Genomic DNA, 55388 nt, shown 5'->3' on the forward strand with positions numbered 1-55388 from the left:
CGGCCAGCAGCGCCGCCGCGTCCCGCCAGGGCGCCGCCTGGCGCACGCACAGCACGGCCGGCTGCTCGCCGATCTGGGTGATGGGGGTGAAGTCGCGCGCCCAGTCATAGCCGGGATTGCGCTGCATCACCGCCTGGGTGATGGCCGTGCCACCGCTCCACAGCAGGGTGTAGCCATCGGGCTCGGCGCGGGCCACGGCCTGGCTGGCGATCAGCCCGCCGGCGCCGGCGCGGTTCTCGATCACCACCTGGCCGCCGAGATGTTCCTGCGCCCGCGCCATGACCTGGCGCGCGACGGTGTCGGAGGAGGAGCCGGCGGCGAAGGGCACCACCACCCGCACCGGCCGGCGCGGCCAGTCCGGCGCCTGGGCGCGGGCGCCGCGCAGCAGCAGGATCCCCGGTGCAGCCAGAAGCAAGCAACGGCGCAGCATGACGCTTCCTCCGCCTTGTTTTGGCGGAAGGCTGGCCCCTTCGTCGCGGCGCGTCAACGCGGCGGGCGGCCCAGCCGACCTTCATCCCGAAGACCTCGAAGCGGCGCGCCGCGGCGGTGCCGATGCGGCCGAGCCCGACCAGGCCGACGCGCAACCCGCGGAGCCGCTTCACCGTCTTCAGCTGGCGCGCAGCCCGCTGTCATTGGACCGGCGCAGCCGGCGGTCACAGGCCTTCACGCCGCGCAGCAGCGTCAGGGCCAGCGTGACCGCATGGTCCGCCACCTCCGTCGTGCCGTAGTCCGGCGTGTTGATCACCGGGATGCCGGCATCGCCCGCCGCCGTCAGCGCGTCCGCCCGGCGCCGCCGCAAAGCCCGTGCAGGATATAGCCGGCGAAGACCTCTCCGATCTCGCGCCCCGTCATCGGCCCATCCGGCGCATACCAGCGCGCGATGTGGTTGATCGCGCCCATGAAGAAGGCGACGGCGAGCTTCGGATCGCCCGGCTGCAGGCCGCCCGCATCCATGGCGGCCTGCACCATCTCCCGCAGCCTGCGGTCAGTCTCGCGCAGCCTGGCGCGGATCGGCTCGGCGTATTCCGGCGGCAGCGAGGTCACGGGCTCGGCCAGCACGGCATAGGACCCGAGCTCGCTCGTCAGCAGGTCGATGTAGTGGATGACATAAAGGCGCAGGCGCTCCAGCGGATCCTGCGTGGCCGCGGCGGCCAATTCCCGCGCCTTGGCGCCGGCATCGAAGGCGATGATCTTCGCCTCGTAGAGGATCTCGTGCTTGGTCCGCACGTAGCGATAGAGCGCGGGCTTGGTGACGCCCAGCGCCTCCGCCACCTCATCCAGCGAGGTGTTGTGGAAACCACGCCGGCCGAAGGCGCGCGCGGCCTCTCGCACCAGGGCGCGGCGCTTCTGCGCGAACTGGGATTCCCGGTCCGGCACGGCGTCCGCCCAGCGGGCCGGCTTCCTCATTGAGATGGTCCTGCTGCTCATCGCGATGGCCGCCTTCCTGCCCGCAAAGCCAGGCCGCGCCAAGGGCCGGTCGCGGTGTTGACTCGCCGGTAACTTCCAATACCATGAAGTCACGCGCCACGTCTCGGCGCGCCGCCAGCGGCGGTCAACGCCGCGGAGAGGGAGGGAACAGGTTCATGATCATTCCTCGTCGCAGGGCGCTTGCCGCGATCGGCGCCGCCCTGTCCGCGCCTGCCATCGCCCAGACGCAGCCGAGTTCCACGCAGCCGGCCTCGACGCAGCCGATCCGCTGCGTCTGCGGCTCCTCGCCCGGCAGCATCACCGACCTCATCGCGCGCATCGTGCAGCCCGGCCTGTCGCGGCGGCTGGGCCAGCCCGTGGTGGTGGACAACCGCCCGGGCGCCGGCGGCAACCTGGCCGCGGAAGTGCTCGCCCGCGCCGCGCCGGATGGGCAGACCATCATGGTGATCTCCGGCGGGATCATGACGCTGAACCCCTATCTGTACCGGGAGCTGGCCTTCGACCCGGCGCGGGACATCAAGCTGGTCTCGCGCATCACCGCGGGCGGCTTCCTGCTGGCGGTGCCGGCCTCGATCGGCGTGGAGGATGTGGATGGGCTGATCGCCCATCTGCGGCGCAAGGGCGATGCGGCGAATTACGGCTCGCCCGGCATCGGCTTCGCCATGCATGTGGGCAGCGAGGTCTTCCTCAATGCCGTCGGCGCCAAGGCCGTGCACATCCCCTATCGCGGCAGCGCCGCGGCCATCAATGCGCTGGTGGCGGGCGAGGTGGATTTCGTCTTCGACAGCCGCGGCCCGCTGCTGCCGCATCTGCAATCGGGCAAGGCGAAGGTGATCGCCAATGGCGGATCGCTGCCCGATATCGTCCATCCCGACCTGCCGCGCCTGGCCGATCGCTGGCCGGAGGTGGTGGTGCAAAGCTGGACCGCCGTCGCGGCCCCGGCCGCCCTGCCCGCCCAGCTGGTCCGCCGCCTGGACGATGCGATGCGCGAGACGCTGGCCGAGCCCGAGGTCGTCGCCCAGCTGCGCCGCGTGGGCAACGGCCCCGCCTATATCGGGCCCGAGGACTTCGTCCGCTTCTACGCCGAGGAACGCGAACGCGCCGCGCGCGGCGTGCGCATCGCCGGAGTGCAGCCGCAATGACCGCCACCCGCCGCAGCCTGCTCGCTGTACCCGCCCTGGCCGCGCTGGCCGCGCCGTACCAGCCGGCGCGTGCGCAAAACTTCCCGAGCCGCCCGATCCGCCTGCTGGTGGGCTTCGCGCCCGGCGGCGCCACGGATATCGCCGCCCGCCTGCTGCAGCCCCTGCTGGGCGAGGCGCTGGGACAGTCGATCGTCGTGGAGAACCGCTCCGGCGGCGGCGGCAATGTCGCCACCGAGCTGCTGATGCAATCCGCGCCGGACGGCCACACGGTGATGCTGGCCAGCCCCGGGCAGCTGGTGGTGAACCCCGTGCTGAACCCGCGCTTCGACTTCGATGCGGTGCGCGACACGGCGCCGATCGGCCAGACCACCAGCAGCCCGCTGATCCTGGTGGTGCCGGCTGCCTCCCCGTATCGGGACGCGCAGGCGCTGGTGGCGGCGGCGCGGGCGCAGCCGGGGCGGCTGAACTACGCCTCCGCCGGTGTCGGCAGTTCCATGCATATCGCTGGCGAGATGCTGAAGGCCTTCGGCGGGCTGCAGATCGAGCATGTGCCCTATCGCGGCAGCGGGCCCGCGGTGACGGATCTGATCGCGGGCAAGGTCGATTTCATGATCGACAGCGTCTCCACCACCGCCACGCATATCCGCAACGGCGTGCTGCGCGCGCTGGCCCAGACCGGCAGCGAGCCCTTCGAACATTTCCCCGGCATTCCCCTGCTGGCCGATGTCGTGCCGGGCGTGGTGCTGACGACCTGGCTCGGCCTGGTCGGGCCCGCCGGCCTTCCCGCGCCGGTGCTGGCGCGGCTGGCTTCGGTGCTGGGCGATGCCGTGCGCTCGCCCGGCTTCGCGCAGCGGCTGCGCGACCTCGGCAGCCAGGCCTATTGGGCGGGGCCCGAGGCCTTCGCCGCGCATCTGGTGGCGGAGCGTCGGCGCGCCGCGGATGTGGTGCAGCGCGCCGGCATCCGGCTGGAGTAGCCCCCCTTGGACCTGCGCGACCCCGCCCTTTATGCGCCCGCCGGCCACGGCGACGCCGCCGTGCTGCTGGCGCTGCGCGACCCCGCCACGGGCGCGCTCGCCTTCCCGCGCACGCCCTATGGCATCGGCGCCAGCGGCACGCCGGCCGAGGCCGCGGAGCCGGTGGAGCTCAGCGGCCGCGCCACGCTGCTGGTCTGCGTCACGGTGCACCAGCCGCTTTCGCCCGGCATGCAGGTGCCGCTGGTGGTGGCGCGGCTGCGGCTGGAGGAAGGGCTGGTGATCGACGGCGTGCTGGAAGGCACGGAGGAACCACCACCGGGCAGCGCGATGCAGGCGGTGCTGGTGATGCAGGGCGAGAGGCGCGCCTGCCGTTTCCGCCTTGTGGGGGGCGCGGCATGAGCGGGCTCGCCTCCATGCGGCCGGTGCGCGTCGTCGGCATCGGCATGCATCCCTACCAGTTCCCCTCCGAGACACCCTATGTGCATCTCGGCCTGACCGCGCTGCGCGGCGCGCTGGCCGATGCCGGCCTCGCCTGGCCCGACATCACCTTCGCCGCCATCGGCACCGGCGCCATCGGCATGGCGGCGGGGCGCGTGATGCTGCGCCATCTGGGCTCCACTGGGCTCGAGGTGGTGCAGGTGGAGAATGCCTCCGCCTCCGGCTCCTCCGCCTTCCGCACAGCCTGCCTGATGGTGGCCAGCGGCCAGCATGAGATCGCGCTGGCGCTGGGCGTGGACAAGTTCGGCAGCGCCCAGCGCGCGGCGAACAAGGACGGCGTGCCGCGGCTGACGCCGGAAGCCGAGATCCCCGCGGTGAAGTTCGCGATGATGGCGCGCGCCTGGCGCGACCGCTTCGGCCTGACGCGGGAGGATCTGGCCCGCGTCGCGGTAAAGAACCACGGCAATGCCGCGCGCAATCCCTATGCCCAGTTCCGCAAGCCGCGGACGCTGGAGCAGGTGCTGGCCGCCAACCCGGTGGCGGGTGACCTCACCTCCCTGCAATGCACGCCGCGCGGCGACGGCGCGGCGGCGGCGATCGTGGCCAGCGAGGAGGCGATCCGTCGGCACGGGCTGGACCGCCGCCGCGCGGTGCGCGTGCTGTCCTCCGTCTCCTCCTCCGAACACCAGGTGGCCGACGAAGGGTGGAGCCTGGTGGAGATGGTGCAGCGCTCGGGCCTCGCGGCGCTGGAGGCCGCCGGCCTCGGCATGGCGGAGATCGACATCATCGAGCTGCACGACGCCTTCACCATCGAGGAGATCGTCTATGCCGAGGCGCTGGGCCTCTGCCCGCTGGGCGAAGGCGCGGCGCAGCTGCGCGCGGGGCAGTGGGATATCGGCGGCGGGCGCTGCGCGGTGAATCCCTCCGGCGGGCTGCTCGGCATGGGGCATCCGATCGGGCCCACCGGCATCGGCCAGGTGACGGAAATCGTCCGGCAGCTGCGCGGTGAGGCGGAGGGGCGGCATCATCCCGGCGCGCGCACCGCACTCGCGCATATGATCGGCCTCGGCTCCGTGGCGGTCGGCCACGTGCTGCAGCGGGATTGAGGAATTCGGGATGCGCGAGGACTTCGAGACCCTGATCTACGAAAGCGCCGGCGGCATCGCCACCGTCACGCTGAACCGGCCGGATCGGATGAACGCTATCGGCGGCAGCATGAAGGACGACCTGGCGCGCGCCTTCTTCCAGCTGGCACGCAGCGACACCACGCTGCGCTGCGTGGTGCTGACCGGTGCCGGCGAGCGTGCCTTCTGCGCCGGCGCCGATATCAAGGAACGCGCGGACAGCCGCCGGACGGGGCCGGAGTATTTCATGGCGCAGCGCGCAACCCACCAGCTGATCCGCGGCCTGATCGAGTTCGAGCGGCCGGTGATCGCCGCGATCAATGGCGTGGCGCTGGGCGGCGGGCTCGAACTCGCCCTGACCGCGGATATCCGCTACGCCGCGGCCCATGCCCGGCTCGGCCTGCCGGAGGTGAAGCTGGGCGCCATACCCGGCGCCGGCGGCACGCAGACGCTGACGCAGCTGATCGGCGCCAGCGCGGCAAAGGAGCTGCTGTTCACCGCCGAGCACCTGACCGCCGAAAAGGCGCTTTCCCTCGGCCTTGTCAGCAAGGTGGTGGAGCGCGACGTGCTGGGCGCGGCGCTGGAGACGGCGCGGAAGATCGCCGAGATGCCGCCGCTGGCCGTGGCCTTCGCCAAGCGCGCCGCCAATGCCGCGATGCTGGCCGGGCTCGACGCCGCCTTCGAGGCGGAGCGCTACGCCGCCGCCATGATCATCGACAGCGAGGACAAGCGCGAGGGCTTCCGCGCCTTCGTCGAGAAACGCAAGCCCGTCTTCACCGGGCGCTGAGGGACAGGCATGGAACTCCATCTGCAGGGCAAGGTCGCGCTGGTCACCGGCGGCGGCCAGGGCGTGGGACGCGCGATCTGCCGCGAATTGGCGGCGGAGGGGGCGAAGGTCGCGGTGAACGACCTGTTTCCCGATCGCGCGGAGGCGGTGGCGCAGGAAATCCGCGCCGCCGGCGGCCAGGCCATCGCCGCGCCCGGCGACATCACGAAGCCCGAGGCCGTGGCCGCCTTCGTCGCGAAGGTGCGCGAATCCCTCGGCCAGATCTCCATCCTGGTCAACAATGCCGGCGTCACGCCGGAACGCCGCGCCAAGGGCGGCATGCCGCCGCTGTTCATCGATACGCCGGAACGCGAGATGCATCAGACGGTGGAGCTGAATGTCTTCGGCACCATGTATTGCTGCCGCGCCGTGCTGCCCGACATGGTCGCGCTGGGCTGGGGCCGCGTGATCTCCATCGCCTCCGAGGCCGGTCGCATCGGGGAGGCGCGGCTCGCCGCCTATTCCGGCGCCAAGGCCGCGATCATCGGCCTGACCAAGGCGCTGGCGAAGGAACATGGCCGCGACCGCATCACCGCGAATGTCGTGGTGCTCGGCGCCGTCTCCCACGAAGGGATCGCGCCGGGCCAGGCGACCAGCGCGGATGCGACGCCGGAAACGAATGAACGCCTGGCCAAGATGCTGAACGCCTATCCCTCCGCCAAGGGGCTCGGCCGGCTGTCGCGGCCGGAAGATGTCAGCGGCGTCGTCGCCTTCCTCGCCTCCGACCGCGCCGCCTTCATCACCGGGCAGCATATCGGCGCGAGCGGCGGCTACGCGATGCCCTGAGGATCGCGCCATGCACGCCCCCGCCTTCCGCACCCGCGTCACGGAGCTGTTCGGCATCCGCCACCCGATCCTGGCGGGCGGGCTGATGTGGCTTTCGGATGCCGCCTATGTCGCCGCGGTGGTGCGCGCGGGCGGCATGGCCTTCCTGACGCCGCGATCCTTCCCCGAACCCGGCGCCTTCGCGCGGGAGCTGGAACGCTGCCACGACTTGGCGGGCGGGATGCCCTTCGGCGTGAACCTGAATCTGTCCCGCGTGCCGGCGCGTAACCGGCTGCTGGAGGAATGGCTGGACCTGGCGCTGCGCGCCGGCGTGCGGCATTTCGAGACGGTGGGCCACGCGCCCGGCGACCTGATCCAGCGCATCCACCAGGAAGGCGGCATCGCCATTCATAAATGCCCGCTGCTGCGCCATGCGCTGAATGCCGAGAAGGCCGGGGCGGACGCCGTCTGCATTGTGGGGCCCGAGGCCGGCGGGCATCCCGGCAATGCCGCGCTGGGCTGCATGGTGGTGGCGCCAATGGCACGCCGCGCCTTGCGCGTGCCGCTGGTGATCGGCGGCGGCATCGGCACGGGCGAGAGCATCCTGGCCGCGCTGGCCAGCGGCGCCGATGGCGTGGTGATGGGATCGCGCCTGCTGGCGGCCGAGGAGGTCTGGGCGCATCCCGCCTACAAGCAGCGGGTCGTCGCGGCCGGCCAGGACTCCACCGCCGTCGCCTTCGGCGGCGCGCATCCGCTGGGCACCTGGCGCGTGCTGGAGAATGACGCGGCGCGGGAGGTGCTGCGCCGTCAGGCCGCCGGCGCGCGCGAGCATGCCGATTTCGCCGAGGTGATCGCCGGCACCGAGGCGCGCGACCATGCCTATCGCCGCGGCGAGGTGGAGCGCGGCATGCTCTCCTGCGGCCCCGCCGCGGCCTTCGTGGAGGAGGTGGAGCCGATGGAGCGCATCATCGACGGGCTGGTGCAGGGCGCCGTGGCGGCGCAGCGCCGCCTGGCCGCGCTCGCCGTGCCGCAGGCGGTGCCGGCATGACGGGGCAGCAGATCCTGTTCGGCACGCAGCGGGAAGACGGCGCCGCGCTGCGCCAGCGCGCATCCCGCGCGGCGGCGGGCCTGGCCGCGCTGGGCGTGGCGGCCGGCGACCGCGTGGCCGCGATGCTGCGCAACGAGCCCGTCTATCTGGAGGTGATCCTGGCCGCCGACCGGCTCGGCGCGCCGCTCGTCGCCATCAACTGGCATTTCCGCGCCGACGAGGCCGGCCATGTGCTGGCCGATAGCGGGGCGCGCGTGCTGGTCGTGCATGCCGACCTGCTGCCACAGATCGCGGCGCTGGTGCCGGCGGGTGTCACCGTGATCGTCGTGCCGACGCCGCCCGAGATGATCGCGGCCTATGGCATCGCCGAGGTGCAGCCCGTGCCGCCCGGCCTGCTGTCCTGGCCGGACTGGCGTGATGCGCATGCGCCGTGGACGGCGCCGGCGCCGCCATCGCTCGGCATGATGCTCTATACTTCCGGCACCACGGGCCGCGCCAAGGGCGTGCGGCGCCTGCCGGGCACCCCGGAACAGCACGATGCCGCACGGCGCATCCGCACGCTGGTCGGTGGCGCCAAGAAGGGGATGCGCACGGCGATCGTCGGGCCGATGTACCATGCCGGCCCCGCCTCCAACGCGCGCATCGCGCTGGCCGAGGCCTCGCTGATCCTCGTCCTGCCCCGCTTCGATGCGGAGGAGCTGCTGCAGGCGATCGAGGCGCATCGGCTGACGCATCTGGCGCTGGTGCCCATCATGCTGGTGCGGCTGCTGAAGCTGCCGGAGGCGGTGCGGGCGCGCTACGACGTCTCCTCGCTGGAAGGCGTGACGCATGGCGGATCGGCCTGCGCGCCGGATGTGAAGCGCGCGATGATCGCCTGGTGGGGGCCGATCCTGTCCGAGACCTACGGCTCCACCGAGGCCAGCCTGATCACCTCGGTGGGCGCGGCGGAATGGCTCAGCCATCCCGGCACGGTGGGCCGTGCCTTGCCCGGCACCTCCATCCGCATCCTGGACGAGGAGGGCCGGATGCTGCCGCCGGGCAAGGTCGGCGAGATCTTCGTCGATTCCGGCCCGAATGCCCTGCCCTTCACCTACCACAACCTGCCCGGCGAACGCGCGAAGGTGGAACGCGATGGCCATGTCACCAATGGCGATGTTGGCTATCTCGATGCCGAGGGCTACCTCTATGTCACCGACCGCAAGCGCGACATGGTGATCTCGGGCGGGGTCAACATCTACCCGGCGGAGATCGAGGCGGTGCTGATCACCCATGCGGATGTCGCGGATTGCGCGGTCTTCGGCGTGGCCGATCCGGAATATGGCGAGGCGCTGGTCGCCGCCGTGCAGCCGCGGCAGGGCGCGGCGCCGGAGGCCGCGGGCATCGCCGCGTTCCTGCGCGCCAGGCTCGCCGGCTACAAGGTGCCGCGCCGGATCTGGATGGTGCAGGACATGCCGCGCGACAGCATGGGCAAGGTGTTCAAGCGGCGCCTGCGCGAGGCCTTCGCCGGCACGGCGGCGTGATCGCGCCACCCGCCACCCGGCCGGCGCCCGGCGAGGTGGCGGAGGTCGCGCCGGGCCTGCTGCGCGCCTGCATGCCCCTGCCCGGCCCGCCATCGCATGTGAATTGCTGGCTGATCGCGGATGGCGCGGGCTGGCTGCTGGTGGATACCGGCCGTGGCGATGCCGCGACGCGCGGCTGGTGGGAACGCATCTTCGCCGAGGTGCTGGGCGGCCGGCCGGTGACGCGGGTGCTCGTCACGCATTTCCACCCCGACCATGTCGGCCTGGCCGGCTGGGTCTGCGCCACCTGGCAGGCCCCGCTGCTGATGCCGCGCAGCGAATGGCAGCGCACCCGGCTGCTGCTGGCCGAGGATGACGCGGTGCTGCTGCAGGGCCTGCTCGCCCTGCTGCGCCGCGCCGGCGCCAGCGACGCGCATCTGGCCTGGGTGGCGGCGGAGGGGCTGATGTATCGCCGCTCCGTCCTGCCGCCGCCCGCCACCTACCGCCCGATCGCGGAAGGCGATGTGCTGCGCATCGGCGGGCGCGACTGGCAGGTACGGATCGGCGCCGGCCATGCGCCGGAAATGGCCTGCCTGCACGATGCCGCGCGCGGCATCCTGATCTCGGCCGACCACATCCTGCCGCGCATCTCGCCGCATGTCGGCATCCAGCCGAACGAGCCGGAGCATGATCCGCTCGGCGTCTTCCTGCGCGACCTGGCCCGCTTCGCTCTGCTGCCGCAGGGCACCCATGTGCTGCCCTCGCATGGCGAGCCCTTCGACGGGCTACATGCGCGGATTCGGGCGCTGCAGGACCATCACGCGGCGGCGCTGCATCGGCTGGAGGACGGGCTGGCCCCGGGCTGGACGGCGGCGGAGGCCATCCCCCTGCTCTTCGGACGCCGGATCGAGACCGGGCGCCAGCACAGCTTCGCCCTGGCGGAGGCGCTGGCGCATCTGCGCCACCTTGCGGCGACCGGGCGCATCGCCTGCGCGCTGGCGGCGGATGGAAGCTGGCGCTTCGGCCCCCTGGGCGGGGCTGTCTAGCTGCTTAGCCCGTCCGGCTGGTGAAGCCGGAGGCGATCATGCCGTGGATTGGCGCCGGCCGCGTCTGACACGCGGGCTTGGGCGGGGGCTGGCAAGGTAGATGGTCGGAGCGGCGGGATTCGAACCCACGACCCCCAGTCCCCCAGACTGATGCGCTACCAGACTGCGCTACGCTCCGACTGGCCCGTGTCTTAGGTTTCCTGCCGTTTCCGCGCAAGCCCCCCGGGCAAGATCGGGTCGAAGGGGGGAACAAAATGGCATTCCGCGCCACGCTGGCGTCACAGTGGCGCGGAAACGGCGCAGAAACCGGCGCGCGCGCGTTCGGCGCCTGTTCCAGAAAATCACCGCGATAGGAAAGGAGGGAGGGGATGGAGGATCGCGCCAGCGCGCTGGCCTTCGCGCGCACGATCGCCCCGGGCATCACCGATGCCGAGCTCTACAGGATCCATGATTGCTGGGGCGGCTACTGGCAGATCAGCGTGGACCTGCCCGGCCTGGGCCGCGTGCCCTATCAGTTCGGGGCGCCGGTCAGCGCGGCGCTGTCTCCAGGAAATTCCAGCACAGCGCCCGGAGCACCTGGCGCTGCACGGTGAGCGGGTCGCGCAGGTCGGCCTGGAATTGCCCCACGGCCAGCGTCAGGAACCGCTTCACGCGCAGAGCGTCGAAGCCGGCGATCGCCTCCTCCATCGCCGCGCCGGCCTCGGCCGGATCGGCTAGGTTCCGGCTCGCCACCGCATATTCGGCCTTCCCCATGGCGAGCACCGGGCGGAGGTAGATCAGCGCCTCGAAGCCCACCCCGGAATTCAGGACCGCCACGCCGCGACAGGCCGGCAGGAGCGAGTGGACGGAGGCCTTGCTGACCTCCACCCCAGGCGGCAGCTCGGCCAGCATCTGCCCGACCGCCTTGTCGTCGCAGAGCGGGTGCCGCTTCACCACCACGCGATGGCCGGCCGCGGCCAGGGAGGCGATGGCCTGGGCCATGCCCTCGACATAGGGCTGGCTGAACAGCTTGTGCGCGATGACCGCGTCCGCGCGCAGCTGCAGCGGCACCAGGATGAAGCCGGGCGCCGGCACCGCGGCCTTTTCGTCCTGCGGGTATTTGGATTTGCGGCGCCCGGCATAATCCGCGGCGAGCGCGGCATGGAAGGCCTCGGCCTCGGCCGGCTGCACCTCCTCCAGCCGGCGCGGCTCGAAGCCGAAGATTTCGGAGGAGCCGCCGTATCCATCGCGGTCGATGGCGATGTGGTCGGGCAGGGCCGCGGCCTTGAAGTGCCATACCTGGCGCCGCCGGCCGCCGCCGTGGTGGGCGAATCGGATGAGGTTGGGCGCCTCCACCACCTCGTAGGGCGAGTGGATGATGAGCCGGGCCTGCGCGCCGCGCAGCACCGGCAGCAGGGCATTGGTCAGGCCGAGCACGTCCCTCGAACCCTCGCGGTGGGCAATCGCCCATTGCGGGCGCTGGACCAGCTGCAGAAAGCGGATCAGGGGAAGGGGCTCGGGGACGCGCCAGGTCTGCTCGAACAGCTTCTTGATGGTGGCCCGGAAGCCCGAGGCCGTCTTCCAATAGACCGCTTCCACTTGCGCCGGGGTCAAGCTCAGGGCGGTCGGGTCGATGATCGGCATGCAGCACAAATATCGTATTGCGATACGGAGTGCTACGCCCGGAACGCAAACCGCCCGCCCTGTTGCCAGAGCGGGCGGTTGCCGAGGCCGGGGTCGAAGCCCGTTCTCGTCGTCACACCGATTTAACAAACCGCTGACGTCTTGGGAGCCAGAACCGACGAGGCATTGGTAGGACAACGTCTCGTCACGCCAGCCTACTGAACGCCGCTCCGCTCGTCCAGCGCCCTCATGCGGCGCTGCAGCTCGCCGCGATCCTGGCGCGGCGCCGCCCGGGTCGCCCGGTCGGTGCGGTCCATCGTGCTGTTCCGCAGCGCCTCCCGGATCCGGTTGGGCGCAAGCGTGAGGCCGGCCCGCGCCGCCTCCGCGCGGATCTCGGCGATTTCGGAGGACCGCCCTTCCCGGTTGGCCTGGATCATGCGCGTCAGGTAGCGATCCTCCTGCCGCCGGCGCTCGGCCTGGCGGGCCAGCTGGCGCCGCTGCACCGCGGACTGCTCTGCCCACCGGGTCGGCTGGAGGCCGGCGGCGCGGGTCGCCAGCTCGCCCGTGGTCGGCTCGATCGGCGACTGCGTCGGGCGGCGCGGGTTCGTCCAGACGGCCCGACCGTCGCCGAAGCCCTCCATGCTCCAGAACCGGCTGCTGGTGATGCTGGCGCCGTTGGCCGCGGCCTCCAGCGCCTTCAGCGGCATGGCGGCCGGCGAGACCATGGTGAGGGTGTCCACGAGCTGGGCGCTCTGCTGCTCGGCCTGCCGCAGCGCCTGGAGGGTGCCCCAGGCCGGGCCGGTGAAGTCGCTGCCCTGGTCCGGCAGGAAGCCGGCGCCCATGCCCACGCGCTCCGAGATGGCGGCGCCGAACAGGCCAGGCAGCCCGCGCGCCAGGGCCTGCACCGTGCCGCCGACCGCGTCGCCAAACCCCTGCGCATCGGCCACGAGCTCGGCGACCGCGTCGGACGGCTTCAGCTTGAAGACCAGCTCCGCGAGCCAATCCAGCAGCTGCAGCCCCGGCAGCGCCAGCGCGCCGCCAATCAGGAACAGCGCCAGCAGGAAGCGGCCGATCTCCGCCCCCCGCAGGCTGAACATAAAGCCCAGCTGCTGGAGCATGAAATTCTTGAACTGCAGGGGGATGCGCGCCCACTGGGCCCGCAGCAGCTCCGGCTTGTTGGCGTTCCCCTGGTGGAACTGGGTGCGGGTCAGGATGGCGGTGGCCTCTGCCTGCGCCGCGGCCGGCGACGCGCCGCGCGCCTCCGCCCGGTGGTAGGCGCCCAGATAGGCCGCAGCCCGGTTCAGCCGCTCAGCCGTCTCGAAGGGCAGCATGGAGAGGCGCTTGATGGTGTTCTCCGCCTCCGCCAGCAGCGGGTTGTCCTCGGCGAATCGGAACCGAGTGCGGATATCGGCCCGCATCAGCAGCTGCGCGTCGCTCGACATGCGGCCGGGCGTGTCCTGGTTCCGCGCCTGGCTGACCAGCGCGGCCGCGGCCCGCTGCACACCAATGCCGGTCCACTTCGCGCCGAGCACGGGGAAGGTGTTCACCATGGTCTGGGACAGGTTCACCAGCGCCGAGCCCAGGTTGAACAGCGCGCCCAGCTTGAGGTGCGCCATGTCGGAGGTGATGCCGGACACCACGGATCGCGTGGGGAAGGCGCCCCCCTTCTCGCGCGCCTGATACATCCGCCAGCCCAGATAGCCGGCCATGGCGGCGCCCGTGATGGGCGTGCCCGCGGCGCCAACCAGCAGCCCGGGCGTCATGGCGTAGATGACGGAGCGCGAAACCGGCATCGAGGAGAGCCAGGCGTCGATCTGCTCCTCGCCGCCCTGCTTGGACCCGTTCACGTCCCGCCACCAGGCTTCGAGCGCGTCCTGCAGGTTCTTTTTGCCCTCCAGGCGGAGGCTGGTCGCCCGGGTCGGGGACAGGCCTTCGGCCTCGGCCGTCTCGACATAGGCGAACTTCAGCTTGTCCATCTCGACGTAGCGCACCGTCTGGCCGATGTGGGTCCGCATCACCTTTGCCAGATCCTCGGAGAAGCCCTCCGCGCCCTTGCGCTGCATGCCCGGAGCGAAGGTGCGGCGGCGGCTCCGGCGGCGCGCGACGCCGCGCAGCAGGTCCACGGTGCTGGCGGTGATGCCCTCCTCCGCCGCGGCGGCCTCCAGCCCCCGGCGCAGCCGTGCATAGGCCGCATCGGAGAGGGTGGCGCCGCCATGGGTGGAGGGGAAGACGACCGTGCGGGGCTCGACGGTCAGCGTCGCATCCGGGTTCTCGCGCAGATAGTCGGCCGCCGCGGCGATCGCGCGGTCCTTCGAATCGTAGAAGCCCTGGTCGGATGTGATCTCCACCCGGATCGGCTCGCCGTTCTCGTCCACGCCCTCCTGCACGAACAGCCGCCAGGAGCCATAGAACTTATGCGGGGCGTAGCCCTGTAGGCGCCGCACGCTGGTCGCCTGCAGCCGGGCCTCCAGGTCATCGTATTCATCCTGGAGCTTGGTCATCGTGGCCTGCAGGTCCGGGTCAGCCAGGCGCATGCCGCGGAGCATGTCGTTGATCTGCTCCACCTCGGCCGCCTGCGCGGTGAGGTCGCCCTTCCCCGCCTTGATCCGGCCGGTCAGGTAGGTGCGGCGGCGGTAGGCCTTGGCGTATTCCTCGCTGGGAACGCTCCCGCCGGCCATGGCGCGCTGCATGCGGCGCCAGACCTCGGCCTTCCGCGCCTTCACCTTCGGCATCATGGCCCGGCGGTGCTGGTCCACCAGACGCGCCTGCTTCACGAAGAGGCGGTTGATGGCGCCGGCGGCGCGCGCCTCCGCGGGGTTCAGCCCCATCTCATCGAAATAGGCCCGGGCGCTTTCCGGCGTCTCCAGGTCGATGCCCTCGGCGTCGGCCTGCCAGATGGTGGCCTGCACCTTGGCCCAATCGCCCCTTCCCTTCGACAGGGCGGCGCGGATCCGGTCGTATTCCTCGGTGAGCCGGGTGATCCACACGGATTGCCGCTGCTCGCTGCGGATGCCCTGCTGGATCAGCGCGGCCAGCGCAGGGAAGCGGCGGAACAGCTTGTCCGGGGTGCGGAGGTAGCGGCCGAACATGGTCAGGTCGCTCGCGACCTCCATGTCCTTCACCGTCACGCCGGCCGGCGTCGGCGCGCCGCGCCACAGGCGCAGCATCACCTTGATGTTTTCCTCCCGCACCGCGGCCGCCATGCGAGCGAGAGCGCCCTGCCCGCCCACCGCCCGGGTCAGCGGGTCCCACAGAAAGCGCCGGAAGGCCGCCGGGTCGAAGGGGGTGGAGTAGAGCGGGCTGCCGCCGCCGGCGGGCATGCGCCGCCCCTCGCCCTCGCGCCGGGTTTTCACCCATTCGGCGGCCTGCGGCGTCTTGGAGATGACGCGCTGCTTCTGGTCGGCGGCGATGCTGTAGAAGGCGCGCAGCGCCTCCGGCAGCAGATACCGGTCGAACCGCTTCCGCATGTCCTTGCCGGAGCCCGCGAGGTCGCCGATGGCGCGGCGCAGGTCGCGGTTCAGGAACCAGACCGCCCCCTCCTTCTTGCTGGAGGGGGCGGTCATGACGAACTGGCCTTCGGTGTCGCGGGCAATGCGCGCCGCGCCGTCGCTGGTCTCGATCATCGGCAGGTCGAGCGAGGAATCCAGCAGGAAGGCCTGGGCTTCGTCAGCGGCGACGCTCGGCGCTTCTGCCGCCTCGAAGGCTTCCGGATCGAAGCCAGCCGGCAGGATGATCCCCTGCCGCAGGTCGCCCTCTGCCGTGTAGAAGTTGGCGATCTGGCCGCGGCGCTTGGCGAAACCGGCCAGCAGGTTGCCGGTGACAATGAACCGCTCCTCGCGCACCTCGCGCGCCGCGCGCTCCAGCCGCTCCAGGAACGCAGCGTGGTGGTCATCCGGCGCGACCAGGCCGCGGATGATGATGTCGTCTCCGCCCTTCAGGTCCTTCCCGCTCTGCGGCTGGTTGGTGGGCGTGAAGACGCCGGCGAGGCTGGTCTCGATCCGCCTTCCGTCCTCCAGCATGACGGACAGATCCCAGCCGCCCGGGGCCAGCGGGTTGCCCTTGTCCGGCGGCGACAGGTTCACCACCAGCCCTTCCTCCGGGAAGGCGTCCCCCACCTGCACGCTGGCGAAGTTGCCGGGGGTGATCTGCATGACGACGGCGGTGACGGCGTCGCGCTGCTGGTCCAGGCGGTCCCTGGCCTTCTTCGCGGTGTCGGCTTTCTTGACCTTGCCGCTGATTTCGGAGGCCGCGGCAGCGTGCCACTCCTCGATCTGGTCCAGCATGTCGCTGCGCCAGGTGTCGGCTGGTGCGCCGGCGGCCTGCTGCAGCGCCGCGGCAATCTCCTCCCGCTTCATCGTCCTGAACCGGTCGGCCGTCCCCAGGCCCAGCGACTCGGCCACCCGGGCGCCGATGGTGTCGAGCGCCGGCGGCTGCACCTGCTTCCGCACATCATAGCGGCCGATGACAGAGGGGCCGGCGAACAGGCTGCCGGCCTTGCCCTTGCCCTCCGTCCACGGCTTCTCGTCGAGCAGCTTGGCGTCCAGTTCCAGGGTCTTCGCCTCCAGCGCGTTCGTGCCCTGGGCGTCGGCCTGCTCGATTGCGCGCCGATACTGTGCCTCGATCTCCGCATAGACCTCCTCCTGGCGCGCCAGCGGCAGCAGGGGGATGCGGCCGGTCACGCGGCGCGCGGCGTCGGTCGGCTGGTCGTAATCGTCGCGCACCTTCGGCTCGCCCAGGGCCCGCCACAGCCCGCCGTCCTCCTCCACGATGCGGGCAACCACCTCGTCGCCATACTGGTTCATGAAGTCCGGGCTGTTTTCCGCCCCCAGCGCGCCGCGGCGGTTGGCAGTCGTGGCCGCGGCCAGGCTGGCCATCTTCTTCGCCAGCACCGCGGCGGGGCGCTTCTCGGCCGGCACGCCGGCGACCAGTTGCAGATAGCCGGGGGCGATGACCTGGCCGGTGCGATGCACGCGGCCCAGCATCTGCATGAAGGTGTCGATGTTCGCCTCGGCCTGGGCGATCAGCATGATCCGCCGGCGGCGATCGCCGAAGGTCGCGTTCGCGTGCAGGGACAGGCCCGTGGCGCCGCTCTGGTTCAGGATCATGGCGTCGATCCGCTCGCTATCCGGGAGCGGGCGCTGCGCCGTGCCGCCGTTGAAGCGGCGGATGGCGTCGAGGCGGCCTGCCGTGCTGGTCTCCTTCTGCGGGCGCCGCCGGTAATAGACCTTCCCGTCAGCCCGGTAATCCGCCGCCTCGGTGCGGCCGGTCACCTCGCCCACCTTGTAGCCGGCGCGCATCAGCTCCGACCGGATATAGTCGATCGGCGAAACCGGGAACTGCTCCAGGTCGATCTGCGCGATGCGGCGCTCGGCGGCGAGGTATTTGGCCCTGCCCTCGGCGCCCAGGCTTTCGGGGGTCAGCCAAATCTCCTCGGCCTTCTCGCCCTTCTTCATGAAGGGCCGCTTCATGGCCAGCCGCAGCTGGCGCCGCAGATAGCGGTTCAGCAGGGAGTTGAAGGTTAGGTCCAGCACGTCGCCGCTGGCCGCGTTGTTCTGCTCGGCGAACTCCTCGATGAAGCTGCCCATGGTGTTCGCCACCGCGATGACGGGCTTCTCGCCGCGCTTCAGCGCGTCGATCGCCAGCCGCGCGGTGCCCGGCGCCTTGGACGCGAGCAGCAGCTGGTTGATGAGGTTGTGCATCACCGCGCCGAAATTGGCGCTCTCGACGCCAGCGCCGGCCGAGCCCTCGCCGCCGGTCAGCCGCTTGCCCTCCGCCTTGGCCTCCTTGTCCATCTCCTTCGCGACCGCGGCCACGATCTGCGAAATCTCGAAGATGTCGGCCAGCGCGCGGGAGACGGCGTCATAGGTGGCCTGGTTCACCTCGATGGGCTCCAGGTCGTATGTGACGCCGGCGAAGGACCGCTCGCGCCGGATGTATTGCCCGCTCTCGGCCATCATGGCGGAGACGATCTGCTGCATGGGCACGCCGCCGGTGGCGATGGCATTGGCCAGGGCGGACAGCTTCGGCACCGCCAGGCGCATGTCCGTCTTGATGCCGTAGAGATCCATCACGTCGGGGCGCTTCGCCCAGGTCGCGGAGGAATAGACCGCGGAGCGGGCGGCGGAGAGGAAGCCGCGGAAGATGGTCCCGCGATCGCGCCCCGCTGGCTTGCTGTCGGCGTCGCCGGCATTGTGGGACTCGTCCAGGATCAGGAAGGCCTGCGGGGCGATTCGCTGGAGGAACGTGATCCGCGCGGTATCTGCCTCGGCGATCTGCTGCATCTGCGAATAGCTGGTGAAGACGATGCGCCGGTCCCGCTGCAGCGCGCGGGCCTCCATCTCCGAAAGGGCCTGGTTGTGCCGCTTCGGGTCCGGGGTCCGCAGGCGCGGGCCGTCCGGCTCGTCGTTCAGCGCCAGGCTCAGGCCGGCATTGGTCGGGAGGATCTGGCCCAGCGCATCGGGCATGCCGATGTCGGTCAGGTCGCGCGCCATGTCGGCATAGAGGTTCGGCTTCTCCGTCACGAAGACGGGGATCAGGTTCTGCTTCAGCGCATAGCGGATCATGGCCGCCACGAAGCGGCCCTTGCCCACGCCGGTCTGGTCGCCGATGACGAAGCCCGCGTCGTCGTCCAGGTTGTGGATGCCGAGCGCGATGGCGTCGATCTGCTCCGCCGAGAAGTAGCGGCGCACCTCGTCCGGGGAATAGTCGAGGCGGTCGGCCACGAACTCCACCAGGGGCATGCCGGCGCGCTGCTCGGCGCGCTCCAGTGCCTTCGCCACCGCGGTCTGCATGTTGACCGGCACCAGGGTGCCCACGCCGTTCGCATCGGCCCGGGGCTTGTAGGCCACCTGGCGATCCGTCTCCTCGTCCTGCGGCTGGTCGCGGCGGGCTGGCGCCGGCGATTCCGGCAAACCCCCCCTATTTCCCGGAACCGGGGTCTGCTCGGGCGCATCCTCCAGCGTCTCCCGCCCGGCCTGCAGGTCGCCGGCGAAGCGGGTGATGTAGGGGCGCAGGGCCTCGGCGAACTGCCGCCGGCGCTCCGCCGGGATGGCCTGGGTGATGGCCTGCACCAGGCGGCGCAGCAGCTCCTTGGTGTCGGCCCAGGCCTCGCGGAAGTTGGCCGCCGCCTCGCGCAGCAGCGGCAGCACCCGGGAATACTGCTCCGGGTCGAACAGCGGGTTGCTGCTGATCTTCCCGCCCTTGGGCAGCAGGATGGATTCGAGCGCGGCCGCGATGTCGCCGATGCCGCGGGCGGTGCTGGCGGCGGCGGAGGCGGCGACGGTGGAGGCGGGGCGGGGTGCCGGCTCTTCCCCGGCTCGGGGCGTTATTTCAGCCCGTGGTGCGGGCGCCGGCGCGGGCCCGAACTCCTCGTCCAGAACCTCGCCGAACAGCGCGTCTAGGTCAGCTTCTCCATCGGCAGGAACGCCGCCGCCAGCCACTGCTCCAGGCTGGTTGCCTTGATCGCCTCCACGGCCTCCGGCATCAGCCGCGGCTGCATTTTCGCCGGCAGGTCCAGCACCAGGTTCAGATAGTCCGGCCACGCCGGGTTCTCCGCCAGCAGCTCCCACACCTGCCGGTGCGGCTCCTCCCGCTGCGGCTCGCCCGCCAGCCACAGGCCGCGGGCCTCGAGCTCCTCCTGCAGCAGCGCGACCGCGGCCGCCGGCTCCGGGTGCCGCGCCACCAGCCACTCCACCCGGTCGGTCAGCCTCTCCCGGTAGTCCTGCCGGGTCAGGCCGGCCGCCATCTGCGCCTGCGTCAGGGCGATCGCCCCGGCTGCCGGGTTCGCCCCCGGCGGCGCCCAGGCCAGCATCCGCCCCGGCATCGGCCACGGGCTGTCCGCGATCTCCATTCAGCACCTCCTCCAGCGCGTCCCACGCGCTGTAGATCCGCGGGGCTCCCTGGGACGGCAGGCGCCGGTCGCTGCGCCCGCGTCCCTCGATGACCACCACATCCACCGGCCAGGCCGCGCCCTGCTTCGCGTAGAGCTCGCCGGCCACCGTGAAGTGGTCCGTTACCCGATAGTTTCGGTAGAGCGTGAGGAAAAACTCGCGCTTCGCCTTGCCATTGTAGGCATCGGCCCGCTTCTGCGGGTCGGTGACGGTCTTCGCCACACCGCCCAGGATCAGCACCGCCCGGCCGTCGTCGGCCATGCCCTCCAGGGCGCGCAGCGCGATGGCGTGGTCGATCTCGCCCGTCTCGTAGCCGTCCTGGATGAAGCTCATATCGAAGCGCCGGGTGCGGCCGTCCTCGCCACGCACGGCGCCGAAGGGCGGATTCGCGATGACCGCGTCGACGTTCTCGCCCGCGAAGCTGCCCTCCCCCTCCCCGCCGGCGGCGTCGGCGGAGGTGGGCCGGAAGCCCTGCTCGATCAGCGCCGCGGCGCGCTCGGGGTCAAGCTCATTCACCACGGCCCGGTCCGGCGTGGCGCCGATCAGCAGCATGCCCGTGCCGGCGGTGGGCTCCAGCACCGTGCTGCGCGGCGTGATGCCGGCCAGCTCGGACGCCAGCCATGCCAGCGGCGCGGGCGTGCTGTAGGCCTGCCGCTCGATGCTGTCGGAGGTCCGGGTGCCCAGCCGCGGCTGCCGGCCATACAGGTCCACCAGGCGGCGATAGACATGGAGGGGGCCGCGGCTGCGGCCGTTGCGCACCAGCGCGCGCGCCGCCAGCACCACGCCAAGCTCGGCCGCCTCGTCCACCATCTTCGCGTCAGCGGTGCCGGGCTCGACCTTCCGCCCCAGGATGCCGGCGGCGAAGGTGCGGGCCTGGCCGATCGAGGCGAAGGCGCGGTCGCCGGAGAAGGCCTCGCCGAACTGGCGTGCGAGGCGGATGCCTTCGGTGCCCAGCGCAGGCTTATCATCCATGGCTGGGGCGCTATCAGCCATGGCTGGCGCCTTATCTGCCATGGTCGCCTTGGGCTGGCGCACGCCCGGCATGTCCATGAAGTCGGGCTGCTGCGTCGCGCCCGGGTCGAACAGCCCACCCGCCGGCGGCGGCGCGGCGCCCCCGCGCAGGGGCTTGTCTGCCATGACGCCGAGCCGGTCGCGGTCGGTGACCGGCGCAACACCTGGGATCAGGCTCTGCTCGCCCGTCCCGTCCAGCGTCCTTACGGTTTCGGTTTGGACCTGCGGCGGTCGGCTTCCGCCCCCACCTTTTCCACCGCCGTCGACAGTCGGCGAAGCTCCTGCTTCTGGCTCGATGTCAATCCAGTCTGGGAGGCCGCCCGCTTCCGGCCGTCCTTCACCAGCTTCGCCCGGTCCTGCGGCGGCAGGGGCTTCCTCATCCCACGGGATCTCCCATTCGCTGCCCTCGGGCGCGGCGTCGGCGGCCTCATCTACCGCATCCACCAAGTTGCGTTCCAGCACCATCACCAGCGCGTCGGCGATGTCCATCTCCTCGGCCGCCGCCATCGCGGCCGCCGCCTCGGCCTCGCCGGGCCGCAGCTTCGCGCCCAGCTGCTCCGCCATGTCGCGGATCTGGACCAGGCGCGCCGCATACTTCTCCGCCTCGGCCTCGGCCTGATACTCCTGCTGGCGCTGCCCCTTCCGCGTCTCGGGGTCCACCCCGCGGCCCCGCAGGTTGTTGTCGATCTCGGCCAGCAGGTCGGTGATCGTGTCGCCATCCTGCATCCAGCCGGATTCGACGGCTGCTTCCAGCGCGCGGTCGAAGGCCATGCCGGTGGGGCGGATCAGGCGGCCGAAGCCTGGCAGGAAGGGGTTGGCCTGGCCGGCCATGAACCGCACGTCGCCCCGGTCGTCGCGCAGCCCGCCGCGGGAGGCGATGAACTCGGAGAGGTTGTCGGGGGCGCGGCTGCCGCTGGCTTCGAACCCCTCGCGCTGCCTGCGCTCGGCGCGCCGCTGCTCGCGCTCGCCGCGCTTCACCGCGGCGGCGGCCTCGGCCCGCCACCGCATGCCCTCGGCGATCGCGCCCGGGTTCAGGGGGTTGCGGGCCCGGCCGGCCGCCAGCCAGGTGCGCAGCTCGTCGAGCGGCATGCTGGTGATGGCGCCCATGCGCCGGTCGCCGCTGCCGTCGTTGAAGGCGGCGCGGTAGGCCGCCTCTGCCGCCTGCTGGCTGGGGAAGCCCATCAGGGCCTTGTGCTCGTCGAAGCGGCCCGTGTCCGGGGCGACCTGGTCCACGACGAAGACCGGCAGCGCGGCATTCTCCGCCTGCGGCCCCAGGTAAACGTCGACCTCGTCGCCGTCTTTCCCCTCGCTCCGGGCGAAATAGCCATAGTGCGCCGGCATGGCGACTGACCACGGCCGGCCGTCGCGCCCCACGCCGGTGCGGTTCTGCCCGCGCGGCGTCTCGATCGCGACATCCAGGCCGTGCAGCCGCACCCGGCCCTTCGCATAGTTGCCGGCCTGGGCCTGCGCCGGGGTTGGCGCCGCGGTCACGCCGGCGGCGGCGTCCACATCGCCCGGCCGCTGGGCCTGCACCGGCGCGGCGCGCGTGCCGTCCCCCTCCCGGGTGATCTGCGGATAGAGGCCCTGCTGCAGGCGGCCATTGGCCTCCTCGATGCTGGCGGCGATCGCGGCGTCGCTCGGCGTGTCGGTCTGGTCGATCCAGTCGCCATCGGGGTCGAGCACGGAGAACACGCCGTCCTCCTCCACCACGGTGAATCCCTGCGGCAGCTGCTGCTGCCAGCGCGCCACGTCGGCGGCGCGCTGCCGCGCGATGACCTCGGGCGACGGCGCGGCCAGGGCCGCCTCCAGGGACATGCGGCCGCCGGGCGGCGGCGGAGGGGCAGCGGGCGGCGCCACAGGAGGAGTCGCACCAGCCATCGCAGAAGGCTGTTGTGGCGCCGCCACGCCCGCACCCGGACCCGCCGCAGGCTCGGAGCCTTCGGCCGCGGGCACCCCGGGCGCAACTTGGTCGGGTGGTGCCGCCGCCCCCGCCGGCGCAGCCTGGGCACCCGGGGAGGCGGGTGCCGGCGCAGCAGCAGCAGGGGGCGGCGGCGTCCCCGCGCCGGCCGGGACCAACGGCGGCGACGGGGATTCGAAGGTCGGGGCCAGCGTCTCGCGCAGGATCTGGGTTCCGCGAGACGGAGCAGACGGGGCCTCGCCGGCCGGCGGCCGGCGCATCTCCTGGATGGTGCCGAACGCCGTGGTGCCGGCTGCCTGCGGCGCAGCCCCCAGCATCTCGAACAGCACCTCGGAAGGGGTGATCTCGCCGGTGCTCGCGACCTGCGCGCCGGCCTCGCCGAGCCCTTCGGTTCCGACCTCGATGCCGACGTTGCGCGCCACCCGGCCGGCATTGCGGAGCGCGCCAGCGCCGCGGCGCAAGCCGGCGGCCGTGCCGAACGACGCCACATCCGCCCCCGCGACCACCGCCGCGCCACGCGAGGCGTCCTGGCGCGCCTGCGCCACCATGTCGGGATTCGCCCGCACGAAAGCGGTCACCGCGGCGCCGTCCATCGGGTCCACGCCCGCGGCCTTCAGCCGGTCGCCCAGGATCTCGGCGAAGCGCGGGCCCGCATCGGCGAGCAAGCTGCCCATCCCTGCCCCGATCAGGCCCGGAGTGAGGCCGGCGAGGCCGCCCGCCAGGCCACCGGCCAGCGGCAGCGCCATGTGCGGCAGGCTCTCCACGGACAGCTGCTGGATGATGCCGGCCGGGTCGGAGGCGAAGATCCGCCATGCGTCGCCAGCGCGGCCGCTATCGACGGCCTCGGCCAGATGCTGGACGCGCGGGTTGCGCAGGCGCGCGGCGGCGGCCTGCTGCGACTGCAGGGCCTGGCGCATGTTCTGGGCGAAGCGCCGCTCCAGCGAGGCCCGGGCGCGCGCGCGCTGCTCGGGCGGGTATTCGTGCCAGGGGGTGCGCGCATTGTCGGGCAGCCGCTCGCCCCGGTCTGCGCGATCGAGGGCGCCAAGCTCCTCCATGGCGAGGCTGCCGGTCAGCAGGTTGTAGCCGCCACGCGCCGCATCGACGCCGCCGCGCAGCTGCTCGCCCAGGCGCTGGCCAAGGGTGGCCTCGTCATATGTCAGGGGCGCGCCGGCATAGTCCTGCGGGTCGATCGCGTCGATCTGCGCGCGCTGCTGCTGGCCCTGGTCACGGATCAGGTCGCCGCGGTCGGGCACTCGGCCAAGCGCCCGGATGCCCTCCAGCACGCGCGTGCCGGGCAGGCTGACCGGCGCCTGCGGCGGCATCTCGAATTCCGTGCTGATCTCCGGCGCGGGCGGCGGGGGCGGCGGCACGTCCGGCTCGTCGAAGCCCTCGATCGGCGCGGCGCGGCGCATGCCGGGGTTGGGAGCGCGCCGCGGCGCCGGCGGCGCGGCGGCCGGAGTGGGCGGCGCGGCCTGGCGCTCGGAGAGGCCCAGGCGCCGGCCGGCCTCGGCGCCCAGGCGCTCGCGCGTGTCGGCAAAGCCCTGATCCGGGATCGTCTGCCAGTCATCGGCGTCAGCCGCGGCTGCGGGCTCGGGGAGGGTTACCCAGTCGTCGACCTCGGCCATCTACATGCGCTCCATCAGGCCGCGGGCGAGCCGTCTTCGTTGAAGATCCTGCCGTCTGGCGCGCGAAACTGGCGGCGAGACGGGCTCCACTGCGAGCCGGGCGGCACTGTCGGCGGGCGGCGCAGAGGCGGAGGAGGAGCGGCGCCCCGCCCGTCGACGGGCGCCTGCGGCGGCGGAGGCTGGGCGCCGGAGGCGGCTGGCTGGCGGCCATTGCCGATCTCCTCGTCCAGCGCCGCCATGGCCGCGTCGACGCGGCGCCGGATCTCCGCCTCGCGGCGCACCGGGTCGCTCTCAAGCACGTCCCGCTCCGCCGCGGTGCGGAACGCCTGGAAGGCCCGCGTGCGCTGGGCCGGCGTCACCTGGTAGCCGGAGGCGATCAGCGCCGCCTCCTGCGGCGGCACGCCGGCGGCCACCAGCATCTGCCGGCGGGTCTCCATCGCGGCGGGCCGCGCCTGGCTGCCGCTGCGCGGCGGTGAGCGCGTGACCGGGCCGGCGGGCGGCTGCGAGGGCTGGGCGGCGGTCTGGGGATTGTCGCCCCCCGAAGTCGGGGCGCCTGGCGCGGCGGGCTGGCCCGCCACCTCGATCTGCCGGGTGCGCGGGTTGAAGAAGGCCAGCACCTCCTGCTCGTCCCGCTGGATCCACATCGGGCGCCAGTTGGCGCCGGCCCCGCGCGGCGTGCCGGCCGCCTGCAGCGCCGCCAGCGCGTTCCCGGTCTGAAGGTAGGTGGTCAGGAAGGACTGCGCTTGCTGCGGGTCGCCGCCGTAATGCCGCTGCGCCAGCAGGCTGCCCGCTGCGAAGCGGCGCCGGCTTTGCTCATCCGCGCCCGTGATATTCGCCGGGAGCTCCATGCCGATCTGCGCCGCGAACTGGCGGGCGAGGTCCACCTCGCCGCGGCCGATCGCCATCAGGATGTTGCGCTCGGTGGCCTGGCGCGAGCGCGTCTGGGCGGCTGTGGCCTGGCCCGCCGCGCGGGTGCTGGCGATGTCGCGCAGTCGATTGTCGGTCTCCCCGCGCTGGAGGAGGCCCAGGGCGGTCGCCCCGCCGCCAGGCGTGCCCGCGAGGCGCGCCAAGATGGGAGCGTAGGGGTTGCGGGGATCGCGTGCCGGCTGCGCCGGCTGCGGCTGCGGGGGCGCGGCGCCCGGCGTGCCGCCGCCAACGTCCTGGTTGATGCGGCCGGACGGCGGCGGCAGGCCCGCGTCCCAGTTGGGCATCGGGGCGTCGGCGCGGACGGTGGCCGGGTTGTAGAGCGGCTGTCCAACCGCCGCGGTGCGGCGCGCGCTGTCGGCGGCCAGCACCTCCGGCGGGGCGTCCAGCAGCGCGTCGCGTGCCTGCACCGCGCTGGGATCGCGGTAGGTGGGGGCCGGGAACGCGGGGTTGCGATAGGCCGTGAAGCCCTCGTCCGAGGATGCCGCCGGCGCGCCGCCGCTGGCCCGCACGCTTGCGAGGCCTGGACCGGCTGCGGGAGCGGGCGCCGCCGGAGCGGGTTCCGGGGCAGCAGGCTCCGGCCGGCTTCCGGCGGTCATATCCATGATGCCGGCGCGGATGGCAGCATCGGTCGCCTGCGCCTGGTCGCGCTGCCGGCCCTGCGCGATACGCGCGCTCATGGCGTCGTAGCCGGCCAGCGCCGGGTTGGAGCGGATGAAGCCCAGCGAGCCGGACATGCTCAGATGCTCCCCTGGGTCGTGCGGTATTTCTCGGTGTTCGCCGACTTCATGCTGTCCGCGATGACGCTGCCAATGCCGCCGATGGCCTCGCCCCACAGGCTGCCGTTCGCCGTGGTTGCCTGCGCCTGGGTATTGGCCGCCTGCGTCAGCCCGTTCGCCTGCGCGGAGCCATCCGCGGCAAGGCTCTGGGCAATCTGGTTGCCCTGGCCGATCTCGGTATTGGCGATCGCCCCGCCTTCCTGCGCGCGCACCGAGGCCAGGCCGCGCACGGCGCTATCGGCATTGCCCTGCGCGCGCCGGAGCTCGCCGCGCATATCCTGGTCGTGCGCGTCGGCCGCGCTGGCGACGAAGCGGCGATCGCTGTCCTGGACTGCGCGGATGCCCGCCGCCGAACCGCGCAAGCCGGAGGCGGCCAGCGTCGCCATTCCATTCCGGCGCAGGTCGTCCCGCGCGATCTGCTGTGCAGACGTCAGGCCCCGATAGGTTGTCAGCCCAACCGGTCGCGCCTGCGTCAGCGGCGCGATCGTGTCGGCATAGCCCTGGGTGCCCGAGCGGATGGCTGCGATGCCGCGGTCAGCGGCGGCGCGGAATTCTCCGCGCGCCTCCTTGTTGGCGGCGATCTGTGCCTCGGTCGCGGCGAGCTGTCCCGCGGCCGCCGTGTCGGCTGCATCGCGGTTGGCGCTGCTCGCCTGGCTCGCGCCAAAGAGCGCAGTCCCTGCCTGGATGAGCGGCGAAGCAATCTGGAAAAGGCTGCCCAAGTCCATCGGTTGTGCCCCCTTGCCCCTATCAGCCCATCATGCCGGGCGGCGGCGCAGCGCCCATGCCACCCATAGCACCAGCAGCGCCCATCTGGGGCGGAACCGAAGCCTTCAGCGCGCCGGAAATCATCTTCTGGAACTGCGGCCCCAGCACCTCCAGCAGCGCGGACGCCACCATGGGGTCGGAGCCAATCGCCATCATCATCGCCTGCTGCGCCACCGGCGGAAGCGAGGCCAGGCGCATTGCCGCGGCATCGGCGTTCACGCCCTGGCTTTCGTCGGCCGGGGTGAAGGGATCGCTGCCCCGCTGGACGGATGCGTAGGGATGATCCTCGCCCAGGTAGGAGTCTCCATCGACGTTGCCGCCGCCGCCCATGCCTGCGCCGAAGGCGTATTCGTCCTGCTGCGCAACCGATGTCATGGAGGCGACCTCGGCGTCGCCAGGCGGCGGCGCGCCGTCCATGCCCATCCCATCCGGGTCGTAATCGGCGAGGCTGCCTGCGGCGCCCATGCCCTCGTTGCCGAAGGAGCCGCCGAAGGCGTCGTCCATGGTGTTTTCCGCCTGCATGTTCGACATGGGCGCCGGCGCGCTCTGCGGCGCGCCACGCCCGCCCATCGGCGTGTGGAACGGCGCGACTTCATTCGGGCCCGCGCTCGTCACCGGGTCCATCATCATGCCGTTCGTGTTCACCCCCGGCAGACCGCCCCGCGCGCTGGCTTGGCCCGCGCCACCGGCGCGGATCTTCGAGAGCGCATCGAGGCCGTGGCCCTGCTGGACCATGTGGTGGGGGATGACGATCTCGCCCTCATGGACCGTGCCGGCGGGCCGGTCCGGCTGCACGATGCCGTCGTCGCCGGCGCCGGTGTAGCCGCCCTTCATGAACTGACTCTCGCCGCCATACCCGCCATCGGCGGAGCTGTCGCTTGCGCCGTAGCCTCCACCGCCGGAATCGGTTCCCGCGTTATCGCCACCCGGGTCGCTGCCGGAACCATCGGGGCCGGAGTTGCCCGTGCCCGCGGTATCACCCTTGTCTCCGCCGTCCGGGCCGGTGCCACCTTCGGCGTCGCCGCCTGACCCGTCCGGGCCGAAGTTGCCCGTGCCCGCGGTGTCGCTCTTGCTGCCGCCATCAGGCCCCGTGCCGCCCTCATCCGCCGCGACCGCATCCGGCGCGGTTTCCGCGGTCAGGGGATTGTCCGGGGTGACGTTCGAGGTGGTATCGGCCTTGGCCCCACCACTCGTTCCGTCATCTTCGGTGCTGACGTTCTCCGGCGTCGGCTCGGCCAGGCTTTCGCCCAGGGCGCCCCGGGCCACCTGCGTCAGGCTCAGGGTGGGCGGCATGCCCATGAGGTCCGAGAGCGCCAGCGCGGTGAAGGCGCCGAAGGGGTTCAGCGCGCTGGCGGCGTTGGCGATCGAGCCTATTACGCCGGTCAGGCTCTGGTCCGGCGACACCACGTTGTTCTCGGTGGACGGGGCACCATTGGCCCCCCCAAAGTCGGCCGCCCGCCGGTCGATATCCTCGTCGGACTCCGGGCGAATCGTGGAAGCGGGCGAGACCGCCTGCGGCGCCGTGGTCGTGGGGGCGCTCGGCGCATTCGCCACCGGCACCGCGCCCGCGGCCTCGGGATCGCGGCCGAAGCCGGGATAGTTGAACGTCACCCCGCCGCTCCGGCGCGTGGCCGTCTGGTAAGCGGGGCGGTTTCGCGTCGAGATGGAAGCCAGGCCGGAGCGGGTTGCCATGATGGGTGCCCTCTATTTCGCTGCGTTGATGATCGCGTTGAGCTTGTCGTAGGCGTCGGCGAGCTGCTGGGGCTGGTAGGGATCAACGATCGGCCCCACCATCGACGCCAGGCCAGCGATCGCAGCGAGCCGCTCCTCTGCGGCTGCAAGGCGCGCCTCCAGGTCAGCGATCTGATCGGTATGCGTGGCCGATGTGCCGATGACATTGGCCTCCAGCGACAGCGTCCGGAACAGGTCCGCGAGCCAGTCGATGATGGCGCCGAGATCCGTCGTCGTATCGCCGGTGCGGCGCGGCGGTGCGAGGAGGGTGTTGCCAGCTTCGGCTACCATGACCCGCGCTCCATCCGCGCCTGCGCGGAGACGAACTCCACCGGCACCGCGTCGGTGATCGCCACTTCGAGTTGCCAGCTGTGCGCCCAGCCGAAGCCGCCGAAGTCCACGACCATGCGGGTGTCGCCCGGCGCGCCCAAGCCGCGGAAGACCCAGTCTGACCACTTGCCGTTGTCCCGGTTGACCCGGACCATCATCTGCGGCTCCCGCCCCTGGTAGCCGCCAACGGCCCGCTTCAGCCGGATCCGCAGATCGTCCATCCGCGATGGGCCGAAGGAGTCGATGTGCGCCGACCGCCACAGCGCCCGCATCGGCTTGCCCAGGACCGAATATTCGTCCGCCCGCGCCTCGGCGATGCCATCCTCCACGCCGACGAAGGTGCGGCCCCAGGCGCTGGCGATCGACCAGCCCGGCCAGCGATCCGGCCGGCCGTTCTGGCTGTCCCAGCCCCACAGGAACGACCATTTGCTGGCGCGGTAATCCAGGAGGAAGGTGACGCCGGTGGCGCCGTGCGCCTCGCTGACCGCCCTGGGCGCCTGCAGCAGCACCATGCGCTGGCCCTTGATGGCGATGCTGGCCGCCCAGGCGTCGGTCCAGTCCTCGACCTCCTCCAGCGCCAAAGCGATCGCGCGGGACTGCTCGCGGGACACCTGCGCGTTGAAGCGGGTCATCTCCGACCGCTCATTCACACCATAGGTGCCGGCCAAGTCGGTCACCAGCGTGTAGGGGTGCGCCAGGCCCTCGCCCGTCGACCACCGCCGCGCGAAGGGGCGGGCGCCGTTGGACAGCCGCTCAAACTGCTCGATGCTCTCCGGGCCGCAGAGAAGCAGCTCGCGATAAGGCGTGACGGCCACCGCCACCAGGTTGTCCGGCTTGCCATCGGCGCTGAAGACGGACAGCTCGTTCCAAACGCGATAGCTGCCCGGGTCCGAGAAGCGGAACCGGCCGCTGTTCTGCTCGATCGCGATCAGGTAGCCGTCGACGAAAGCGACATGCGTGCTTTCCGGCGCCTCGTCGGAAAGCCGCTCCGTCCGGTCGGTGGAGAGGCTGACCAGCGGGCCGCCCGTCGCGATGACCAGTTGCTCCTCCGTCGCGGCGAAGACAGGCCGCTTGCCCCCCACCAGGGGCACACCCGTCACATCGGCGACCGAGAGATCCTTGCCGATGCGATAGACGCGCCCGCGCTCGGTGGCGGCGATCAGGTCATCGCGCCACTCATGGAGGTAGATCCGGCCTTCGTTGGGCAGTGCCAGCAGGCTGCGCAGGCCGGGGAAGCGCGAGAAGCCCTCCGCCTGGTTGGCATAGACGTTCTCGGCCGCGGCCGGCGCCCTGCGCAGGATGCTTTCGTCGGCATTGGCGAAAAGGGCGTCCTTGAACGGGATATCGGCCCACTGTGCCATTCAGCGCGCCCTCCGCCGGGGGAGCCGATCGCCGGTCTTTGCCGTCATGCCGGCCGCCGGAGGCGCCGCCACACGTTATAGATCGCGGTCAGCACCACGAGCGTGGTGCCCACCGCCGGCGAATGCTCGGCCAGCGGCGCTAGGTCCGGCAGGGCCTCCCCGACCGCCTCCAGCACCGGCCCCACCACGGCCACCGCGGCCACGCCCGCAGCGCCTACGCTGGCCGCCGCCTTGACCGTGCCGGAGGCAAGGGCGGGCGGGCTGAGGCCGGCCAGCTTAAGCCCCGCGGCGATGGTCGCGGCGTCGTAGGGATTGCCGCCGAGCTCGTGGCGGATGATGGCCTCCACCAGCTTCCGCATGGTCTCGTAATCATGCAGGTCGATCTGGTCGGTGGGCGCGTTGCCCAGCGCGCGGGAGACCGCCACGGCGTAGGCGCTGGTCTGGTTCTCCACCGGCGGGGCCCAGCGGTTGATGATGCCAGCCACCGTCCGAAGGCCATGGCGGTCCTGGTAGGTGGTCAGCAGCATCGCCAGGGCGCGGATGCCATGCTCGTGCGTCTCGAACACGGCGAAGCGCGGGGGGCTCCCGGTCGTCTCGCGCCCCACCTGGCCCTGCCACTTGTTCGCCGGGTTGAAGTCGATGTTGCCGGGGTTCTTGTTCCGGTAGCCGCGGCTGGTCTTCGGATCGTTCTTCGCCATCTGTCGGGTTCCTTCTTACGGTCGCATGACGTCGGTTTCGACGACCCATTCCACGATCTGGCTGGTGTTGCCGCGAACCTGGATCAGGGCCGAGCTGCCGGCGACGGCGGCGCGCCAGCCCCATGCGAGGTCGGTCTTGTTCTCCGGCGGGATGACATACCAATCAGCGGCCAGGACATTGCCATCCGCCACTGCCGTCGTGCCGTTGGAGAATACAAGATTCTCGTTGTCGATAAACAGCTTATCCAGGTTCACCAGCGTCATCGTGCCGGCCGTGGTGCCGGTGGTGCTGACCATCAGCGCGCTTGCGCCGGAGGTCACGCCGAAGACGAAGGTGAAGGTCGCAGGAGTCACGCTGGCGCTGTCATAGTTCAGCGTCGTGGCGTCGCGCAGATCGACCGCCTGCGGGGTGAGAGTGGATGTCGCGGTCGCCGTCTTTGCGTCGGAGAAGGTCAGCCCCTCGCCGTTGATGAAGGCCCCCGCAATGTCGCGTAGTGAGAGGGTGCCGGAGGTGGCGCCTGTAACGCCGGCGACACGGGCGACGGCGCCGGATGTGTTGCCGGTCACGATGGTGCCGACCACTGGCGTGGCGCTCGCCAGGTCGTAAGGCAGAGCCGAGCCCGGCCGCGAGTAGGTGGCGACCACTTCGCCCGAGCCCCAATTCCCGCCGTCCCGCTGCCTCCCCAGGATGCGCGACCGCACCCGGATCACCTCGCCCGGCTCCAACTCCCTCGACCAGGCGGTCGTATAGGCGTTATCGGTCGTGACGCCAGGGAACTCCCCTCGCTTGAAGGACGAGTCCCGCATGAGCCGCGCGATCGCGCCGGTCGAGGTCGTATCCGCGTCCTCGGTGCAATCGACCAGCAGGATGGGGAAGGTCGGAACCGAGAGCACGAAGGAGGCGTTCACGAACTCGGTGCGCTCGAAGCGCACATCCTCGCACAGCCCATTGAAGGTCAGCTGCCCGTCGTCGACCCGGGAATGCTGCACCGTCAGCTGCTGCACCGTGTTCTCGTCCTCCCGCGACAGGTCCGAGTCGTCCTGCACCGCAAGGTGGATGTCGTTGTCGAAGAACACGCAGCGATGCAGCAGCACGTCCCGCGCGCCATTCACGAACACGCCGGTCGAATTGAGTCGGAACTGGACACCGCGGATCTCGACCCGGTTCACCGGATCGTCCTCGAAGCTCAACCGGATGCCCTCGCTCGTGCAGCTGGAGATGACGCCCTGATCCCACAGCAGGTCGAAGATCGGCCCGCCGGTGTTGCTCAGGAGCGCGTCACGGTCGCCGCGGATATCGACGCCCACGGCGCAGAGGAAGACATGCAGGCGGATGAACCGCGCCCGGTCACCGCCGCGCATCGCTATGCCCGTGGCGAAGCGGTCGATCGCGACGTTGTCGAGGATCAAGTCGTTCTGGCCGATGGAGAGAACGCCGAAGCTGCCGGTATTCGCATTGACGCCGTCCAGCTTCAGGTCGCGCAGTCCGGCACGGTCGCCGCCGATGGTGCAGACCGCCGTGGTCTGATCGCTTCGCAGAACCGTGCTGTCCCGCCCCCTGCCCACAAGGACGACTCCCTGCGGCAAAGTCCAGGACAGGAATGGCAAGTCGCCGGGCGGCAGGAGGACGGAACCGCCACCCTGCGCGGCGGCGGCGCCAATGGCCGCATCGAGGATCGACTGGTTGGCGGCGGCGCTGGTGCCGAAGGTGCCGAAATTCTCCGTCCGCACCTCCACGTCGAAATGCTGCGCCAGGGTGCGCGAGACGCCACCGCGCGTCGCCGCGGCGGTCGCCGCGCTGGCATTGGCGCCGACCAGCGAGGTCAGCGGAAGCTGCTCAACCGCTGTCTGCTCGCCCTGATTGATTCGCAGCTGGTAGGGCACCCCGACATAGACCGGCTGCGCGAACCGCCCATAGGACGTGCCATCGGTTTCGGAGCGCGACGCGAGCGTCTGCGGGTTCGCCACGGGCAGCGTTAGCGCCGGGTCCGAAAACAAGGAGGCGAGCGTGGTAGTGCCGGCCTGGAACACCTCGACCACCGCGCCGCCGTAGCCGGCGCGCCAGAGGTCGAAGTCGCCGATCCGCTGATAGGCCATGTGCTGTTCCTTTGCCGCCGATCAGGTCAGAACCGTCTCGCTGTCCAGCGTGATGCTGATGCCCGCGGCTTCCGTCCCGGTCTCCGTCACCGCAGTGGCCGCGCCGGTGAGGATGCTGTTGCTGACCACGATCTGGTTCAGCGCCCCGGTAGTGTTTCGCTCGGCGTAGATGCCGTGCTCGCCGCCGCGCGGATTGATGTTCGAGATGGTCCCACCGAACAGATTGCTCGAGCTGTTATTGACCAGGCGCACGCTGGCGCTGCCCGTCACCGTCCCGGGCCCCATCTGAACGCCGTCGATGATGAAATTCTGGAAGCTGCCGCTGCCGCTGCACTCGATGTTGACGCCCGCCCGGGTGTTGTTGCGGCAGCGGATGCGCCGGAAGACGCAGCTTGGGATGAAGCCCGTGGCCTGCACATCAACGGCATACGCGGCCGAACCCGTGGTGACCAACCCGTCGATCTCCACGAAAGCAGAGCCGGCCAGCAACTGCACGGCAACCATGGCCGCCGCATTCAGCGCCGCGCGCATGTTGATGATGGTCGTGCCCTGACCTGTATTGGTCAGCAGCGGGCCGCTGGTGGTGCCAGAGCCGATCCGAACGAGCCCCTCGATCAGGCAGCCATTGGCGTTGACGGCCACGCCGACCCACCCGCCCGTGTTCACGTCGCGCAGGATGCTGTCCGCGCCGTCAAACCGGACATTGGCGCCGCTGGTGCGATCCATCGTCTGTTCGAACTGGATGCCCTCGATGCGCGCCGCCGTATCGGTGAAGTGCATCACATCGCCGGAGGCGAAGTTGACGACGAACACCGTGCGGCGCGTCTGCCCCAGCCCTTCAATGAAGGCGCCGCGCCCGAAGGTCACGCCGTTGTCCAGGCGATACACACCGCCAAGGAACGTCGCGTGCCATTCGGTCAGCAGCGAGCATGCGTCGCTCATCTTCTGGATGATGCCGGCGCAGTTGCCACTGCGGGGGAAGCGGCCCCACCATTCCGGGTAGATCGTGGCGCCGCTGGCGTCGTCATCGTTGCCCTGGAACTTCACGGTGCCGCTACCCGTGAAGATCGGCACGCGATCCGCGAAAACGTGGCGCCCGCGCAGCATCACCAAGATGCCGCTGTCGATCAGCAGCTGCGCTCCGGGCATGAAATACATCGGCACCGTCACGGTGAGAGCCGTGCTGATGCGGAAGGTGCCACTGGGGAAGGTGATGTAGCCGACCGCTGCCTGCATCGCGAGGATGGCGGCGCTGTCGTTGGTCGAACCGTCGCCCTTGGCGCCATACATGACCACCGTTTCCTGGGCGAGGTTCATCTCCTCGCTCAGCAGACCGGCCGCCAGGTCCGTCATGAAGGTGCTGCTGGTGTGGCCTGCGTTGACCACCATGGTCCGTGGGAAGACCGGGTCTCGCAGGCGCTCGCCGGGGAAGTAGAGCGTCCCGGCCTGCCAGATACCGCGCCAGCGATTGGCTTGGCTGACCACGCCCGTCTCGCTGACCTCGTCATCGCGCTCGATCACCATGATGACCGGCTCCCCAACATAGACCGGCTGCGGCCACCGGCCGCGGCTATCGAGAGCAACGGGGTTCGCAAGCAGCGTGGCGCCGACCGGGTTCGCATAGACCGCCGCCAGCGTCTCGGTCCGGTTCAGATCCTCGTCCAGCGTGAAGATGCTGACCGTGGCGCCGGCGTAGAAGGTGTTCTCGATCGCGAAGTCGGGGATGGAGTAGCGCGGAGATGCCATGTGCCGAGCCCTCAGAAATCGTTGTATGCGACGCGCCGCGGCTCATTGGCCTGTTCGTGCGCGTCGTAGGCTTCGAGGTCGGAGAGCAGCCGCGCCGCCTCCAATTGCATGTCACGGACTTCGTCGGCCGGCGCCTTGCGCACAGGCCCATTCGCAAGCTGCGCGGCCAGCGCCGTGACCAGGTAGAGGTTCCAGGCTTCGCGGAAGCCCAGCAGCTTCTCGGTGCTGGCGCCCTGGGTGAGGTCGGGACTGCAGCGTTGCACCACCACATCGAGGCGGTGCGTCAGCGGCGCGGTCGGCGTCGGCCAGACCTGCAGCGTGGGATCTGGCAGGCGGTCGATATGGACCATCTGCGGCGGGCCGCTGGTAATCTCCGCCGCCCTCGCCTCCCATTCGGAGCGTCGGACATTGTCGACCTGCTCCCGGCTGCCGTCCTCCAGGTTCACCAGGTAAACCGCGACGACATGGCTCACGGGCGCCCCGTGCGGCAGCACCGCGGTCAGGTTGTAGGAGGCCTGGCCGGCGGTCAGCTGGATTGGCGCGGTGGCTGGCACCAGCCACCAGATGCGCCGGCGGGCGGCGACCGCGGCCACCACCATGTCGAGCCAGAAGCGCGCCTCCTCCATTTCCCGAGGCCGGGCGCCGCTGTCGTTGATCGAGTAGGAGCCGATCTTGCGCAGCGCGCGCTCGCACAGCTCGCGGATTTCGAGAATTCGCGCCATGACGAGTTACAGCCCGGCCAGCGCGGACTCTTTGTCCTGCAGGCCGAAACCATCGGTCTGCCCGTCGTCATCGTCGAGAGTGCCGTCGATGAGGCTTTCGCCATCGGACGCGCCGGCAGCGGGGCGGCCGCGCTCGGAGATGGTGCCCGGGTTGCCGCCGATCAGGAATTCCAGCACCTGGTCGCGCGGCGCGCCATCCAGCTTGGCGCCGCCGGGGCGCTGCGCCGCGCGCGCGCGCAGGGCCGTCAGCGTGAGCTCGTCGTAGCGGGCGACGCATTCATCCTGCTGCAGATCGGTGACGACGCGCTCGCGGGCCGCCTCCGGCTGCGGCAGGGACCGCTGCTCCTTGCCGTTCTCATCGAAGACGATGAAGGCCGGATCGCGGAGGAAGATGCTCGCGTCGCTGCGCAGCATCGGCGTCGGCTTGTCAATATCCGCGGTCAGCGGATAGGTGCGGCCGCTCGGAACCTGATGGACGCGCGGGCCCTGGGTCGCGTTGCGGTCGCACACGGCCCAGATCACTTGGGTCTGCTCGCTCATGGACATGGTCCTGTCTTTGGGAGGATGGGGGGTCGGGGGCGGCATCAAGCCGCCCCCGGCGGATCAGGCCGCCAGCGCCAGCCGGTAGGGGATGCTGATGAAGCCCTTCCCCGTGTCGGCGTTCATCGAGAGCGTGTAGGTGACGCTCCGCGCGGTGGCGCCGACCACATAGGAGGCCGGCACGAGCACGCTGCCCGCATTGGTGTCCTCCTTGAGCAGCGCGCCGAGAGTGTCGGTGCCAGCCAGGGCCCCGCGAACCGTGCCGAGCGTTGCGATCGAAGCCGCATCGAGGAAGCCATCGGCATCGCCACCGGACTCGCTGGACAGCAGGCCCACGTCGATGTCTTCCGTGGCGTCGATCGCCGTCACCAGCAGGGAGACGAAGGGCGAGACCAGCGCATTGCGCGGAAGGTCGAACCCGGTGTCCTGCTCGACGGAATGGACGACATCGGACGTTGCCCAGGGGATCGTCAGCGTCTGCTCGGCGCGGCCGGTGTCGATGTAGATTTCCTGGACGGCGCCCGGCGCGACGCCGCGCCGGACGAAGGCCTGGCCGCCCGGCGCCATGCCATACAGGTCGACCGTCTCGACGGTCGCCAGGGTCATGAACCGGATCTTGCCGCGGGTCGGCGTCAGCGGGTTCGCCATCGCCAGGTTGGTGTCGGGGTTGTAGATCGTGGCCTTCGCCGCGTCGTCGGCGGTGGCCACATAGACCGTGCCGCCGGCGACGGCGATGGTGGTGCCGCTCGCGCTGTCCTGCAGCTGCACCTCGTAGATATGGAACTGAGTCTCGGCCATCTGTGCATGCTCCTGCTGCCCCCGCGCGCAGGGGCGCGAAGAGGTTGCGTCGGGATTGAAGGGGAGAAGCGGGCGGGCCTTCCGGCGCCGCCCGCGTTGGCGGCGATCAGGCCGCGGAGGCGGCCGTGAACAGCGACACCACGCCGAAATCCTGGCGGGTGCGGTTGTCGATCAGCGACTTCCAGTTGGGCTTCAGCATGCCGATGATGCGGCCGATGCCGATGCCGGGGCGGTTCTTGTAGTCCGTGTTATCGGACTCGGCGTAATCGACGTTGCCCAGCTGCGCGAAGCCGAGCGCCTGCGCGCCCAACAGCAGCGCCTGGGCGCCGTCGATGGTGGAGCCGGCGCCCCACTTGTCGACGCCGGAGGTCAGGCCCAGCGTGTTCGCCACCTTCTGGTGGTCGTAGAGCACCACGCCCTCCACCACCGCCGTCGCACCCTTGAACAGCGGGTTATCGGTGCCGCGCGGCGCGGCCTTCGACACCAGCGTCTGGTAGGTGTTGTCGGTCTTCAGGTCGCGCATCTGCTCGGTGGAGAGCACCATGGCGTAGTAGTCCCGGCCGCCGGAGCGGATCGGCTTCACCAGCTTGCGCTTGGCAAACGCCGCCGTGGTGACGATCAGGTTCCAGTTGATCTTGTCCGAGGCCGTCAGCGAGGCGGTGCTGGTGGCCGTGCCGGCATAGCGGACGCGGCCGCTGGAGGGCGCCACGACATCCGCCGCGAAGGCCAGGCCGGGCAGCTGCGACGAGGCGTTGCGCGTCGAGCCATCCAGCTTCTTCGTGTAGGGGATGCCGGAGATCGTCAGGAAGGCCAGCTCGTCGATCTTGTCGGCGAGCCAGAACGACAGCTTCTCCTTGGACTGGGTGCGGAAGCGGATGACCGTCTCCTGCTCCGCCATCTTGCCCTTCGACCGGGTGCCGTTCCGCAGCTGGTCGATGGTGATGGTCAGGGTATCGTTCCAGAGGCTTTCCTCGTTGCCCTCCAGCAGGTTGTCCCCGACCACACCATCGCCTTCCATGTCGCCCACCAGCGACATGACGCAGGTTCGGCCCTTCTCGGTCTCGGTCAGCTGCGTGATGCGCTGGATCACGCTGCCGGTGCCGTCGCCGATGAAACCGTTGGAGAACCAGAAGTTCTGCTCGCGGCCGGCCATCCAGATTTCGGAAGACCAGACGCGCTTCTTGGCGGTGCTCAGGGCACCGAAGTCAGTGGCGGCCATTGAGGCCTCCTATCGTCCTATCGCGTGGATGCGAGGATCGCCGCGCGGGTCTGGGCAGGCAGAGCGGCGATCTGTTCGTCAGACATCCGCTCAAGCTGAGCGGCGCTGAAGCCGCCTTCGGCTGCCGTGCCCATCCCGGAGGGATCCGGTGGGAGGTTCGCCGCCATGTCCATCTTGGCCTGGCGCGCCTTCGCGGCCGGGGAGAGGGTCGGCGGTTGGGTGGTCGCTTGCTGCTGACGATTGCCGGCGGGTGCCGCGGCGGGCGGGGCCTTGAGGCCGAGCACCGCCGCATTGGCGCGGGCGAGATGCGCCACCGATTCCCGAAGGATGATCGTGTCCCGGGTGGGGTGCCCGGTCATCCTCTTGTTCGAGCCTGGGAAGACGCCGCCATTGGCGGCCGCCATCTGTTCCGCCATGCCGGCCAGCAAGGAAGCCTGCTGTTCGGTCAGGGCGGCGGCCTCGGGGAATTGCTTCTGCAGCTCCGTGAGGTGCGTCTCCTCGATGATCTCGTCCATCAGCGCGGCGCGCTGCGGGGCGGGAGTCGGTTCGGCCCTCTGCAGCGCCTGGATCTGCTCCCAGGTCGCCACTCGGGCCTCCTCGAACTCGGTCATCGTGATCGCGCCGCTGTCGAATTCCGCGGCCTTGGCCAGAAGGGCGGCCTTCAAGGCTGCCGTCTGGGAGGCTGCGTCGACAGGCGCCGCTTGCGCGGGAGGCTGCTGCTCGGGCCGCCCGGCGGGTGCCGGATTGCCCTTACGGGTGGCCTCCAGCGCGCCCTCCAGGTAGGCCGCGCGCTCCTGCTGCTCCCGCAGCTGCCGGTTCACTTCGGCAAACCGGCTGTAGGGGACGGGCGGAGGCGAGGCCTTGGGGGGCTCCTGCGGAGCCGGAGCTGACGTAGCGGTGGGCGCCGGCGCTGCCGGAGGCTGCTGCTGCGCCTGGTCGCCACCCTTGGACTCGGCTTCGACTGCCGCCAGTGCGGCGGCAAGCTCGATGGCGTCCGGATCTTGGGAGGTGCTGGGCGCCGGGCTGGAGGCGTCCGGCTGGCTGGCCGGTGCCTGCTGCTCGACAGCGGTTGGGCGTGCGTCGTCGCCGCTCAGGGCAGAGCCCTGATCGTTGCCTTCGATCGTCATCAGATCCTCTTTCGCGGGATAGCGGGTTGTGCGCCCTTACCCAGGCGGCGGGGTCACGGATCTCGCTCCGTGACAGGCGAACTCAGTGGCGGGCGCGGTCGCGCCGCAGCGCGCGCATCGTCGTCTCCGCCGGGGCCACGTCGACCTTGGCCTGCTGCTCCGTCATCTGCTCCAGCACCGCATGCGCCTGGCGCCCGAAGTCGATCTCGGTCCAGGTCAGTAGGGGCTCGGGAGGCCCCATCTCCCACACCGCTTGGAGGTCGCCATCCTGGTCGCGCCAGAGGGCGAAGATCTCCTTCGACTGGCAGCTATAGGCCACCACCCAGTGGCCGCTCCGCGCTTCCTGGCGGTTGGTGGCGATGGCGATGCCCACCATCAGCGCCTGCACCGCGCGCCCGGGGTGCTCCAGGCCCGGCCGGCTGCCGCGCCAGGCGCCATGCCCGCCGCTGGTGAGCAGCACCGCGAACCAGTCCGAGCAGACCTGGGTGGCAATCTGGTAGGCGAGCGAGGCGACGATGACGGCGTCGCTGCAGCGATGCAGCCCGGCCGGGACTCGGAATTCGGTGCGGGCGACGCCGCCCGCCAGCATGGTCACTGACATGGTCCTGATCCTCGGTCTCAGATAGGCGCCGGCGCGCCCGGCTCAGGGCCGGCCGGGAGGCTGCCGCCGTCCCTGCCTACCCGGCTGCCGCCTGGGCCCGGGCCAGGGGCGTCCTGGCCCGCTGGCGCGGGTGCAGAGCCGCCCTGCCCGCCTGGCGGCCCCTTGCCCCCGCCGGGCGGCTGCGCGGCGGCCGCGGCGGCCGCCTGTTGGGCCTCGGCCTGGCGCGCCATGGCGACCGCCAGCTTCAGTTCCTCCTTCCGGGCGACGGACGTGGCGTCGATGATGAAGTCGTCCGGGATCGGAACGCCCATCCCCTTCAACTCCATCAGCTCCTCGAACTGCGCCTCCAGGAAGCTCTTGCTCAGCGGGGTCTCGTCGATCGCGATGGCGTAGCTGCCCAGCGTCACGTCGTTCACCACGCCGGCGGCGGTGCGCTGGTTGATGACCTTCTCGATCATCGTCCGGCCAGGCCCGGTCGTGCGGATCACCCGCTCCTCGGTGTAGTGGTTCTGGACGATCTCCAGCTGCCGCCCGCCCAGCAGCTCCTTGGACCGCTGGAAATTCGCGGTGAAAAGCTCCTGGCCCATGATGGCCTGGCGCTGCCGGCGCTCGATCGACCGGCCGCTCGCCGCCGCCGCATCCAGCTCGCCCATCGCCGCATCGTTGATGCCGGCGATCTTCATCATGTCGTCCTCGGCGTCCTTCTCCAGCTGGGCAAAGCTGGCGGGCGTCGTGGCGACCTGGATCTGCGAAGGGGCGGACAGCGTGCCTTCCTTGGAATCGTATTCCAAGTTGAAGCCGGGGCTGCCGCCGTTCCTCTCCAGGTTGTCCTTCTGCTGCGCGTCCAGGCTCCCGCGCGGATACATCCAGCCGCCATTCGAGGACCGGCCCAGGATGTTCAGTCGCACGCTGCGCCGCTTGTTCTTCTCGTCCTGCGCGTCGAGCAGGTGCTCGACCATCCCCTGCGTCACGCCGCGGCGGAAGTAGGGGAAGAACGGCACGATGGTGAAGCTGTCGTAGGGGCTCCAATCGTCATAGGCGATCACGTCGCCGATCATGTGGGTCTGGCGCAGGCGGCGGGTGGCCTGCCTCTGCACCACCAGCGGCTGGCGCATGACATCGCGCGCCCAGGTCAGCGTCTTCTTCGTCTTCTCCGGCCCCCAGGAGTCCGGCACCGCCCGCTTGTCGCCGGTCTCCAGGTCGACAAAGAACCATCGCTCGCACAGCACATAATGCTGGATCTCGAGCAGGCGGATGGCTTTCCGCGTGGCGTCGAGGAAGTCGTAGAAATAGGTCGAGAAGGTCTTGTCGCCTTCCTCCAGCCCGAAGGCGCGCACGGGTGTCGTCTCGCTGACGACATCCGAGCTCGACATTGGCATCCCGCTGCTGACGCCGCCGGCCTGCATGAATGGGCCGATCATCTCGGCGATCGTCTTGCCGTAGAAGAACTGCACCTCCTCATAGGAGGTCCAGCGGGACGCCATGATGAAGGCGCCCTCATTCAGGTCGTAGGCGTCGGCGTCGGGGTCCAGGTAGGTGGAAAAGGGGTCCTGCGCGCGGCACTTCACCGCGCCCAGCGTGTTCTTCCGGAAGTCGAGCCGCATGTCGTAGAAGCCGCGGCCGGTGATGATGCCATCCATGAACACCTCGGTGTCCACATAGGCCTGCTGATTCGCCTCCGCGATCTGCTTCGCCACATGGGTCAGCACCGCGGCCGTCTCGGACGTGCCCAGGCCGTCGAAGCCCGGCTTGTAGGCGATATCGGTGCGGTTGTTGATGTGATAGCCCAGCACCAGGTTCACCAGCCGCCGGATCATGTTCAGCGTGAGTGCCGGCCGCTTCTCCCGCGCCAGCTTTTCCAGGTCAGCCTGGCCCCACTGGCGACCCTCGACATAATCCACGCACTTCTTGGCATTCTCCGACCACTGCGCCAGCGCGTCGCTTGCCCGGCGGAAGCGGTTCGCGTGCAGCAGTATCCGGTGCTGATCCTGCGGCGGCACCGGCCGGCGCGGCGCAATGATGCTCATGGGCGGGCAGTCCTTTGTTCGCGCAGGATCGCCTCACGCCGCAGTGTCTCGATTTCGCGAAGTATCGCTGCCGCGGTGCTGGCCAGCGCGGCCAGCTCCCGCTGCATTGCGTCCAGCTTCGCCTGGTCGCGGGTATCCGACTGCTCCAGCCGCTCGATGCGCTGGATGATCTCGGCCCGCCCTTGCTGTCTCTGCGCCTCGATCACTCTCATGCGCTGGCCCAGGTCGTTGATCCGATCCGCCGCCCAATAGATGGAGGCCAGCATGACGGGCACGCCAAGCAGTGTGATGGCGCGAGCGGCCAGGGTCACCATTGCGCTATCCACGACTGAACGGGCTGCTTCCTCAACACGCGGGGGCATCAGGCGCCCGCCACCAAGACCGCGCCACCGCGCGTGCCCACTTGCTGCATAGCTGCCTCCAATGCGGTGATGCGGCGTCGCCGCGGGAGTGGCGCGCCCGCCATCAGCCCACGTCGAGGACGACGCGGAGCTGCTGGCCAGTGCCCGTCCGGTTCTCGATCGACAGCCGGGCTTGCGCCACGGCGAGGTTGAGCAGCCCATCCGTGCCAGTCGTGCCGGTCAAAGGTCCGGTCGCGAAGCCAACGCCTACCGGGGTAGAGTAGTTGATGACCGAAGCGTTGTGACCGGAGCGCAGCACGCCGTTATAGACCAGGGCCGCGCTGCTGGAGAGCGGATGCACCCGCGCCCAGACCTGGTTGCTGGAATACGACGGCAGCGGGATCGAGATGGCCTGGTCATCGCCGATGCGCAGATCATAGGCATATTCGCCGACGCGCATGTAGCCATTGGTGCCATCGGAGATGCTTGATATGCGCGTCAGGCCAGCCAGGATGCCTGTGCCGCTTTGCGTCGTCCGGTTGCTGTAGATTTCCCAGCCGGCACGGAGCGCCTGCACCTGCACGTTGCCTGCGACGACATAAGCATCGACGGATGTGTTGAAGTCGAGCTCGCACTCCTTCAGCAGCAGTCGCCAGTCGGCGTTGGTGGACTGGCCCTCAACCTCCACCGCGGCGGTCAGGTAATCCGCCTGGCAGTCCGCGACATCCACGACGCTACCGGGCGTCATCGTCGGGCCGAGGATGTAGATCAGCCGCCGGTCGCCGCGCGTCGGCGCCGGGACATTCACCATGAAAGGCGAGATGCGCCGCAGCATCTTGATCCGGCGGATGCGGGTGTAGCCGCCCGTGTGCGAGATATAGACGCCAAGCTGGCCCTCGCCGTTGATCTCGACATCCTCAACGGTCCAGCCGTAGCCGCGCAGCACGATGCCGGTCTTGACGTTGCTGACCTTGCCGTTGCGCAGCGCGATGTCGAAGGACTGGCCATGGCCGCCGATACCCGATTGCGTCAAGTCATCCCAGTTCGCGCCGTCCGTCCCTTTCTCGCCGCCGTCAACGTAGAAGTTGTGGATGATGCCGCGCACGGTGGGATAGAAGCCGATGAAGTCGGTGGCGCGGCGGGCGTTATAGACCTCGTGACGGAACACCTCCACGTCACGGCACTCTTGAAATCCCGTGGCGTAGCCGAGCGTGTTGTTGAGCGTGGAGGCGTCGTCAATCGTGCAGTTGAGGAACTTCGGCTTCCAGCACCGCACGAAATAGGCGCCAGCCGCACGCGCGCCATTGATGCGGACATCGCGCAGCTCCGGCCGCACACAGCCCTGAATGGTCAGGCCACGCTGCACGCCGCTCCCCGCGCAATCCAGCGTCATCCCCTCAAGGATGACGGTGGCCGGATGAATGACAGACACATACGGAGTGGCGACAATCTCGACCACTGAGGTGGCGTCGAGAGGCGCGGGCCAGTCCGATTGGTCGTTAAAGTCGGAGCCGATGGTGAAGGTCGCGGTGCGCGTCGCCGCGTCGTAGCGGTTGATATACCGCTGATGGCCGGCATTGGTGCCAGCCGTCACCCGCATCAGGCAGCCGAAGGTGGCATCGCTTTGCAGCGCCGCCGCGTCCAGCGCCAGCACGGCGGTGGTCGCCGTCCCGCTCGCCAGCGTGCCGGAGTAGATCACGCCTGCGCGGTAGCCGAGCGCGATGGGCTCATAAAGCTCCACCTGGTTGCCCGGCCCGACGCTTCGGACCCGCACCAGCTCGCCGAACACGATTTGATTGCGGTTGTCGTGCTGCCACAGGCGCGCGCTCTTGATCGAGAGCAGGTCACCGGGCAGCATGTCCGCGACGTTCCCCAGGGTGACGCGGATCGCGGTCACCGGAGCGTCGGCGGCCAGCACCGTGTAGTGATTTTCGGTGGTGAACACCTTGGGGTTGCCAGTCGGCCAATCGACTGCATACGGGCCACCGATGCCGGTGGCGCCCAGCAGCACCGGGAAGTCCGACGAAAGATCGGCCGACATAGAGATCCGGGTCAGATCCTTGCCGGCGCCACGGACGTGCACCGAGCCATTGATGTTCGTGCGCTGCACGAGGGCCGCCCAGGTGAAGTCCCCCGGCGGCAGGTCGATGACGACTGGCGCGGCACGCGCGATCTTTGCGTCCAGCGCGCGGGCCACGGCGGCGTCCAGGGTGCCCGCCGTCGCCTCGGCATCCGTGCGGAAGTCAGCGACCCGCAGATTGCCGGTGGCGTTCTCGCGCACCGCGATGGGGCGGGCGACTGCGCCGCTGTCGGGCGGAGCATAGACCATGCGCGCGGCGCCAGCCGCGATCTCATCCAGCGTATCGGCGACCAGACCAAGAAACCGCTGCTCGCCGATCATGTGGCCGGACGGAAAGGCGTGATCGAGCTCGCGCAGGAACTCGTCCCGCGTTTTCATCGACATGTGCTGATTTCCCAGGGACGCCGGCGATCAGGCCGACATATGCGTGGTTTGCTGCAGAATGGCGGTCAGCCTGTCGACCTTCCGGCGCATCGCATCATCCCGGCTCTGCCGCCGGGCAACCGTCTCGTAGAACGTCATCGCCAGCGCATCGGCCTCGTCCGGTGACGGCAGCCCGCGCGCCTTCATGTCGTCCTTGCTCTCCAGCTGCAGCTGGCCGCTGCGATCGGCAAAGCCGTATTCGACGGCGGTAAGCCCCTCGGTCAGCGTGCGGGTTTCCTCAATGCACCCGCCGCCGCGCAGCCACTTCCGCACCCGGTCATACATCTCGACCCGGCGGTTGAAGTAAGCCTTCGGGTTCAGCGCCTTCCGGCCCGCGTTCACGTCGATCACCGAGTAGCCGAGCGCCCGCAGCTCATCGACCACGCCCGCGCCCACGCCGACACCGTCGACGAACGTCGCATCCGGCCGGTGCTCGGTAATCGCGTCGATCACCAGCTGCTTTACCTGGTCGGTGCCCAGGCCATTGTAGCGGCCGATGATCTTGGCGATGTCGCCCTTGCGCAGCAGCAGGACCGTGTGGTCGTCGCCGTAGCGCGCCACGTCCACCGCCAGCACCAGCGGCTCGTCCGGATCCACGTCGTCCGTGACCGCCAGCGATACCCGCTCCGGGTCAATGTTCAGCAGCAGCGCCTTCTCGCGCTTCAACCTCTCCCGCCGCTTGAACCGCGCCACCGCGGCAGCAACGTCCTCCTCCGAGATGAACTGGCTCGTCGCCGCCCGCGGCCACTGGCCCTTCACGCGCACCCGGAAGAAGTCGCTGTCTTCCCCGTAGTCCTCCAGCCAGGCCTGGATCTGCTTCTTCGACGCCTTCTTCGCATCCCGGCTGTCCACCTGCATGGTGAACCACCGCTTCGCGAACCGGCGCCAGCACTCCCGGAAGCGGCCCGTGTTCCGTGTCGGGTTGCCGAACACGATCCACATCGCGCCGGCCGTCGTCATCGCGCCCTCCGCCACCTCCCAGATGGCGTCGTCAATCGCGCTGCCCTCGTCGAACACCAGCAGCACATGCTTCTCGTGCGTGCCGGCAAAGGCCTCCGCCTTCTCCTTCGTCCACGGCACCGCGCTGGCGAACCAGGTCTCCGAGTGACCCTTCAGGTAGAACTTCTCGGCCGACCACTGGAACCAGCTGCCGTTGATGGCCCGCTTCTGCCACTTCGCCAGCTCGCGCCACGTCTTGCTGGTCAGCTGCGCCTTCGTGTTCGCCGTCACCACGATCTGCGGATGGTCCCGCGTCGAGATGAACCACAGGATGATCCACGCAATCAGCGCCGTCTTGCCAATGCCGTGCCCGCTCGCCACCGCGACCTGCACCGCCTCCGCCACCGCCTCGCCGGCGTCCACCCCTTCCTGCACGCGCCGGCCAATCTCCAGCAGCACCTGCTCCTGCCAAAAATCCGGCCCCTCCTCCCCCGCGAGGTCCGTCCCCTCCTCGCCCCAGGCAAAGGCGAAATACACAAACCCCAGCGGGTCCGCGTAAAACCCCTTGATGATGTCGACCAGCTCGTCGCCCGCTCCAATCTCGTCGAGCGGCGTTACCTCGCGACGCGCCATCGAACCTCAGACCTCTACGGCCGTCAGCGCCGCAAGCTCAGCCATCCGCTGCCGCTCCGCATGCAGCGCGTTCCGCGCCTCCACCTCGCCCTCTATCAGCACGTCACCACCAAGCGCCTCGGGCACGCGACATTCCCGCAAAGCGCACCAGGGGCGCAGCCGCAAGATGGGCCATTCGGCACCGCTAGAGGCACGAGAGGCGCCGGGCCCAAGCGGCGCTCCAGCATCGCAATGCGCAGTTCAGCCGCGGCCAGCCTCTCCTCGATGGTCACGCGCCACCCGCCCGGCGCATCAGCACCTCAATGTCCGACGTGTCCTCGTTCGGCCGGCGCCAGGCCCTGACACCGATGCGCGGCTTGTGCCCGTAGCCCGGCACCAACCGCGTCAGCCCCCGCGGCAGCGAAGCCGGCGGCTCCAACACGCCCAATCGCTCCCGCGCCGGCGCCGCACCCTCCGCCGCGCGCCACGCCGCCTTCACTTCCTCCCACAGCGCCATCAGCCCGGCCCCGCTTCCAGCAGCGTCCCGCTCACCACACCATCCGCGACCGCACGGACCACAGCCAGGATCCGCGCCGGCGCCCCCGTCCCCAGCGCCAGGCTCCCAGCCACCGCACCCAGCACACAAGCGCACCCATGCGCGTCCTCGCCGAGCCCCGCCTTCTGCAAGGCCTCCATCACCGCAGACCCCGCAGCCTCAAGCTGCTCCTCCGTCGCCGGCATCCCTCACCCTCCATCGGTCCAATGCGTGCAACAAAAAATTTTGGGGGAATCACCACCGGCCCCAGCGGATCTTCGCCTCAGCGACCACCGCCTGCTCCACCCGCCCAGGCCTCGACTTCCAGCCCGCCGCCGCCCGCGCCTCCAGGCGCTCCTCCTCCACCCACCCCGCGCCGCGCAGGCTCGCCCCGCTCTCCGACTGCAGCGTGTAGGTGACGATCCTCGCCCCACCCATCGCCGACCACGCACGCCACGCCGCGGCATACAAAAACGAGCACGTCCCCTTCGGCGCATCCGGCAGCACACACAGCCGCGTCACCTCCGCAACCCGCACATCAGCCTGCAGCACCCTGCTCGTCGGGCGGCCAACCACCACCACACCAACCAGCGATCCATCGACCTCAGCACCAAAGCCCCAGCGCCAGCCCCTCGCCGGACGATTGTGCCGATGCCAGCGCCCTATCACCGCGCTCACCTCACGCAGCGTCATCGGCAACGCAGCCAGCTTCGGCATCACCGACTCCCCGGCCATCTCGCCAGCACCAGCGAAATGCCCCCGCAACGACCCAATGGGCCGCACAAAGAATTTTTGGGCAGGGTCATATTCAGGGGGGTGCCCCCCCTGATCGCGAGCACGGGGGGGGCGGGCGCCCGGCCCCGGCCGCCAACACGCCCCGGCCGCCCGCCGCCCGCGCCCCTCCTGCCCTGGCCTGCCGCTCCGCCGCGCCGCCCTGGCCTCGACCCTCGCCGCCCCTGCCCCTTGTTCGGCTCGCCCCTCGACCCTTCGAGTGGCACCGCTCGCACGGCCCGAAGACGTGGCAACTTCTGCGCGTGCCCCCGAAACCCCAGGCGGAAGGCCGCTTAGCCGCCTTCCAGCGCCGCGACTGTGACCTCGTCGCGACCGATTGCCTCCGCCACGCCCTCCACCACCCGCGTCGCGGCCTCTCCGCGCGCCATCATGGCCCGCGCCAGCCGCTCGCCGAGGTGCACATGCACCTGGCGCCCCGCCTTCGCCTGGGTGGCGGCCGTGGCGAAGGGCAGCTTCATCATCCTGGTCAGCGCCGCCCAGTCCGGGACGCCAGCCGCGCCCGCCAGGTGCGCCGCCTGCACCCTGGCCTCCAGCATCCCCGGCAGCACGGGCCGCAGCAGCTGGGCCGCCACCGGATCCGCCGCCGAGGCAACGAGGTGGTCCGCAAGTGCCTCATAATCCACGCCTTCGGCCACTTTGGCCGCCAGACCTCCCCGTTGCAGGCCGGCCTGGTCCAAGGGGTTGCCGCCCCCTTCCTTCCCTTTGCGCGCGCGCTTTTTGGGGCTGCTGGCGGAGGAGGAGGTTTGGCTGGCCTTGGGTGGTGTTGGCGCTGTGGTGGCGCTGGGCGGCGCGGTGGGTTGGCTGGGAGGTGGTGATGCGGCGCGCTGCTGTGCGGCCTTGGCGCGGTCGCGTGCGGCCTGGGATCGGTCGATGAGATAGGGCGGCAGGGAGGAGGGCATGGAGGGGTGTTCTCGTCGCGTGCGCGCGCGCCTGGATGGAATGAGGGAGAGAAGGAAGGGCCCCCCGGACACCACCCCCCCCTGCCCCCCCCGCCTTACCCCCCCGCTGGGGACACCTTTTGCGATGGTGCCGGAGTCGGTAACCCGGAAACGGGTAAATCGCGAAGCGAAAAGAGGGCTGGACGCGCAGTTTCTGGAGATTTAGGGCCAGACAGCGGGCTATCTTTTACCGTATTGAGAAATTCCTATTGACGCCATATCCGTTTGCGGTGACTAATATCGCATCTGGGGATGGATGAGCCCCCTGGTTCCGAAAGAGGAGTTCCGTCGATGCGGGTGCTGGATCGGTCGCTGGTTCGGGAGGCGAGGACGGGCGGCGAGGATGAGCCGCCTCCCTGCGGGGTTGCTCTGGTTGGTGCGGCGCTGGTGCCGCTGGCGGGCGCGGAGATCGCGCCGGCGGGGACGATCCAGGCGTTGCGGGACTGCTTCAGCGCCCTGGTGAACATCCGGGACTACCTGCAGCGCCATGCGGACAAGCTGCCGCCGATGAGCACCGCGACCATTGAGGTTCGGATCGAGCAGGCCGAGGCGCTGCTGGCCCTGGCGGGGGAGGCTTGAGCGATGGCTGGCTCAATTGGCAACCGCCATATCCTCCAGCCGGAGGAGTGGCGCGCGATCCGCGATGGCGACAACGGCCCGTGGTGCCTCTGCGCCGTGGACCAAGCGCGCATGCACCCCGGCGGCGGGCCGCTGGAGGTGATCGTGGTGGCGCTTGATGCCTCCCGCATCGACATCACCGACAAGGTGATCGCACAAGCCTCCGCCGAAGGGAGCCGCTGACATGGCACGCATGACACCCTCCGAAGCCCGCGAAGTGCTGCGCCACTGCAAGGTCAACCTGCACGTCGACTTCCACGCCCTGGACAGCGACAAGGTTCAGGCGCTGGTCGCAGCGGCTGACCGGGAAGGCTACCGCAAGCCCAAGAACGCCAATGGCTCGCGCGCGCGGTCCTACCACGCCCGGCTGGTCCGGCTCGCCGAGCGGGAGGACATCTGACATGGGCTGGACCACCACCCGCGAGGTGCTGCGCGAGGCGCCCGCAGACTTCATCCGCACCCTGCTCTCCGTCGAGCGTCCCCCCGCCGGCTACCGCCAGGAGGTGAAGCGCATCGCGCGGGCCGGCTCCTACTTCTTCGTGGCGATGGAGGTGACGGGCGACGAGATGGACCAGCAACCCCGCCGATTACGCGGTGGAGGAGGAGCGGATCGGCGGCACCGGCCCGCTGATCGGCATCAGCATCGTCAGCGCGGCCAAGCGCACCGACGTGTTCGCCTCCTATGCCGAGCACAGCATGGAGCGGCTGCTGGACAGCGCGCGCGAGATGGACGGCAAGAGCGATCCCAACGACGGCAAGCTGCCCAGCAGCGAGGCCATCATCCGCGCCGCGCTGATCGACTGCGGGTATGAGCCGGATGCGGAGGGCGTGGCCGATGAGGCTGGCGCCGAGATGCCGGCGCCGGCTCTGCGCGACATGGTGTGCGCGGTCTGGGAGATTTGGACCGGCAACGGGCGCGGCCTGGATATTGAGGGCAGTGCGACGACATTCGAGCGCGCACGATCCGCCGCCCGAGAAACCTGGGCGCCGGGCATCACCCTGGAGGTGTGGCAGGCTGCGGCGCTGGAGCGGCTGGGCCATGTGTCGGACGAGCAGCGGCAGGCGGCGGCCGTGGCCGAGGCCAAGGCCCTGATCGAGAAGCGGGAGGGCTGACCCATGACCGACGCGAAGGAGATCCGCGCGCTGGCGGAGCGCATGCGGGCCAGGGGCGCGCAGGTCGAGCTGCGCGCCGACGCCGATGGCTACCTCGACTCGGTGCAGATCACGCACGCCCCGGGCATCGGCCCGCACGCGATGGGGCTGGTGGCCGCCGCCGAGGCCATGCGCGCGTGGCTGGTGGCCGAGGAGGGACAGGCCGAAAGCCTGGCGCTGCGCGACCTCGATGACGCCATCGCCGATGGGGACAGCGACGACTGGCGCGGCTGGCACGACGAGCCCAAGCGGACGCGCCGGCCGAAGCCCGATCCTCCCCCCAAGGATTAAGCCCCGCTGAACAGTTTGAGCCCAACCAGCCCCGCCCGGCCCCAGCCTGGCGGGGCTTCCGATTCTCGCGAATGTTCGGTTTTGCGATAGCTTTGCGACCAATTCCTCTTTACGGTGAATTTGCCCCGGAGGAGGGGGCGATCACCATGACCACGACGACGACCAAGCCTTCACCCGCCACCGTGTCGCCAGCGCCGGAGGCGCAGGATCTGCTGCGCACGCTGCGCGGCACCATCATCGAACAGGTGGCGTCCGAGGCGCCCGACTTGTCCATGCGGCAGCTGGGCGTGCTGCTGGAGGTGTATCTCCAGGATGACGCGCAGACGGTGCGCGGCCTGGCCGCGACGCTGAACGTCAGCAAGCCCGCCATCACCCGCGCCCTGGACCGGCTGGGCGAGCTGGACCTGGCCCGCCGCAAGGTGGATCCCAGCGACCGCCGGAGCGTGCTGGTGCAGCGGACGCTGGCCGGCACGAAGCATGTGCACCAGCTGGCCGAGCAGCTGGCCAAGCATCATGCCAAGGTCGCGCGGAGCCCCGCGCCATGAGCCCGATGCAGCGCGATGAGCGCACCACGCCGCCCCTGCCTGGCCTGCAGCACCTCGCCAAGCTGGTGGTGCTGATCGAGGAACACCTTGGGGTGGAGCCCGAGGACGTGAGGATGGGCGCCACGCTGGAGCATGATCTCCACTGCGACAGCCTCGATCGCTTTGAATTGGCGCAGGCCGTCGAGAGCCGGTTCGGCCTTCCCTCCGAGATCACCGACGCCGAGGTGGCGAAGCTGGTCACCGTGGCCGACCTGGCGGCGCTGATCGAGGCGAAGCTGGCCGAGAGGGAGGCCGCCACATGGGCGCGCTGACCTCCGACGACATGCACCGCATCCTCACGTCCATGCCCAAGGACGCGGTGAAGATGCTGAAAGACAACTCCCCGCGGCTTTTCCTCGCCGGCGGCTCCATCCGCGCCATGATCGCTGGAGAGAGCGTGTCGGACTGGGACTTTTTCGGCCCGACCAAGGAGGCGTTGGAGCTGGCGGCGCGACGCCTCGCGGATGCTCGCGAACCGAAGGGCAAGCTCTACAAGACCAAGAACGCCTTCACGGTTCTCGGCCATCCACGCACCCCGGTGCAGTTCATCAGCAGATGGCTCTACGACGACCCCGCTGCGCTGCTGCAAAGCTTCGACTTCTCCGTGGCGCGGGCCGTCATCTGGTGGGATGGCGTGGGCTGGCAGAGCCTGTGCGACGCGCTGTTCTACCCCGACCTCGCGGCGAAGCGGCTGCGCTACATGCAGCCGGATCGCAACGAGGACGCTGGCGGCTCCATGCTGCGGGTGCAGAAGTTCTTGCACCGGGGCTACCACATCGCGCCTGAGAGCCTGGGCAGGGTGATGGCGCGCATCACCACTCGTATGCGCGGCGAGGCGTCCCCGCAGAACGCTGGCGAGCCGGACGAGGCGTGGCATGGGCGCGTCATCACTGGCCTGTTGCGCCAGGTCGATCCGCTGACCGTGGTGGACGGGCTGGAGATGCGCGGCGACGACGACGACCAGGGCGAGGAGGTCACGGCGCCATGACGCGCGGCGGGCTGATCCTGATGCTCGGCACGGCCTTCCTGCTGCCCCTGGCCGCGCCCGGCGCCGGCGGATGGACGGAGCAGGCGGTGCGCGGCGTGCTGTGGGTGGTGCTGGTGCTAGCGAGCCTGCTGGGATGGCCGTCATGACCGCGCGCCAGGCGGCGGCCTTGCAGGTAGCCTGGGTGCTGGTCTTCCTGGCCCTGCTGGGCTGGTTGCGGTGGGGCGGCTACCTGCTGGACAAGCTGGTGCCGCGCTGACGGCCATTCACCGTGAACGGAAAGCCGGAACGCAGCGGCCCGCTCCTCCCAGGGGGCGGGCCGCTTTGCATGCGGGGTCTCGTCATCGCGCTGGCTTCCGGGTGATGCCCCACCTGGCGCTGGCGACGATGGGCTGGCCGCTGTGCTCGGAACGGCCAAGATCCTCCCCGGGCCGCGCCACGGCGACCGAGACGCCCCATTCCTCGTCCGGGTAGGGCGCGGGCGCTGGGCGCTCGTCCAGCCGGCCGCCCAGCTGCAGCACGATGTGGGCGATGGCAGCGCGGTGGGCCTTGCGCAGGGCGGTGATCGAGTTGCCGCCCGGGATGGCCTGCGCCGGGCCGCGCCGGCGGGCCCGCGGCGCCGCCCATCGCTCCAGGCGCCACTGGCCGATGTGTTCCCAGGTCAGGCCGGCCGCTCGCATCAGCAGGATGTTGCCCGCGTCCTGCACCAGGCCGGCGGCGCGGCCGGCATCGGTGCTGACCCAGGACCAGATCCAGCCCAGGGCGACATCCATGGCCCGGATGTCCTCACTTGTGGCCTGGACGCGCGGCCGCTTGGCGCTGTCCCAGCCGTATGAGCCCCACCCTTTCACCACCTCCGGCATGGCGGAGCGCAGGCCGGCCGGGAACAGGTGCTTCGACGGGATGCGGCGGAGCGTCACCAGCGCCAAGCGCAACTCGGCTTCGACGCGGGAGGATGTCCATGGACCGTCAGCCATCGGTCCACCTCTGGTCCTGCGCGCACGCCGCGCTGCACACCTGGCGCAGGCGGTTGCCCAGGATGCGCGCGGCGTGGCTGCAGTTGCCGCGGAACGGCCCGCCGCAGACCGCGCATGTGGCCTCGGCGCCTGCCTCTCGCACGACGTGGGCGCTGCGCTCGGCGGCGGCCGTGGACTGCGCGGTCATACGCCGAGCCTCCGAAGCATGGCCTCGATCTCCGCTTGCTGGCGCCGGTATCGCTGCTCGCTCGCGCACATCCAGTAGCCGTAGATGGCGCCGCCGATGAAGCAGCCGAACAGCAGCCAAAGCATGGTTGCCGACGTGATGGTCATTTCCGCGCCTCCTGTGGAAAGCGGTGCTCTGAGCCATCGGTCATTCCGATCAGAATGTATCCCGGCATGTAGGCAATCGACTTGACGAGTGGATGCTCGACCAGATCGCGGGCCACAGCACGATATCCATCAGCGGGCATTGGGCGGGCGGACAATCGCCGCATCAGCATTTCTGGCGTCTCGCTGCTCATAAGCCCCCGTTGGAGCAAATCCCTGACCGCCTCTGCTTCGGAAGCAAAGTTCCGGGTCTCCTGGTATGCGCGAACGGATGCCAGAAGGGCCGCGTCCAACAAATAGATGCGCCGTTCCGTCGTAGATGCTGCCTGCCTGCTCATTCCCACGCCTCCTTCCGCTGCGCGCGCGTCAGCCCGGCCGCGATCTGCGCGGGCGTGCGGCCCGTCGTCGCGCTCATGCCGCGCCTCCATCGCCGCGCGCTCGGATCGCGGCATCGTCCTCGCCTTCGCGAACACGCTTCATCGCCTCGGCTGCCTCATAGTTGAAGTCGGCCTCGATCAGGTCGGCCACGTCCTCAACGACCTTGGCGTCCTCGTCGCATGGCGTCGTGTCTGCCTCATCGCGAACCGCCTCGATGATCCGCTCTCGCTCCTCCTCCACCGCGCGCCGGAGCAGCTCGGCCAGCGCCGACGCGGCGGCCGGGTCCGAGGGCGGGAGGGCGCGGATTACAGAGGCCGCACCGGTCGCGCCGCTCGCGTAGTAGACCATGCCGTTGCCCGGCTTGATTTCCGATGTGGCCACCTCGGCATGAGCCTCCGCGGCTCGCTCTGCCCGCTCGATCCCCCGCAACTCGGCCGCAGCGCGCTCGGCTGCGATCCACGGTGCGATGGCGGCGAGGGCTGCGCGGGCGTTTTGGCGCCACACGCCGCGCTCCGTGTCCGCGCAGCTGAAGGTGCATGTGTCCCAGGCACCGGGCCACAGCACGCCGTCCATCATCGCGCGTGCGGCAAGGTCCACCACGTCATCAGGCCAGGCGGGCGCGGCGGGGTCACTCTGCATCGGGGTCATAGGCCGGGGCTCCATGGCTTGGGGATCGTGTCGTCAGGCAGGTAGAGCGGATGCCATGGCACACCGGCCGCGCTGACACGCAGCGCACGCAACTCGTGCCCGTCGCGGATCAGCATCCGGGCGACCGCTGGTCCGCGCTGCCGCAGAGGGACAATCTTCGGATTGCCGTAGGCCATCACGATTTGAATTGCCTCCGCCGCCATCGCCCGCAAATGGCGGTCGTTGTCTGGGCCGATTGGGTCAGACGCCTCCACAAGCCGCGTCTGATCCGTGCAGCGGTAAGCGTGGACGTTTCCGATCAGCAGCCCGCCGAAGCCCCATCGCTTGGCAAACTTTGTGACCTTGGCAATGGTCGCGTCGTCGGCTTCGGCGCTCGCGGTGCTGGGGTTCATCATGATGAACAGCACTGACGGCCCTTCGCCCCATCGACGACCGAGACGGTAGCGGTAGCAATCGAGCGGACCGCCAAACAGGGCCGTCCCTTGGCTGCCAGCGGACCGGACCAGAACGCGATTGCCGGCATGATGGCGCGGTGCGTCAAACAGGTCGCCCGCGCCGGGCTGCTGCGCGGTCATGGCGCGCTCTCCGCGGCGGGCTGCGCGGGGATGCGGGCGAGTTCGGTGCGCGCCTTGCTCCAAGCCGCATCTACCGGGCCGAGGTGGTTTTCGTGACCCGCCTCGACCGGCCCCTCCCGCCACAGATTCGACAGCGCGGCGTCGAGACCCGCGAGCGCCGCCCGCAGCGCGTCCCGCTCGGCCGCGAGCGTGCGGAGGGTGGCGGCAAGCGCCATCTTGGCGTCGCCCTCCGCCGCATCCAGCGCGGCAGCGGCCTCCGCCAGCAACGCGCTGACATGGCTTGCGCTCAGCGCATCGCCGTCGCCGTTACCGGGCCAGCCGCGTAGCCGTGCCCGCAGCGCCGCGCGTTCTTCCTGGGTCATGCGTTCTCTCCTGATTCGGGTTGGGTGG

54 protein-coding genes, 1 tRNA gene and 1 pseudogene (2 of these 56 running past the window's edge) are annotated in these 55388 nt (G+C 70.4%); 19 read left to right on the forward strand and 37 right to left on the reverse strand.

The features are described 5' to 3' along the window. From J3S20_RS20180 to J3S20_RS20195, 4 genes and pseudogenes are all read right to left on the reverse strand, one after another. On the reverse strand, positions 1-430 hold the start of the coding sequence (locus J3S20_RS20180; protein ID WP_216838318.1) for a Bug family tripartite tricarboxylate transporter substrate binding protein. It extends 545 nt beyond the left edge of the window; only the first 430 of its 975 coding nucleotides appear in the window; it begins with the start codon at positions 428-430; the stop codon falls past the left edge of the window. Between the two features lie 109 nt (positions 431-539). After that, positions 540-602, reverse strand: a pseudogene (locus J3S20_RS31270) (hypothetical protein); the annotation flags it as partial. A 5-nt stretch (positions 603-607) separates the two neighbouring features. Then, positions 608-799: a hypothetical protein gene (locus tag J3S20_RS20190; RefSeq protein ID WP_216838319.1), complete on the reverse strand. Its 192-nt coding sequence runs from the start codon at positions 797-799 to the stop codon at positions 608-610. Next, positions 772-1407 carry a TetR/AcrR family transcriptional regulator gene (locus tag J3S20_RS20195; RefSeq protein WP_216838320.1) on the reverse strand — a complete coding sequence of 212 codons (636 nt, stop codon included), beginning with the start codon at positions 1405-1407 and terminating at the stop codon, positions 772-774. The genes J3S20_RS20190 and J3S20_RS20195 overlap by 28 nt, the downstream gene beginning before the upstream one ends. A 176-nt stretch (positions 1408-1583) precedes the next feature. Between J3S20_RS20195 and J3S20_RS20200 the strand changes: the two genes are divergently transcribed. The 9 genes from J3S20_RS20200 to J3S20_RS30925 are packed head-to-tail and all read left to right on the forward strand — an operon-like array spanning position 1584 to position 10290. Next, a complete protein-coding gene (locus J3S20_RS20200) occupies positions 1584-2570 on the forward strand; it encodes a Bug family tripartite tricarboxylate transporter substrate binding protein (RefSeq protein ID WP_216838321.1) in 987 nt (328 codons plus the stop codon). Continuing rightward, positions 2567-3544: a Bug family tripartite tricarboxylate transporter substrate binding protein gene (locus tag J3S20_RS20205; protein ID WP_216838322.1), complete on the forward strand. Its 978-nt coding sequence runs from the start codon at positions 2567-2569 to the stop codon at positions 3542-3544. The genes J3S20_RS20200 and J3S20_RS20205 overlap by 4 nt, the downstream gene beginning before the upstream one ends. Before the next feature lie 6 nt (positions 3545-3550). Continuing rightward, a complete protein-coding gene (locus J3S20_RS20210; RefSeq protein WP_216838323.1) occupies positions 3551-3943 on the forward strand; it encodes an OB-fold domain-containing protein in 393 nt (130 codons plus the stop codon). Further along, on the forward strand, positions 3940-5088 hold the full coding sequence (locus tag J3S20_RS20215; protein WP_216838324.1) for a thiolase family protein: 1149 nt from the start codon (positions 3940-3942) through the stop codon (positions 5086-5088). The genes J3S20_RS20210 and J3S20_RS20215 overlap by 4 nt, the downstream gene beginning before the upstream one ends. Positions 5089-5098: 10 nt before the next feature. Further along, complete coding sequence (locus J3S20_RS20220) at positions 5099-5893, forward strand: enoyl-CoA hydratase/isomerase family protein (protein WP_216838325.1); 795 nt, start codon at positions 5099-5101, stop codon at positions 5891-5893. Positions 5894-5902: 9 nt separating this feature from the next. After that, positions 5903-6718, forward strand: a complete 816-nt coding sequence (locus J3S20_RS20225) for an SDR family NAD(P)-dependent oxidoreductase (RefSeq protein ID WP_216838326.1) — start codon at positions 5903-5905, stop codon at positions 6716-6718. A 10-nt stretch (positions 6719-6728) separates the two neighbouring features. Then, positions 6729-7745 (forward strand): NAD(P)H-dependent flavin oxidoreductase, encoded by a 1017-nt coding sequence (locus J3S20_RS20230; RefSeq protein ID WP_216838327.1) that lies wholly within the window; start codon positions 6729-6731, stop codon positions 7743-7745. Further along, positions 7742-9265: an AMP-binding protein gene (locus J3S20_RS20235; RefSeq protein ID WP_216838329.1), complete on the forward strand. Its 1524-nt coding sequence runs from the start codon at positions 7742-7744 to the stop codon at positions 9263-9265. Before J3S20_RS20230 ends, J3S20_RS20235 begins: the two co-directional genes overlap by 4 nt. After that, positions 9262-10290 (forward strand): MBL fold metallo-hydrolase, encoded by a 1029-nt coding sequence (locus J3S20_RS30925; RefSeq protein ID WP_343215264.1) that lies wholly within the window; start codon positions 9262-9264, stop codon positions 10288-10290. Before J3S20_RS20235 ends, J3S20_RS30925 begins: the two co-directional genes overlap by 4 nt. Positions 10291-10391: 101 nt before the next feature. Here J3S20_RS30925 and J3S20_RS20245 read toward each other — a convergent pair. After that, positions 10392-10468 (reverse strand) — tRNA-Pro (locus J3S20_RS20245). Between the two features lie 190 nt (positions 10469-10658). On the opposite strand from J3S20_RS20245, the gene J3S20_RS20250 reads away from it, so the two are divergent. Then, positions 10659-10883 (forward strand): hypothetical protein, encoded by a 225-nt coding sequence (locus J3S20_RS20250; protein ID WP_216838330.1) that lies wholly within the window; start codon positions 10659-10661, stop codon positions 10881-10883. Here J3S20_RS20250 and J3S20_RS20255 read toward each other — a convergent pair. From J3S20_RS20255 to J3S20_RS20370, 24 genes are all read right to left on the reverse strand, one after another. Beyond that, positions 10819-11913 (reverse strand): capsular polysaccharide export protein, LipB/KpsS family, encoded by a 1095-nt coding sequence (locus tag J3S20_RS20255; protein ID WP_216838331.1) that lies wholly within the window; start codon positions 11911-11913, stop codon positions 10819-10821. The genes J3S20_RS20250 and J3S20_RS20255 overlap by 65 nt on opposite strands. A gap of 194 nt (positions 11914-12107) precedes the next feature. Continuing rightward, a complete protein-coding gene (locus J3S20_RS30930; protein ID WP_216838332.1) occupies positions 12108-24335 on the reverse strand; it encodes a strawberry notch C-terminal domain-containing protein in 12228 nt (4075 codons plus the stop codon). Positions 24336-24349: 14 nt separating this feature from the next. Beyond that, positions 24350-25996 (reverse strand): hypothetical protein, encoded by a 1647-nt coding sequence (locus tag J3S20_RS20265; RefSeq protein ID WP_216838333.1) that lies wholly within the window; start codon positions 25994-25996, stop codon positions 24350-24352. A gap of 2 nt (positions 25997-25998) precedes the next feature. Beyond that, a complete protein-coding gene (locus J3S20_RS20270; RefSeq protein ID WP_216838335.1) occupies positions 25999-26763 on the reverse strand; it encodes a hypothetical protein in 765 nt (254 codons plus the stop codon). A gap of 22 nt (positions 26764-26785) precedes the next feature. Beyond that, positions 26786-28495, reverse strand: a complete 1710-nt coding sequence (locus tag J3S20_RS20275) for a hypothetical protein (RefSeq protein WP_216838337.1) — start codon at positions 28493-28495, stop codon at positions 26786-26788. 12 nt (positions 28496-28507) lie between these two features. Then, positions 28508-28825 (reverse strand): hypothetical protein, encoded by a 318-nt coding sequence (locus J3S20_RS20280; RefSeq protein ID WP_216838338.1) that lies wholly within the window; start codon positions 28823-28825, stop codon positions 28508-28510. Beyond that, positions 28819-30225 carry a hypothetical protein gene (locus J3S20_RS20285; protein ID WP_216838339.1) on the reverse strand — a complete coding sequence of 469 codons (1407 nt, stop codon included), beginning with the start codon at positions 30223-30225 and terminating at the stop codon, positions 28819-28821. The genes J3S20_RS20280 and J3S20_RS20285 overlap by 7 nt, the downstream gene beginning before the upstream one ends. Positions 30226-30269: 44 nt before the next feature. Further along, positions 30270-30923, reverse strand: a complete 654-nt coding sequence (locus J3S20_RS20290) for a structural protein (protein ID WP_216838340.1) — start codon at positions 30921-30923, stop codon at positions 30270-30272. A 15-nt stretch (positions 30924-30938) separates the two neighbouring features. Further along, a complete protein-coding gene (locus tag J3S20_RS20295) occupies positions 30939-33020 on the reverse strand; it encodes a right-handed parallel beta-helix repeat-containing protein (protein ID WP_216838341.1) in 2082 nt (693 codons plus the stop codon). Positions 33021-33041: 21 nt separating this feature from the next. Next, positions 33042-34766, reverse strand: coding sequence for a glycoside hydrolase family 55 protein (locus J3S20_RS20300; RefSeq protein ID WP_216838342.1), 1725 nt, complete (start codon positions 34764-34766; stop codon positions 33042-33044). Positions 34767-34777: 11 nt separating this feature from the next. Continuing rightward, positions 34778-35488 carry a phage adaptor protein gene (locus tag J3S20_RS20305; RefSeq protein WP_216838343.1) on the reverse strand — a complete coding sequence of 237 codons (711 nt, stop codon included), beginning with the start codon at positions 35486-35488 and terminating at the stop codon, positions 34778-34780. A 6-nt stretch (positions 35489-35494) separates the two neighbouring features. Then, on the reverse strand, positions 35495-36028 hold the full coding sequence (locus J3S20_RS20310) for a hypothetical protein (protein WP_216838344.1): 534 nt from the start codon (positions 36026-36028) through the stop codon (positions 35495-35497). 63 nt (positions 36029-36091) lie between these two features. After that, positions 36092-36826 carry a hypothetical protein gene (locus tag J3S20_RS20315; protein ID WP_216838345.1) on the reverse strand — a complete coding sequence of 245 codons (735 nt, stop codon included), beginning with the start codon at positions 36824-36826 and terminating at the stop codon, positions 36092-36094. 106 nt (positions 36827-36932) lie between these two features. Beyond that, complete coding sequence (locus J3S20_RS20320; protein WP_216838346.1) at positions 36933-38045, reverse strand: N4-gp56 family major capsid protein; 1113 nt, start codon at positions 38043-38045, stop codon at positions 36933-36935. A 17-nt stretch (positions 38046-38062) separates the two neighbouring features. After that, on the reverse strand, positions 38063-39172 hold the full coding sequence (locus tag J3S20_RS20325; protein ID WP_216838347.1) for a hypothetical protein: 1110 nt from the start codon (positions 39170-39172) through the stop codon (positions 38063-38065). Between the two features lie 82 nt (positions 39173-39254). Next, a complete protein-coding gene (locus J3S20_RS20330) occupies positions 39255-39773 on the reverse strand; it encodes a hypothetical protein (protein ID WP_216838348.1) in 519 nt (172 codons plus the stop codon). 17 nt (positions 39774-39790) lie between these two features. After that, positions 39791-41800, reverse strand: a complete 2010-nt coding sequence (locus tag J3S20_RS20335) for a portal protein (protein WP_216838349.1) — start codon at positions 41798-41800, stop codon at positions 39791-39793. Further along, entirely contained in the window at positions 41797-42114 is a 318-nt protein-coding gene (locus J3S20_RS20340; protein WP_216838350.1) for a hypothetical protein, read from the reverse strand. Before J3S20_RS20340 ends, J3S20_RS20335 begins: the two co-directional genes overlap by 4 nt. 151 nt (positions 42115-42265) lie before the next feature. Further along, positions 42266-44605 carry a hypothetical protein gene (locus J3S20_RS20345; RefSeq protein ID WP_216838351.1) on the reverse strand — a complete coding sequence of 780 codons (2340 nt, stop codon included), beginning with the start codon at positions 44603-44605 and terminating at the stop codon, positions 42266-42268. Between the two features lie 27 nt (positions 44606-44632). Continuing rightward, complete coding sequence (locus J3S20_RS20350) at positions 44633-46216, reverse strand: terminase large subunit domain-containing protein (protein ID WP_216838353.1); 1584 nt, start codon at positions 46214-46216, stop codon at positions 44633-44635. Between the two features lie 268 nt (positions 46217-46484). Beyond that, positions 46485-46712 (reverse strand): hypothetical protein, encoded by a 228-nt coding sequence (locus J3S20_RS20355; RefSeq protein WP_216838354.1) that lies wholly within the window; start codon positions 46710-46712, stop codon positions 46485-46487. Then, entirely contained in the window at positions 46712-46936 is a 225-nt protein-coding gene (locus J3S20_RS20360) for a hypothetical protein (protein ID WP_216838355.1), read from the reverse strand. Before J3S20_RS20360 ends, J3S20_RS20355 begins: the two co-directional genes overlap by 1 nt. Before the next feature lie 49 nt (positions 46937-46985). After that, on the reverse strand, positions 46986-47447 hold the full coding sequence (locus tag J3S20_RS20365; RefSeq protein WP_216838356.1) for an XF1762 family protein: 462 nt from the start codon (positions 47445-47447) through the stop codon (positions 46986-46988). A 347-nt stretch (positions 47448-47794) separates the two neighbouring features. Then, the gene (locus J3S20_RS20370) at positions 47795-48157 is read right to left on the reverse strand and encodes a hypothetical protein (protein ID WP_216838357.1); all 363 of its coding nucleotides are present in this window, start codon (positions 48155-48157) and stop codon (positions 47795-47797) included. 594 nt (positions 48158-48751) lie between these two features. Between J3S20_RS20370 and J3S20_RS20375 the strand changes: the two genes are divergently transcribed. The 9 genes from J3S20_RS20375 to J3S20_RS20415 all read left to right on the forward strand — a co-directional run bounded on the left by J3S20_RS20375 (position 48752) and on the right by J3S20_RS20415 (position 52239). After that, a complete protein-coding gene (locus J3S20_RS20375) occupies positions 48752-49039 on the forward strand; it encodes a hypothetical protein (RefSeq protein ID WP_216838358.1) in 288 nt (95 codons plus the stop codon). A gap of 3 nt (positions 49040-49042) precedes the next feature. Beyond that, positions 49043-49261, forward strand: coding sequence for a hypothetical protein (locus J3S20_RS20380; protein ID WP_216838360.1), 219 nt, complete (start codon positions 49043-49045; stop codon positions 49259-49261). Position 49262: 1 nt separating this feature from the next. Next, the gene (locus J3S20_RS20385) at positions 49263-49478 is read left to right on the forward strand and encodes a hypothetical protein (RefSeq protein ID WP_216838361.1); all 216 of its coding nucleotides are present in this window, start codon (positions 49263-49265) and stop codon (positions 49476-49478) included. A gap of 194 nt (positions 49479-49672) precedes the next feature. Continuing rightward, on the forward strand, positions 49673-50191 hold the full coding sequence (locus tag J3S20_RS20390; protein WP_216838362.1) for a hypothetical protein: 519 nt from the start codon (positions 49673-49675) through the stop codon (positions 50189-50191). Between the two features lie 3 nt (positions 50192-50194). After that, positions 50195-50521: a hypothetical protein gene (locus J3S20_RS20395; protein WP_216838363.1), complete on the forward strand. Its 327-nt coding sequence runs from the start codon at positions 50195-50197 to the stop codon at positions 50519-50521. A gap of 146 nt (positions 50522-50667) precedes the next feature. Further along, positions 50668-51066, forward strand: a complete 399-nt coding sequence (locus tag J3S20_RS20400) for a MarR family winged helix-turn-helix transcriptional regulator (RefSeq protein WP_216838364.1) — start codon at positions 50668-50670, stop codon at positions 51064-51066. Beyond that, complete coding sequence (locus tag J3S20_RS20405) at positions 51063-51377, forward strand: acyl carrier protein (protein ID WP_216838365.1); 315 nt, start codon at positions 51063-51065, stop codon at positions 51375-51377. The genes J3S20_RS20400 and J3S20_RS20405 overlap by 4 nt, the downstream gene beginning before the upstream one ends. Then, positions 51365-52093 carry a hypothetical protein gene (locus J3S20_RS20410; RefSeq protein WP_216838366.1) on the forward strand — a complete coding sequence of 243 codons (729 nt, stop codon included), beginning with the start codon at positions 51365-51367 and terminating at the stop codon, positions 52091-52093. Before J3S20_RS20405 ends, J3S20_RS20410 begins: the two co-directional genes overlap by 13 nt. After that, positions 52090-52239 carry a hypothetical protein gene (locus tag J3S20_RS20415; RefSeq protein ID WP_216838367.1) on the forward strand — a complete coding sequence of 50 codons (150 nt, stop codon included), beginning with the start codon at positions 52090-52092 and terminating at the stop codon, positions 52237-52239. The genes J3S20_RS20410 and J3S20_RS20415 overlap by 4 nt, the downstream gene beginning before the upstream one ends. Before the next feature lie 192 nt (positions 52240-52431). Here J3S20_RS20415 and J3S20_RS20420 read toward each other — a convergent pair whose 3' ends face one another. From J3S20_RS20420 to J3S20_RS20455, 8 genes are all read right to left on the reverse strand, one after another. Next, a complete protein-coding gene (locus J3S20_RS20420) occupies positions 52432-53067 on the reverse strand; it encodes a hypothetical protein (RefSeq protein WP_216838368.1) in 636 nt (211 codons plus the stop codon). Continuing rightward, positions 53060-53254 (reverse strand): hypothetical protein, encoded by a 195-nt coding sequence (locus tag J3S20_RS20425; protein ID WP_216838370.1) that lies wholly within the window; start codon positions 53252-53254, stop codon positions 53060-53062. The genes J3S20_RS20420 and J3S20_RS20425 overlap by 8 nt, the downstream gene beginning before the upstream one ends. Continuing rightward, positions 53251-53400, reverse strand: coding sequence for a hypothetical protein (locus tag J3S20_RS20430; RefSeq protein WP_216838372.1), 150 nt, complete (start codon positions 53398-53400; stop codon positions 53251-53253). The genes J3S20_RS20425 and J3S20_RS20430 overlap by 4 nt, the downstream gene beginning before the upstream one ends. Then, the gene (locus J3S20_RS20435; RefSeq protein WP_216838373.1) at positions 53397-53735 is read right to left on the reverse strand and encodes a hypothetical protein; all 339 of its coding nucleotides are present in this window, start codon (positions 53733-53735) and stop codon (positions 53397-53399) included. The genes J3S20_RS20430 and J3S20_RS20435 overlap by 4 nt, the downstream gene beginning before the upstream one ends. A 73-nt stretch (positions 53736-53808) precedes the next feature. Then, positions 53809-54423, reverse strand: a complete 615-nt coding sequence (locus J3S20_RS20440) for a hypothetical protein (protein ID WP_216838375.1) — start codon at positions 54421-54423, stop codon at positions 53809-53811. Continuing rightward, on the reverse strand, positions 54420-54998 hold the full coding sequence (locus J3S20_RS20445) for a DUF1643 domain-containing protein (protein WP_216838376.1): 579 nt from the start codon (positions 54996-54998) through the stop codon (positions 54420-54422). The genes J3S20_RS20440 and J3S20_RS20445 overlap by 4 nt, the downstream gene beginning before the upstream one ends. Beyond that, complete coding sequence (locus J3S20_RS20450) at positions 54995-55360, reverse strand: hypothetical protein (RefSeq protein WP_216838377.1); 366 nt, start codon at positions 55358-55360, stop codon at positions 54995-54997. Before J3S20_RS20450 ends, J3S20_RS20445 begins: the two co-directional genes overlap by 4 nt. After that, a protein-coding gene (locus J3S20_RS20455) for a toprim domain-containing protein (RefSeq protein ID WP_216838378.1) crosses the window boundary here: on the reverse strand, positions 55357-55388 show its 3' portion. The gene runs 3058 nt beyond the window's last position; the window shows 32 of its 3090 coding nt (coding positions 3059-3090); its start codon lies off the right edge, out of view — the gene reads right to left on this strand; it ends in the stop codon at positions 55357-55359. The genes J3S20_RS20450 and J3S20_RS20455 overlap by 4 nt, the downstream gene beginning before the upstream one ends.

This window comes from Falsiroseomonas tokyonensis, from assembly GCF_019024325.1.
Taxonomy (GTDB): domain Bacteria; phylum Pseudomonadota; class Alphaproteobacteria; order Acetobacterales; family Acetobacteraceae; genus Falsiroseomonas; species Falsiroseomonas tokyonensis.

Bases quoted from the DNA above. Each gene is read 5' to 3' on its own strand.
- J3S20_RS20320 (WP_216838346.1), bottom strand. From the start codon at position 38,045: ATGGCCGCCACTGACTTCGGTGCCCTGAGCACCGCCAAGAAGCGCGTC.
- J3S20_RS20335 (WP_216838349.1), bottom strand. From the start codon at position 41,800: ATGAGCATCATTGCGCCGCGCCGGCCGGTGCCGCCGCAGGATCAGCAC.
- J3S20_RS20285 (WP_216838339.1), bottom strand. From the start codon at position 30,225: ATGGCACAGTGGGCCGATATCCCGTTCAAGGACGCCCTTTTCGCCAAT.
- J3S20_RS20325 (WP_216838347.1), bottom strand. From the start codon at position 39,172: ATGACGATCGAAGGCAACGATCAGGGCTCTGCCCTGAGCGGCGACGAC.
- J3S20_RS20225 (WP_216838326.1), top strand. From the start codon at position 5,903: ATGGAACTCCATCTGCAGGGCAAGGTCGCGCTGGTCACCGGCGGCGGC.
- J3S20_RS20350 (WP_216838353.1), bottom strand. From the start codon at position 46,216: ATGGCGCGTCGCGAGGTAACGCCGCTCGACGAGATTGGAGCGGGCGAC.
- J3S20_RS20385 (WP_216838361.1), top strand. From the start codon at position 49,263: ATGGCACGCATGACACCCTCCGAAGCCCGCGAAGTGCTGCGCCACTGC.
- J3S20_RS20380 (WP_216838360.1), top strand. From the start codon at position 49,043: ATGGCTGGCTCAATTGGCAACCGCCATATCCTCCAGCCGGAGGAGTGG.
- J3S20_RS20415 (WP_216838367.1), top strand. From the start codon at position 52,090: ATGACGCGCGGCGGGCTGATCCTGATGCTCGGCACGGCCTTCCTGCTG.
- J3S20_RS20435 (WP_216838373.1), bottom strand. From the start codon at position 53,735: ATGAGCAGGCAGGCAGCATCTACGACGGAACGGCGCATCTATTTGTTG.
- J3S20_RS30930 (WP_216838332.1), bottom strand. From the start codon at position 24,335: ATGGCCGAGGTCGACGACTGGGTAACCCTCCCCGAGCCCGCAGCCGCG.
- J3S20_RS20310 (WP_216838344.1), bottom strand. From the start codon at position 36,028: ATGAGCGAGCAGACCCAAGTGATCTGGGCCGTGTGCGACCGCAACGCG.
- J3S20_RS20250 (WP_216838330.1), top strand. From the start codon at position 10,659: ATGGAGGATCGCGCCAGCGCGCTGGCCTTCGCGCGCACGATCGCCCCG.
- J3S20_RS20445 (WP_216838376.1), bottom strand. From the start codon at position 54,998: ATGACCGCGCAGCAGCCCGGCGCGGGCGACCTGTTTGACGCACCGCGC.
- J3S20_RS20215 (WP_216838324.1), top strand. From the start codon at position 3,940: ATGAGCGGGCTCGCCTCCATGCGGCCGGTGCGCGTCGTCGGCATCGGC.
- J3S20_RS20295 (WP_216838341.1), bottom strand. From the start codon at position 33,020: ATGGCCTATCAGCGGATCGGCGACTTCGACCTCTGGCGCGCCGGCTAC.
- J3S20_RS20195 (WP_216838320.1), bottom strand. From the start codon at position 1,407: ATGAGGAAGCCGGCCCGCTGGGCGGACGCCGTGCCGGACCGGGAATCC.
- J3S20_RS20315 (WP_216838345.1), bottom strand. From the start codon at position 36,826: ATGGCCGAGACTCAGTTCCATATCTACGAGGTGCAGCTGCAGGACAGC.
- J3S20_RS20440 (WP_216838375.1), bottom strand. From the start codon at position 54,423: ATGACCCCGATGCAGAGTGACCCCGCCGCGCCCGCCTGGCCTGATGAC.
- J3S20_RS20395 (WP_216838363.1), top strand. From the start codon at position 50,195: ATGACCGACGCGAAGGAGATCCGCGCGCTGGCGGAGCGCATGCGGGCC.
- J3S20_RS20230 (WP_216838327.1), top strand. From the start codon at position 6,729: ATGCACGCCCCCGCCTTCCGCACCCGCGTCACGGAGCTGTTCGGCATC.
- J3S20_RS20265 (WP_216838333.1), bottom strand. From the start codon at position 25,996: ATGTCCGGCTCGCTGGGCTTCATCCGCTCCAACCCGGCGCTGGCCGGC.
- J3S20_RS20410 (WP_216838366.1), top strand. From the start codon at position 51,365: ATGGGCGCGCTGACCTCCGACGACATGCACCGCATCCTCACGTCCATG.
- J3S20_RS20330 (WP_216838348.1), bottom strand. From the start codon at position 39,773: ATGTCAGTGACCATGCTGGCGGGCGGCGTCGCCCGCACCGAATTCCGA.
- J3S20_RS20400 (WP_216838364.1), top strand. From the start codon at position 50,668: ATGACCACGACGACGACCAAGCCTTCACCCGCCACCGTGTCGCCAGCG.
- J3S20_RS20430 (WP_216838372.1), bottom strand. From the start codon at position 53,400: ATGACCATCACGTCGGCAACCATGCTTTGGCTGCTGTTCGGCTGCTTC.
- J3S20_RS20355 (WP_216838354.1), bottom strand. From the start codon at position 46,712: ATGGCGCTGTGGGAGGAAGTGAAGGCGGCGTGGCGCGCGGCGGAGGGT.
- J3S20_RS20275 (WP_216838337.1), bottom strand. From the start codon at position 28,495: ATGGCAACCCGCTCCGGCCTGGCTTCCATCTCGACGCGAAACCGCCCC.
- J3S20_RS20365 (WP_216838356.1), bottom strand. From the start codon at position 47,447: ATGCCGAAGCTGGCTGCGTTGCCGATGACGCTGCGTGAGGTGAGCGCG.
- J3S20_RS20375 (WP_216838358.1), top strand. From the start codon at position 48,752: ATGCGGGTGCTGGATCGGTCGCTGGTTCGGGAGGCGAGGACGGGCGGC.
- J3S20_RS20360 (WP_216838355.1), bottom strand. From the start codon at position 46,936: ATGCCGGCGACGGAGGAGCAGCTTGAGGCTGCGGGGTCTGCGGTGATG.
- J3S20_RS20300 (WP_216838342.1), bottom strand. From the start codon at position 34,766: ATGGCATCTCCGCGCTACTCCATCCCCGACTTCGCGATCGAGAACACC.
- J3S20_RS20280 (WP_216838338.1), bottom strand. From the start codon at position 28,825: ATGGTAGCCGAAGCTGGCAACACCCTCCTCGCACCGCCGCGCCGCACC.
- J3S20_RS20220 (WP_216838325.1), top strand. From the start codon at position 5,099: ATGCGCGAGGACTTCGAGACCCTGATCTACGAAAGCGCCGGCGGCATC.
- J3S20_RS20340 (WP_216838350.1), bottom strand. From the start codon at position 42,114: ATGGTGACCCTGGCCGCTCGCGCCATCACACTGCTTGGCGTGCCCGTC.
- J3S20_RS20450 (WP_216838377.1), bottom strand. From the start codon at position 55,360: ATGACCCAGGAAGAACGCGCGGCGCTGCGGGCACGGCTACGCGGCTGG.
- J3S20_RS20200 (WP_216838321.1), top strand. From the start codon at position 1,584: ATGATCATTCCTCGTCGCAGGGCGCTTGCCGCGATCGGCGCCGCCCTG.
- J3S20_RS20405 (WP_216838365.1), top strand. From the start codon at position 51,063: ATGAGCCCGATGCAGCGCGATGAGCGCACCACGCCGCCCCTGCCTGGC.
- J3S20_RS20290 (WP_216838340.1), bottom strand. From the start codon at position 30,923: ATGGCGAAGAACGATCCGAAGACCAGCCGCGGCTACCGGAACAAGAAC.
- J3S20_RS20345 (WP_216838351.1), bottom strand. From the start codon at position 44,605: ATGTCGATGAAAACGCGGGACGAGTTCCTGCGCGAGCTCGATCACGCC.
- J3S20_RS20235 (WP_216838329.1), top strand. From the start codon at position 7,742: ATGACGGGGCAGCAGATCCTGTTCGGCACGCAGCGGGAAGACGGCGCC.
- J3S20_RS20255 (WP_216838331.1), bottom strand. From the start codon at position 11,913: ATGCCGATCATCGACCCGACCGCCCTGAGCTTGACCCCGGCGCAAGTG.
- J3S20_RS20425 (WP_216838370.1), bottom strand. From the start codon at position 53,254: ATGACCGCGCAGTCCACGGCCGCCGCCGAGCGCAGCGCCCACGTCGTG.
- J3S20_RS20205 (WP_216838322.1), top strand. From the start codon at position 2,567: ATGACCGCCACCCGCCGCAGCCTGCTCGCTGTACCCGCCCTGGCCGCG.
- J3S20_RS20420 (WP_216838368.1), bottom strand. From the start codon at position 53,067: ATGGCTGACGGTCCATGGACATCCTCCCGCGTCGAAGCCGAGTTGCGC.
- J3S20_RS20270 (WP_216838335.1), bottom strand. From the start codon at position 26,763: ATGGACTTGGGCAGCCTTTTCCAGATTGCTTCGCCGCTCATCCAGGCA.
- J3S20_RS20305 (WP_216838343.1), bottom strand. From the start codon at position 35,488: ATGGCGCGAATTCTCGAAATCCGCGAGCTGTGCGAGCGCGCGCTGCGC.